This is a genomic window from Agrobacterium larrymoorei, assembly GCF_037722385.1.
In the GTDB taxonomy this organism is placed as follows: Bacteria; Pseudomonadota; Alphaproteobacteria; order Rhizobiales; family Rhizobiaceae; genus Agrobacterium; species Agrobacterium larrymoorei_C.
The window spans coordinates 114,731-172,401 of record NZ_JBBKAQ010000016.1; the positions used below are offsets into that span (position 1 = coordinate 114,731).

Consider the following 57,671-nt stretch of genomic DNA (forward strand, 5'->3'; position numbering starts at 1 on the left):
TTCTCGCAACCGATATCGACCCGAAGATCCTCGCCCAGGCAAGGGCTGGCCTTTACGATGACGGCGCTCTGGAAACCGTATCTCCTGCCATGCGCAAGCAGTGGTTCCAGGAAGTCGATGCGGGCGGACGTCGCAAGCATCAGATCAGCGACAAGGTCAAGCGTCTGATCACCTTCAACGAACTGAACCTGATGGCGCAGTGGCCGTTCAAGGGCGGCTTCGACGTGATCTTCTGCCGCAACGTCGTCATCTATTTCGACGAGCCGACACAGGTGAAGATCTGGTCGCGCTTTGCCGGCCTGTTGCCGCAAGGTGGTCATCTTTACATCGGCCACTCCGAACGCGTCTCCGGCGAAGCCAAGGAGCAGTTCGACAATACCGGCATCACAACTTACAAATTCATCGGTAAATCCGCCGGGAGGAGAGCATGAGCATGCCCGCCCGCGTTCTCGTCGTCGATGATTCTCCCACCATGCGTGGCCTGATCTCTGCCGTCCTCCAATCCGATCCGGACGTTGAGGTCATCGGTCAGGCGGGCAACGCCATGGAAGCACGCGCCGCCATCAAGGAACTCAATCCAGACGTCGTGACGCTGGATATCGAGATGCCCGAGATGAACGGGCTCGAGTTTCTCGACAAGATCATGCGCCTGCGCCCCATGCCGGTCATCATGGTTTCGACGCTGACCCATCGCGGCGCGGATGCCTCGCTCGCGGCACTTGAAATCGGTGCCTTCGATTGTGTTGGCAAGCCGGTTCCCGGTGACGCCCAGCCCTTTCCCGATCTTGCGGACAAGGTCAAGGCGGCAGCTCGGTCGCAGCACCGCACCTACCGCAGCGTCCCTGCCGAGAGGTCAGCGGCACCCCAGCCTGCCGCCGTCACCAACTATAGCGTCGGTCGCAAGATCGTTGCCATTGGCTCTTCGACGGGCGGCGTGGAAGCGTTGATCGCTGTCTTGCAGAAGTTCCCGGTCAATTGCCCGCCGACGGTGATCACCCAGCATATGCCGCCGACCTTCACCAAAAGCTTTGCCGAGCGCCTGAACCGGCTTTGTGCGCCTGTCGTGGAAGAGGCGACGGACGGCGCGCGGCTTCAGACCGGCAAGGTTTATCTTGCACCTGGTGGCGACCGGCATTTGCAGGTTGTTAATCACGCCGCGCCATGCTGCAGACTGATCGAACGGGAACCTGTTAATGGTCATCGGCCATCGGTCGATGTTCTGTTCGATTCAGTGGCCGAACTTGCAGGTCGCAACGCCGTCGGCGCCATTCTGACAGGAATGGGACGTGACGGTGCGGCTGGCCTCCTGAAGATGCGCCACGCCGGAGCCCGCACCGTCGGACAAAACGAAAAGACCTGCGTGGTCTATGGAATGCCGCGCGTGGCTTACGAGCTTGGCGCTGTCGAACACCAACTTCCGCTGAACGCCATCGGCGAAGAAATTCTGAAACTAACTGCTGCCCGAAAAGAAGGTTCTGACTAATGTCTCTCGCAGAAAAGATAAAAGTGTTGATCGTTGACGATCAGGTCACCAGCCGCCTGTTGCTAAGTGATGCGCTCACGCAGCTTGGCTTCAAGCAGATCACTGCTGCCGGCGACGGTGAGCAGGGCATGAAGATCATGGAGCAACAGCCGCACCATCTGGTGATCTCCGACTTCAACATGCCGAAGATGGATGGCCTCGGCTTCCTTCAGGCGGTTCGCACGAACCCGTCGACGAAGAAAGCAGCCTTCATCATTCTGACCGCGCAGGGAGACCGCGCTCTAGTGCAGAAGGCAGCCCAACTCGGCGCCAACAACGTGCTGGCAAAGCCGTTTTCGATCGACAAGATGAGGGCGGCGATTGAGGCCGTATTTGGATCGCTGAAATGATCGAAACCGCAGCCAAGCGCGTACACATAATTCAGGGCGAGTATAAGATCGCCAATGATCCCGATGTGGTCCTGTCGACCATCCTCGGCTCGTGCGTGGCTGCGTGTCTCAGAGACCCTGTTGCGGGCGTCGGCGGCATGAATCACTTTCTGCTGCCGGGTACAGGGGGTATGGGGGGCGGAGATGCAACCCGATACGGGGTGCATCTCATGGAACTTCTGATCAACGGCTTGCTCAAGCAGGGAGCACGCCGTGATCGTCTGGAAGCAAAGGTCTTTGGTGGCGCCAAGACCATTGCCAGCTTCTCCAATGTGGGGGAGCAGAATGCAATCTTCGCGATGCAGTTCTTGAAGGATGAAGGCATTCGGGTGGTCGGTAGCTCCACGGGCGGAGATCACGGCCGAAAGGTGGAATTCTGGCCGGTATCGGGCAGAGCACGCCAGCACCCGTTGAGCGGTGCCGAAACCCAGAAGACCGTCGCGCTGGAAACCCGTCCGGTTCCGGCTGCAAAGCCGGCGGCAAGCGATATCGAGTTTTTTTGACAACGGAGTTGCCTATGCATATCGCTGAGCGTGCTGGACCTGAAATGTTTGAAGAGGCTTTGCCCACGATCCTGATGCGGGTCGTTTCAGAACTGCATGACGTTGCCTATCTGATCGAGCGCATCGAGCCGCAGCTTCTGGATGCCACCAATGGTGCGGTCACCGATGATGGGTTGAAGCTCTTGCAGGGCATCGACCTTGCGGTCCAGAAAGCGCGTGGTCTTGCCGAATTTATCGATACCATTACGGGCTCCATTCCGGTCGAATGGGCCGTGGACGTGACAACGGCGCTTAGCCTGGTCAAGCTCGCAGAAATGCAGAAGGCGCTTGGCGCGGGTCTGCGTCACGGTCATTCCCAGCCGATCGACAAGGCATCCGGCGACTTCGATCTGTTCTAGAGCGTGTCGTGATCATCTAGATTCGCTCGCACGCTTTAGGTCCTTTTTATCGCATGTCGTCTCGCAAAACCGCAGCACACTTTTGCGCGACATGCGTTAGGTCTTCTCGCCGCCGACCAGGCGGCGACGCTGCGTCCGCTGAAATCTGCGCGTAAAGCGCCGCACAAGCTTCATCGTATAATCGATCTTCAGTCTATCACGGCCATGAGACCGCCTTCGGCGGTGAGGCCGGCTTGAAGGTTCTGAATGCAATGAATGCATCGATTGGCGGCACGGCCCAGAATTCGCTCCTCCCAACCTTGCTGGAGCTTGCAAAAACCCAGCGTCTCTCGCTGGTCGATCTGCTGAAATTCGCCGAAACGCTAACGGCACAAGGCAAACCGCAGGAAGCAGCAGAGCTCTACAAGAGCTGGCTTGCCTTTAACGAAACCCATCCCGGCCAGCACATGGTCTGCTTCAACTTCTCCGTTCTGCTGCGGCAGTTGGATGATCTTGCCGGCGCTGTGACCGCTATGCAGGCGGCGTTGAAACATGAGCCGATGTTTGGCCCTGCACACATCAATCTCGGCCTTGCCTATGAGGATGCCGGAATGGCAACGCTTGCCATCCAGCAGTGGCAGGGCTTTGCAGAAAAAACCTCTGAGACGACGCCGGATCAGCTTCTTTATCGTCACATGGCGCTCCAGCACATCGGCCGTGTGATGGAAAATGCTGGCCTGATGGAAGAGGCGGAGGCAGCTCTCTGGCAGGCTATGGAGCTTCGCCCACACAAACTGGAATCGGGACAGCACTGGAGCGCCCTGCGTCAGCGCCAGTGCAAGTGGCCGATCCTGGCCCCCTCGATCCATGTCACCCAACGCCAGATGATCGACGCGATGCCGCCGCTGACGCTCGGCTGCTATTCCGACGACCCGATGTTTCAACTGGCTAACGCTTATCAATACGGCAAGACGCTTGTCGGTCGCCCCGATATCAGAAACTTCCCTCGCGCCAGGGTCCGGCAGAAAACGGACACTGGCAAAAGGCTGCGGGTCGGTTACGTGTCGTCGGACCTGCGCGATCACGCCGTTGGCTTCGCCCTGAGGGAGGTGCTGGAACTGCATGACAAGGCGCGTGTCGAAATCTACGCCTACTACTGCGGCGATGCCGTTACGAACGATGCGACACAGACGCGGATGAAAGCGGTCGTGGATTGCTGGCGCGATGTCGCCAAGCTATCCGACGAAGCGACCGCGCGGCAAATCTTGAGCGACGACATCGATATTCTGATCGACGTCAACGGTTACACCAAGCACGCCCGCACCAAGATTTTCGCCTATCGCCCTGCGCCCGTCATCGTCAACTTCTGCGGCTACCCAGGCTCCATGGCAACGCCTTTCCACCAATACATGATTGCCGACGAGGTGATCGTGCCGGGGGAAAGCGAAATCTACTATTCGGAAAAAGTGCTTCGGATTGCCTGCAATCAGCCGCTCGACCGCAAGCGTGTTATTGCCGAGCGCCCGTCGCGTCAGGAGGCTGGCGTGCCGGAGGACGTCTTCGTCTTCGCCTGCTTCAACGGCATGCAGAAGATCACGCCGCCCACTTTCGCGCAGTGGATGAGCATATTGAAAGAGACTCCAGGCAGCATCCTGTGGCTCTTGACCGGTGGTGATAAGCCCGATCAGCGCCTTCGCGATCAGGCAGAGGCTGCCGGGGTAGCGCCGGAGCGTCTTGTTTTCGCGCCGAAAGCGCCAAACGCGATGCATCTCGCCCGCATCGCGGTGGCGGACCTCTTCCTCGATACCTTCCCTTACGGGGCTCACTCCACCGCAGCGGATGCTTTGACCGTTGGTCTTCCGGTTCTGACATTTTTGGGCAAGTCTTTCCCGGCGCGCTTCTGCAGCAGCGTCGTGGCGGCGACGGGGTGTTCCGAGCTGATCTGCTCTGGCCCGGAAGATTATGTGGCAAAGGCCATCGCTTTTGCAAAGAAGCCGGCAAGCCTCAAGGCAGTAAGAAAAAAACTGGAAGCAGGAAAAGAAACGAGCATTCTGCGCGACATTCCGGCCACTGCGCGCAGGCTCGAAGACCTCTACTGGCAGATGCAGGGCGAAGCCGAGCGGGGCGAGACACCGGTGCCCGATCTTCGCAATCTCGATATTTACTACGAGATCGGCAGCGAGCTTGTCCTGGAGAATCTCGACTTCGTCGATGAAGCTTCCTACCGCGATCGCTACCTTCAAAAGCTGCGTGAATGGGACGCCTTCTCACCCATTCAGCATGACAACCGCTTGTGGACGACGCAAGCTTCCGCCACCGCTTGAACAAAAGGCAGAGCCCCCGTGTCCCGACAGAAAATTGCAATTGTAGGTGCCGGGCTTTCCGGTGCGGTGATTGGCCGTGAATTGGCTGAAGCCGGTCATGAGGTGGTAATTTTCGATAAACGGGACCATGTTGCGGGCAATTGCCATACCGAACGCGATGCCGAGACCGGTGTCATGGTACATGTTTATGGCCCGCATATTTTCCATACGGACGACCCGGAAGTCTGGGATTACGTCAATCGCTTCCAGACCTTCAAGCCTTACAAGAACCGGGTCAAGACGACGAGCCGCGGTCAGGTTTTTTCGCTCCCGGTCAATTTGCACACGATCAACCAGTTCTTCGGCAAGACCTTGCGCCCCGATGAAGCCAAAGCCTTCATCGAGGAGCAGGCCGATACATCGATCACCGATCCGCAGACATTCGAGGAGCAGGCGCTGCGCTTTGTCGGCCGGGGTCTTTATGAGGCGTTCTTCGAAGGCTACACGCAAAAGCAGTGGGGCTGCTCGCCAAAGGATTTGCCGGCCTCCATTCTCAAGCGCCTGCCGGTTCGCTTCAACTATGACGACGACTATTTCTTCCACAAATATCAGGGCATGCCGGAAAACGGCTACACCGAAATGGTCGACGCCATCCTTGCTCATCCCGGTATTTCGGTCCGGCTGAAGACCGGCTTCGAGCGGGCAGACAAACCCAACTATGACCACACCTTCTATTCCGGGGCGCTGGACGGATACTTCGACTATGCGAAAGGGCGTCTTGGTTACCGCACGCTGGATTTCGACCGCTTCACCTATGAAGGCGACTACCAGGGCTGCGCGGTGATGAACTACGGCGAGACCTCCGTCCCTTATACCCGCATCACCGAACACAAGCATTTCTCGCCATGGGAGAAGCACGAGGGATCTGTCTGCTACCGGGAATTTGCCCGTGAATGCGGACCGGATGACACACCATATTACCCCATCAGGCTGGTGAAGGAAAAAGAACAATTGGCGGATTACGTCGCGCTTGCGAATGCCGAAGAGGGCATCAGCTTCGTCGGACGACTGGGAACCTATCGATATCTCGACATGGATGTCACCATTCGCGAAGCGCTGGATACTGCAAGGCTTTTTCTTGCCGTGCGAGACAAGCAGGACAGCATGCCGGCCTTCCTCAATCCTCCACTGTGAGCGAGGCCTTCTATCGAAAAGCTGACAGTTTCGCACAAGCAACTACACCTAGGATTGTTATGGCCGGACGTATTCCGTGGATGGGATGTATCCGAGGTAGAATAGAGGGCTTGCTGCCCATTTGAGCTTTGGTCAGGTTAATTAATGACATCGATCGTATCTTCGCTGAGCGTCAACCAGATCAAAAGTCTTTCTCCATCGGCGATCGCCGATTTTAGCACTGAAGACATCTCCTTTCTCACCTCGCAGCAAATCAGGGCTTTGTCCTCCGACCAGATCGCCGCGCTTGAGACGGAGGATCTCAAGGCCTTTAAACCGGACCAGATCAGTGCCGTTTCGACCAACGCCATTATCGGCCTGAGCGTTGATCAACTTGTGGCGCTGGATAACATTGCAATTGCAAGCCTGACCGCAAAGCAGGTTAGCGCCTTGACGGCCGAGCAGGTCGAGGGACTGACAAGCGCGCAGGCCGAAGCCTTGACCGCATCGCAAGTGGCATCCATGTCGTCCGATCAATTGGCGGCGTTGAGCCCGGAAGACATCAAGACGTTCTCGAGCGAGGATATCGCGGCTATTTCCAGCCGAGCGATCTCAGGGCTTAGCCCCGACGCCTTGGCCGCGCTATCGACCGACAAAATCTCAGCAATCAGTGCGAAGGCTGTACCGCGTCTGACGACCGAACAAATCGAAGCTCTGACTGCACCCCAGGTGAAGGCGCTCACCTCGGTGCAACTGGCGGCAATGAGGCCGACACAGCTTGCAGCATTTGATCTTGAAGATTTCGGCAACCTGAGCCCCGATGCCATAAAAGGACTGTCCACGACAGTCGTCGCCTCGCTATCGACCGAACAGATCGAAAAACTCTCAACAGCTCAGGTGGCAGCTTTTACATCGGGCCAGATCAAGGCATTGACCTCTACCCAAGTGGCTGTCTTGAGCACGGACTTGATCGCCGCCTTGACCACGGCACAAATTCCAGCTTTCGCAAGCCGCGCCATTGCAGGGCTGACCGCTGAACAGATAGCAAAGCTTTCAACCGCACAGGCCGGGGCTTTCGCGTCTCTCCAGGTGAAGGCTTTAAATTCCGATCAGATTGCCGCGCTGACATCTACCCAGATCAACACCTTCTCGCCTGCCGATATGGCGGCCATCAACACCGCCGCAATCGCCGGCCTCAGCACAGGCATTATCGCAGGACTGTCGACAGAGAATGTTGCAGCACTCAATACTGCCGTGTTTTCCAAGCTGAGCACCGACCAAATCGATGCGTTGACATTGTTGCAGCTCAAGGCAGTCACGGGTAGCCAGGTCGCAGCGATGTCCTCGAACCAGGTTGCCGTGTTGAGTGCAGAGGAGATCAATGCGCTCAGTACTGTCGCGATCGGTTCGCTCTCTGCCAAGGCAATGCCGGGCTTGAGCATCGACGTCATCAAAGAATTGACACCCGCGCAGGTTGGAGGTTTGAGCACGGCGATCATCTCGCGCCTGACCCTTGAGCAGATCGGGGTGCTTTCAACCGGACAAGTTGAAGCCTTAACCGCATCGCAGATCAAGGTCCTCAGCTCCAGCCAGATGACGGCGCTTCACGCGGACGATATCGCAACGTTTACCGAAGATGAAATTGCCGCTATTTCCTCACGAGGAATTCTTGGCATCAGTATCGCTGCCTTCGAAGGTCTGACCACCAAACAGATCGCGAAATTGTCGACAGCGGCCTTCTCGGCTCTTTCCACCGACCAGCTCAAGGCTCTGTCATCAGAGCAGGTCAAAGCGCTGTCAACCATTCAGCTCAATGCCTTGAAAGCTGCCCAGATCAAGTCGCTTGCAGCCGAAGACATCGCCGCTCTGACAAATGAGCAAATCGCTGCACTCAGCACCGAGGCTGTCGCAAATCTGACGACGGCTCAAGTCGATAATCTAAAGCCTGCGCAGCTTGAGGCGCTCACGGCCGCTCAAGTAAGGGCGATGACGTCAACCCAGCTTTCGGTTCTTGACGGCGCGGACATCAACGCTTTCTCCAAGGCAACTATCAATGCGATCAGCGCTCGGACCATCGTCGGGCTGAATGCCGATGCTCTTGCGCTGTTGACGCCGGATCGCGTGGCCGCTTTGGCGACGGCCGCAGTGGCTGCCATGACGAAGGAGCAGGTCGAGGCGCTTTCGGCGACCCAACTGTTCCACCTTTCTTCATCTCAAGTCGCAGTCTTGAGCTCTGCGCAAGTGGAAGCTTTGAAACCGGACCAGGTCAAAGATGTTTGGTTGCCAGCGCAGGGAACAGAAAAGCCTGTTCAAATCGCGGGCCTCTCCACAGCCGCTCTCGCGGCCTTGAGCACCAAGGCTGTCCCAGGCCTGTCTACCGGCCTGATTGCGGCGCTGACCACAGCCCAGCTGGCAGGCCTCAATCCGAGCGCGGTTACAAAACTGACACCCGAGCAAATGACCAGCTTGTCGAGCGCCCAAATTGCGGCTCTGTCAAAAGAGCAGGTGAGCGTTCTGGGGTCGATGCAGCTCGGAGCCTTGGCGCCGACATTGGTTGCCAAGTTTACCACCGACCAGATCAAGGCGTTAACCGGCGCGGCCCTCAAAGGTCTGAGCTCGGAACATGTTATCGCGTGGTCAACTGGGCAGATTTCTGCGCTCTCCGCGGGGCAGATAGCTGCGCTCACATCCAGCCAACTCGCGGGCCTTGGCACTGACGACATTGCCGCTATCTCGACCGCTGGCATACAGGCCCTTGGGGCAGGGGCCGTCGCCGGCCTTTCGAAAGAGGTGATTGCCGCTCTATCCACGGACAAGCTCGCGGTGCTGAGCACCGGGGCTATCGCGACACTGACCGCCGAGCAGGTCGCAGCACTCTCGACCGCTCAGGTGAGCGCTTTGACGGTCAGGCAGATTTCTGCGCTAGGCTCAGAGCAAACTGCGGCGCTGGGACTTGAGGACATCGCGACATTCTCGACGGATGATATGGCCGCCTTGTCGGCGGCTGGCCTTTCTGGGCTGTCGACTGTTCTGATCGCCTCGCTGACGAGCGAGAAGATCGCGGCACTCTCGACTGGGGCGATTGCGGCTCTAACTGCCGATCAAGTCGAAGCTCTCAAGACAAACCAACTGGCGGCGCTGACCACCAAACAGGTTGCGGCGCTCAATTCCGTGCAAACTGCTGCACTGAGTTCAGCTGGCCTGGCAGCGCTTTCTGCCGATCAGATCGCGGCGCTAAAAACGAGCGCCGTCACCAATCTTCCTGCCGACCATCTGCCTGCAATGACGACCGCGCAGCTGGCCGTTCTGACGACATCCCAGATCGCTGCCTTCACGTCGTCCCAAGTCGCAGCATTGGGAACGGCTCAAGTTGCATCCCTCTCGACGGCCCAGGTCTCAGCAATGAGCACGGCGGCCATCGCCGCGCTATCGACAAGACAGATCGCTGCTTTAAAGACCGAGCAGGCGGAAGCGCTGACATCTCGCCAGGTCGCAGCTCTTTCTGCCGATCAGCTTGAGGCTTTCGGCACGGATGACGTTGCTCTGTTTTCGACGGCCGATATCGCAGCTATCAAATCGGCTGCGATCAGCGGTCTTTCCACAGCTGTTGTGTCAGCGCTCACCACCGCCCAGGCAGTTGCGTTGAATGCCAGTGCTGTGGGCAATCTGACGACCAAGCAGATGTCTGCCCTGTCAACCCTACAGATCGGCTCTTTGACGACGAAGCAGATTGCAGCGCTCTCGGCCGACCAGGTCAAGGTGCTCGGCACCGCCCACATTGCAGCCCTATCGGCAGCGCAGGTGGCGGCTTTCAGCACCAGCGGCGTCTCAGGACTGACGGCCACGCAGATGGCCAAGCTTACCACGCTCCAGGCAGAAGCGCTGACCGCCGTACAGGTCGGCGCTCTGACGTCAGCGCAGATCGCCGTTTTAGGCAAGGAAAATATCGCCACCTTCTCCACAGCCGATATCGCTGCCATCGCTCCGGGCATGATCGGCGCGTTACCGACCGAAACGATTGCAGGCTTGAGCACTGGCCAGATCACAGCACTCGGGACGGTGGCAGTGGCCGCCTTGACCACAGGCCAGATAACTGCGCTGACAACAGGACAGATTGCTGCCTTGTCGACCAGGCAGGTGGCGGCATTGACATCGCAACAGGTTGCAGCTCTCGGAACGGATGATCTCAGCGCCTTGTCTGCAGCGGCGCTCGGCGCGATCAACGGGTCGGCAGTCGCGGGCCTCTCCACCGAAACTGTGTCGAAAATGATCACCGAAGACCTGGCTGCGATCAGCCCGGCCGGAATTTCGGGTCTGACGACCGGTCAAATTGCGGTGCTAAATTCGGACCAGCTGAAGGCGCTGACCACGCGACAGGTGGCGGCACTGTCGTCTAGGCAAATTGCAGCTTTGGGCACGGCCGGCATCGCCACCCTCGACACGCAACAGATCGCCTCCTTAAGCAAGGATGCTGTGCTCGGCCTTTCTGCGGGTCAGGTGACGAAGCTGACAACGCTGCAGGCGGAAGCGCTGACAAGCGAGCAGGTCGGCGCGCTGACATCTTCGCAGGTCGCGGCGCTATCGGCCGATCAGATCAAAGCGTTTTCGTCCAAGGATATCGCGGCCTTCACATCCGGTGCAATCGCAGGCTTGCCGACGGCAACCCTTGCTGCGCTGCCAACGGATGCGATTGCGGCCCTGTCCACTGCCGGGGTGTCCGGCTTGACCACAGCTCAGGTTGCAGCCCTTAGCGTGACGCAGGTTAGCAGCCTGACGACCTCCCAGGTAGGCGCGCTCGGATCGCGCCAAATCGGCGTTCTCGGGACCGCCGGCATTGAAGCTCTCAGCACATCGCAAATAGCCGCATTAAATGATGCCAGCGTTTTAGGTTTGACTGCAGAGCAGATTTCCAAGTTGACCACGCTGCAAGTCGAAGCACTCAAGACGTCGCAGGTGGCTCTGCTGAGTTCGACACAGGTCGCCGCACTCGGAACGGATGACTTGGCGGTCTTCTCCACCGCTGAGCTTGCTGCGCTGAGTTCGAGTGCCATTCTGGGTCTTTCGACGACGGCACTTGCCAGCCTGTCCGCCGATCGCATTGCCGTGCTAGGCACGACAGGGGGTATTCAAGGCCTCTCCACAGGCCAGATGGCATCATTGACGAGCGCCCAGCTTGCCGGTCTGACGACGGCGCAGATTGCTTCGCTTGGCTCGCGGCAAGTCGCCGCTATCTCCACAGCCAATATAGCTGCGCTGACGACAGCGCAGGTCGCCGCCCTCAGCTCCACAGGCATCGCAGGCCTGTCTTCCGATCAGATTGCCGCTCTGAACACGAGCCAGGTCGAAGCATTCAATACCGCGCAGGTCGCAGCCTTTACGTCCCTCCAGGTCAGCGCTCTTGGCACCGACGACCTCGGCGCCTTCTCCACCGCGGAATTGGCAGCACTGACCTCTTCCGCCGTCGCCGGCCTTTCCACCGGCACTCTTGCCAGCCTTTCCGCCGACCGCATCGCGACACTCGGAACGGCGAGCATCGCCGGCCTCTCGACCGGGCAGATAGCCGTCTTGAAGAAAGAGCAGTTGGAGGCCCTCACGACGGCTCAGATTGGCGCTCTCGGTTCACGTCAAGTCGCCGTTCTCGGCGCCGCCAGCATCGGCGCTCTTTCCAGAGAGCAGATCGCAGCTTTGAGCACTGCCGCTATTGCCGGACTTTCGTCGGCATCCATCACGGCGCTGTCGGCCGATCAGGTCGAAGCGCTCAATCCTGCACAGGTCGGCGCATTGACCTCCACGCAGATCGCGGCGATGGGGACGGACGACATCGCCCGCTTTTCGACCGAAGATCTCGCGGCGATGACCTCTGGTGCCGTAGCAGGCTTGTCGACGGAGGCCATCGCTCTTCTATCGCCAGACAGGGTTGGTGCGTTGAGCGCCGGCGGGATCGCCGGGCTGACCACGCTTCAGATATCAAAGATGACCGTCGATCAGGTCGAGGCTTTCACACCGACCCAAGTCACGGCTCTCGGTTCGCGGCAGATTGGTGCCCTGAGCGCGGCCCAATTGCGCTCCTTCTCAACGGCGGATATCGGCGCGATCGGTGCGGCTGGCATTGCCGGTCTATCGACGCAAACGATAGCGTCGCTCTCGGCTGAAACCATTGCCGCGCTGAGCACGCTTGGCATGTCCGGTCTTTCCACGACCCAGCTTTCGGCATTCACTCATGATCACTTCATCAGTCTTACAACTGCTCAAATTGGCGCATTGTCTTCGCAGCAGATTGCCAGCGTGAAGACGGCCGATCTGTCGGCGCTTTCCACTGCCCAGATCGTCGCACTGGGCACGGGTAGCATCCCGGGTCTGACCAGCGAACAGGTCGCAGCATTGACTCTGGAACAGGTGCATGCGCTTTCGACAACGCAGATCAATGCGATGACATCTGGCGCCGTCGCCGGATTGACGGCGCAGATGCTCGATACCTTTACGCCTGAGAGACTATCGGCGATCAATTCCTCTGCCATTGCCGGCCTGTCGACAGGCTTCATCGCGGCGCTATCGACCGGGGAAGTCGCAGGCCTCGCGACTGCCGCGATTGCCGGGCTGACCAGCAAGCAGATCGCCGCCATGTCGCCCGATCAGATTGGCGCGCTCTCGACGGGTCAGATTGCGGCGCTGAGCGCCGACGGCCTCGCCGGCATTTCTTCCTCCGCTATGGCGACATTCTCGACGGGTGACATTGCGGCGATCAGCACGGCGGCGATCCGAGGACTCTCCACGTCGCTCATCGCTTCCCTGACCAGCGCCGACATCGCGGTTCTCACTCCAAGCCAGATCGGCAATCTCGGCTATAATCAGATCGTCGCGATGAGCACGAGCCAGATTGCCGCGCTGACGACGGCGCAGATCGGGGGCTTGAATGCGGTCCAGGCCGCAGCGCTTGGTACCGATGACATCGCTCTTTTCTCAACCGAGGAGATAGTTGCCTTGAGCAGTGGCGCCGTTTCGGGTCTTACAACCGGCGCAATCGCATCGCTGACGACAAAGCAGAGTGAGGCTTTGACGCCTTCTCAAGTCGGAGCTCTGACCGCCGCACAGGTCGCCTCGATTTCCAAGGAGAATATTGCCAAGTTTTCGACAGAAGACATTGCCGCTTTCAGCTCCAGCGGCGTCGCAGGACTTTCCACTGAGACACTGGTCAGCCTTTCCAGTGCCCAGGTCACGGCACTACTCAACACCCACATGCGTGCGCTGACATCCGATCAGGTCGCAGCCGTCATTTCCACCTATCTGGCCGCTTAAAAGGGTACGTTTAGCGGCGTTATACCCGTCCTCCAGCCGGAGGGCGGCGGCCAGCTATGGGGAAATCTTCGCGCAAGCTTCGTCCTCTAGGGTGGCATCGGGACCAGAAGGTCTCGAACCCATGAATGACGGTGCGGAACAGAATGAATCTGTTAAATCAACTCCCTCAGGTTTTTAAAAACTTCGCGGCCCTTGGCCAGACGCGGCTTTTGGTGCTGGGTGGTGTGGGCGTTCTGTCCATGGCAATTATTCTCGCTGCAGCCCTTTACGTGAACAAGCCGGCCTACGAGACGCTCTATGTCGGCCTGGAAACGATGGATCTGAACAAGATCAGCATTGCGCTTGCAGAATCCAATGTCGATTTTCAGGTTGGCTCGGACGGAACGAGCATTCAGGTTCCGGTTGGCATGACGAGCAAGGCGCGTCTGCTCTTGGCCGAGCGTGGTCTGCCTGACAGCGCCAATGCCGGTTACGAACTGTTCGACCATGTCGGTTCTCTCGGCCTGACCTCCTTCATGCAGGAAGTGACGCGCGTTCGCGCTCTCGAAGGTGAGATCGGCCGTTCGATCCAGCAGATCGATGGGATCGCGGCAGCCCGAGTTCACATCGTCATGCCCGAGGTCGGCAACTTCCGGCGAGGGGAACAGAAGCCCACTGCCTCCGTCATGATCAGGGCGAGCGCGTCCGCGGGCCGAAAGGCCTCCGCTTCCATTCGTCACCTCGTTGCATCCGCAGTTCCCGGCCTTGAGGTCGATGACGTGACGCTGCTTGATTCCACCGGCCAGCTTCTGGCGTCGGGCGACGATGTCAGCAACGGCGCGATGAGCCGGTCGCTGACGCTGGCGCAGAACGTGCAGCAGGAACTCGAAACCAAGATCGACAAGGCGCTTGCGCCCTTCCTCGGCATGGACAACTTCCGCTCCAGCGTGACCGCGTCGCTCAACACCGACAGCCAGCAGATCCAGGAGACCGTCTACGATCCGAACTCGCGTGTCGAGCGTTCCGTTCGTTCCACAAAAGAAGATCAGAAGTCCCAGGAAACCCAGCAGGATTCCGCTACCACTGTCGAGCAGAACGTGCCACAGGCCGCACCGCAAAGCGGCGGCGGGGCTCCGAAGTCGTCCGACGAGACGGCCAAGAAAGAAGAGCAGACCAACTACGAGATCAATTCCAAGACTGTCGCAACCGTTCGTAACGGCTATTCGATCGACAAGATTTCCGTGGCCGTCGTCGTCAACAAGGGCCGCCTTGCAAAGATGATCGGTGATCCGGCAGATCAGGCCAAGATCGACGCCTACTTGGCGGAAATGCAGAAGATTGTCACCTCTGCTGCGGGTACCTCGACCGAGCGCGGCGATGTGGTGACGATCACCGCAATGGACTTCCTCGAAACACAGCTTCTCGACGAGGCCGTTGCAGGGCCAGGCGTTACCGAAGTGCTGAGCCGCAACTCTGCCGGCATCATCAACTCGCTGGCCTTCGTCGCGGTCGCTTTCCTGGTCGTCTGGCTCGGTGTCCGTCCGGTCGTCCGCTCCATGTCTGCCGGTGGGGCTCCTGCCTCGGCGGAACTGGCGCAGGATTCGGCTGGGCTCGAGCTGCCGGACTTCTCTCCTGCGATGGGCGGTGGCGCTGCCGGAGGTCTTATGGAGGGCTTTGGCGCCGACTTCGGCTTCGACAGTACCGACGATCTCCTCGGCGGGGACACGGGCGAGGGCGACTTCAACCGCAGGGTCCGCGAAGGGCCGGAACGCAGGCTCTCGCGCATGGTGGAGATCAGCGAAGAACGCGCCGCCAAGATCCTGCGCAAATGGGCCGTGGAGAAAGCAGCATAATAGGGAAAAGGCTGGATCAGATCCGGCCTTTTTTGTTTATTCGAAAATTCTTGCTGTAGATGGTTTGCGGATGTGATTTAGTATTTGTTCATCAAATCGCCGATTTCAGGTGGGGAATGTTGAAAAGGCGGATGTGCGCAAATACGAACGGGTATATGTTCAGGGTTGTAGTGCACGCGAAAAAGAGTGGATAGGTCGTTACAGACCGGTACATTTCTTCAAGCGTCTCCTAGACTATAACGATTCGGTCGCCAGGGGTGTTCGTCGAAAGCGGCGCTTCTGAATGGAAATGAGTTCCATCCCGTTTAGGCATCCCCGTCCGGGGAACGAGAGGGCGTAGGCTATTGAAAGTGGATGTCGATATTCGCAGGCTGTCTGCCGCGCCAGCTGAAACGATTGCGAGGCCTTTGCCGCGCAACCAGCTCATTCGCAAGATTGCAGCCGCAGCGGCCGAAAGTGACATCATCGCTGCGATGGAACATCTGACATCCTATGTCGGCGCCTCGCATTATCTCCTCGCTCGCGAAGACCTCCTGCAGGAGGCAAGCTTAAGCTTCATCGTCACGTCCGATTGGCCCTTCGATCTGGTGCGCAAGCTTGCCAATGAATTGACCGGGACGCAGAGCCGTTCCAGCGAAATGGAAAAATGCCTGTCCTTGCTCAGGCCCCGTCTTCTCTCACTGCCAGACGACGCTGTCGCGCCCGCAGGGATCGATCGCCAGTACTGGACGATAACGTTTTGCGTTGGACGCATCCGCTTTTCGCTGCTTTTGATGTTTGCCGAAGGCGTTCTGCCGGCGGAGGATCGTCTGCGTGAAGCCGGACTGCTGGCCGGTTATTTTGCAAGCTTTGGCATTGTGGAAGGCACGAAGACCGAGCGCGATATCGATCTGACCGAACGAGAGCTGGAATGCCTCTTCTGGATTGCCGAAGGCAAGACCAGCGATGAAATGGCCATGATCCTCGGTATCTCGCGCAACACCATCAACAACTATATCACCAGCGTCATGCGCAAGACAGCAACCAAGACCCGCTCGGAGGCCATTGCCTACGCGGTCCGCAACAACCTTGTCTGAAGGGCGCATCATGGGTTTCGTCAAGGATCTGAGCAATGAGGCGCCAGGCCAGCCGACAGTTTCGAAGACCGTTCCCTCGGTGACGCGCTCCGACCTGTTCCCCAAGCTCGTTGCGATGCAGAGAAGTCTTGGCGCCAAGAACTTCGTCGTTCTGCGCGCCGTCGCAGCCGGATTTCCGAACAAGCGAAAGCTCTCCTGCGATCTTGAAAATCTCGGTCTTTCCGCCGGTGAACAAAGCGCTCAGATGGTCAAGGTTCTCGGAGAGCGTCTGCTCGATCATCTCGAGTCCTCGCTTTTACCTGTCGCCTGGACGAGCGAGCACGAAGCGGGTTTTGCCGATCTGCCGGACGTGCCCGCCCTTCTCATCCGGCTCGACAATGACGTTCTCGGCTATTCAGGGGTTGGCTTCCCCGTAAGGCTTGGGACGATGGGCAACGGCTTTGTCATCTTCTGCGGTGGGAACCTGCTGCTCGATAATGAACTGATGCTGGAGCAACACGTGAAATCCACGCAGATCATGATCGATCTCTTGGCCATGGATGAGCGTCGCGTCTCGCCCTCCGAGGCTCTGAGCGAGCGCGAAGTCGCCTGTCTGCAATTGGCTGGCGATGGCCGGATCAGCGAAGAAATCGCGGCGAAACTCGGTCTGTCAGTTCACACTGTGAATGCGTATCTGGGTTCCGCCACCATCAAGCTTGATTCCGTCAATCGCATTCAGGCAATCGCCAAGGCTATCCGGCTCGGCTTTATTCACTGACATTCGCGATAATTTAATCCAGCTATTGGCGCCCCTGACGCTCGTCAACGCTCCTGAACGCGCGGTGCTGCTTGGTATTTTTTTGACAAAAGCCATTCCTGGTCGGATAGCGTGTTTCTCTGCTGAACGACATTTCGATGTCGAATCAGCATCTTGGAGTTGATTTCCAGACGGGCTGGCGTAGCTCAGGCTGTTGTAGAATTCCCTGAATATTAATCCTTTTGCTTCAAATTACCTCAACTCGTAAAGATTGGGGTTTAGCAATGGGGCGTTTCGTGTCGAGATCCATCGTGGTTCAGATTGTTTGTCTGACCATCGGTCTCATCTTCCTTGGTATCGTTGCCGTCGGTACTTCAACCTATGTTCGGTTGAAAGAAGACGTCATGCAGACGGCTTTGATGGATACGGAACGTGCCGTTCGTAGCATGGCGATCCTCTATGAGATGAAAGTCGGCGGAACCACGCTCGCGATCGAAAATGGCGAGCTGAAATCTGTCAGCCGCCCAAGCATCGGCACCCTGCTCGATTTTGATCTGGTGGATCGCGTTGGCATGGCGAATGGCGGCGTGGCAACCGTTTTCCAGGCGCAGGGCACGGACTTCCTCCGCATCTCGACCAGCCTGAAGAATGAGAAAGGCGAGCGTGCCGTTGGCACGAAGCTCGCTGTTGATGGTGCCGCATACGCGAAGATCACCAAGGGCGAATCCTACTTCGGCGCTGCAACCCTTTTCGGCCGTAACTACATGTCTGGCTACATGCCGGTGATGTCCAAGAAGGGCACACCGGTCGGCATCCTGTTCGTCGGTGTGCCCATGGAGTTCTACCAGGGCCATATCGACGGTCTGCGCAACATGATCCTCGTCGTCGGCGCTGCTGTCATGCTGGCGTTCAGCATTCTCGGCTACTTCGTGATCAAGCGCAGTATGCGTCCTCTCGGTAACCTGACGGAAGCGATCAGATCTCTGTCTCAGGGCAAACTCAATACCGAGATCCCTTACATGGAGCGCAAGAACGAGTTCGGCGATATTGCCAGGGCTCTAGAAGTCTTCCGCGACAACGCACGGGAAAAGCTTCGCATCGAAGGCCAGAGCGCGCAAGAGCATGCTCAGGCGGAGGCCGAGCGTGCGCAAAATGACGCCGAAAAGATGGATACCGATCGTCAGATCGAATTTGCTGTCGGCCAGCTGGCGGCCGGTCTTGCGCGCCTCTCCGACGGCGACCTCACGCAGACGCTCGACGTTCCCTTCTCCGGCCGTCTCGAACAGCTTCGTGTGGATTTCAATACCTCGCTTGCCAACCTCAAGGATGTGCTTCAGCAGGTACGTGAGCGCACCTTCGTCATTCAGAACAATGGCGCCGAAATGCGCAAATCATCCGACGATCTGTCGCGCCGCACAGAATCGCAAGCCGCTTCTCTGGAACAGACGGCCGCCGCTGTCGAGGAAATCACGGTCACCGTGAAATCCTCCGCCGACCGTGCCCGCGAAGCCAACAAGGCGGTTCGTATAACGCAGGACAGTGCCGACAGCTCCGGCACCGTCGTCAAGAACGCTGTCGATGCCATGGGCCGCATCGAAGAGGCGTCGCAGAAGATAGAGCAGATCATCGAGGTCATCGACGACATTGCCTTCCAGACCAATCTTCTTGCGCTGAACGCCGGTATCGAAGCCGCGCGCGCCGGTGAAGCGGGCAAGGGCTTTGCCGTCGTAGCACAGGAAGTGCGTGAACTTGCCCAGCGTTCCGCAGAAGCGGCTCACGAAATCAAGGCGCTGATCAACCAGTCGACGCGAGAGGTAAACTCCGGGTCGCTTCTCGTGCAGGAGGCCGGTCAGGTTCTCTCCTCGATCAGCCAGCAGATCGTCACCGTCAGCAAGCATGTCGAAACCATTGCCACGGCGACCCACGATCAGGCGTCCGCGCTGCAGGAAGTCAACAGCTCGGTCAATCAGATGGACCAGATGACGCAGCAAAACGCGGCCATGGCGGAGGAATCGAGCGCGGCAAGCCAGATGCTTGCCGATGAAGTCGATGCACTGCTTGGCCTTCTGCAGCGGTTCCGCATGGAGCAGTCGCAGGCAGGAGCCGCTCGACACAGCCAATACGGCCGCGCGGCCTAATAAAGCCGAGCCACCTGTGCACGATAGCCGTCCTTCTCCGGAAGGGCGGCTTTTTTTGTACCGATGCGTTCACCCGCTTTGTAAACTAGTTCACTCCGCAGCGGCTCGCCGCGTGTTGAAGACCTGTGTGACATAAGCACGAAGGGCTGCGGGGCGTACTGGCTTGTGCTGGACGCCGATGCCATGCTTCTCCGCTTCGGCACGAACCTCCGGCGTGCGGTCGGCTGTTATGAGCAGCGCCGGGATCTGCGATTTCAGCCTTTCGCGCAGTTGAAGGATGAGATCGATGCCTGTGCCTTCGCCAAGGTGGTAGTCTGCAACGATCATGTCTGGAATGCCCGATTTGCCGAGAGTGACGCCGAGATCATCGGCTGAGGCCGCTTGCGAGACCTTGCATCCCCAGCCAGTCAGCAGGACGGACATGCCTTCAAGGATCTTTGGCTCATTATCGATGCAAAGAATATGAAAGCCGGTCAGTTGCATCTGTTGAGGGGAGGGGTTCGTACGTCCCGCCTCCTTGCTCTGCTTGCTACTCTGCGCCTCTCGCGGCAACTGCACCTGGAAAGAGGTACCCTTGCCAACAACGGAGGATAGCTGAACCGGATGGTGCAGCACCCGCGAAAGTCGATCGACGATCGAAAGGCCGAGACCGAGGCCGGCTGCCGCCTTCATCCCTCCATCAAGCCGAGTGAATTCCTTGAAGATCGTCCGGAATTTCGAGGCGGGAATACCCATGCCTGAATCGATCACCTGGATTATCACATCGCCACCGCGACGGCGCGCGCCGACCAGCACCTTGCCGGACATGGTGTATTTGATGGCGTTGGAGACAAGGTTCTGGACAAGACGACGAAGCAAGTTGATGTCGGAGCGCACGGTCAAGGATGTCGGCATCACCACGAATTCGAGATTCTTTTCGCGCGCCATGGGCGCAAAATCGGTTTCGATGCGCTTCAGCAGATCGTTGAGCGGCACGCTTGCCATACGCGGCTTCATCGAGCCTGTGTCGAGACGAGAAATATCCAACACCGCGCCAAGGATCGTCTCGACCGATTCCAATGCCGAATCGATATTCTGCACCAGATTGGTATTTTCCGAATGGCCGATACGCTCCACCAATGCTGAAGAGTAGAGCCGCGCCGCGTTGAGCGGTTGCAGGATATCGTGGCCTGCGGCAGCGAAGAAACGGGTCTTGCCGATATTGGCCTCATCGGCGGAGGCGCGTGCCTCTGCCAATTCGTGATTGACACGCATGAGTTCGCCGGTGCGTTCTGCAACGCGTTGCTCCAGCGTCTCGTTGGCCTGTTTCAGCGCCTGGTCGCTCTCAACCCGTTGGGTGATGTCGGTGAAGGTCGCGACCACCCCCTTGTCTGGCATGGCATTGGAGCGCACTTCGACGATGCGAGAACCACCGGCGAGCACCAGTGAGAAGGGGCGATCGATCGTCAGAAACTGGGCGATGCGCTCCCCCTGGTCGCCTGGCTCGATATCGCCACGTTCTTCCAACAGGGCGACGATCTCAGCGAGCGGCAGGCCGACGCGCCCGAAATGCTCCGGCAGGTCGAGAAGGGTGCGAAAGCGTCTGTTCCATATCGTCAGTTGCTGAGAAGCGTCGAAGACAGCAATGCCCTGATCCATCTGCGCCAGCGCCGTCTGCAGCATATCCTGATTATATTGCAGCGCTTCGCTTGCCTGGTCGAGCAGCCAGGCGGTATCGGCGCTGGTGTCTTCGGCCTTTTGCAGGATGAGGGAGAGCACCAAACGGGCCGAGGATGAGCCGATGGCGCTGCCCAACAGCTGCTCGGAGAAATGGATCAATGCCATATCCGCGGGCTGCTCATCCTCCAGCTTTCGTCCGGCTGTCTTTTCGTAAGCCGAAAGCGAGCGAAGCATCCGCTCTTCGCCAAGATAACGGGCGACAGCGCTTTTCAGGTCACCGACGCTCACGCGTGTCTTCCAGCCGCGGGTAGCGAATTGCGATTTGGAATGGCGCTTGACGAAGATACCGGACTGGATGCGCTCGACCGGGCGGGGGTTGCGCGACAGCGAGCCCAGCACGAAGGCAAGGGAGTTGATGAGCAGGCTAAGTGTCACGGCATTGACGAGTGGATCGGCACCCGGCCCGCTGAACAACTCCGTTCCCGGGAAAATGAAGCTCAGAACGCCGGCCGCAACATAGGAATAGTCCGGACCGCCGAGGCTTGGCAGGAAGAGGAGATAGGCCCAGACAAGGAAGCCGGAGCTGAGGCCAGCGATTGCGCCGCGGGCATTGGCGCGCCGCCACAGCAATCCGCCGAAAAGCGACGGCGCCATCTGTGCTATTGCAGCAAAAGCCAGCAGGCCGATCGAGGCAAGACCCGATGTACTGTCCGCCGCGCGATAGTAGCAATAGCCAAGCAGCAGCACGATGAAAATCGCTGTGCGGCGGATGTTGAGGAGCGTCTTGGCGAAGTCGTCACTGTGCGGCGAACGGGTCAGGAGCTTCTGTCGCAGGAAGATCGGCATCAGAATGTCGTTCGACACCATGATCGATAGCGCCACGGAAGCCACGATCACCATTGCCGTCGCCGCGGAGAAGCCACCGATGAAGGTGATCAGCGACACGACAGGAACGCCGTTAAAGAGCGGCAACTGCAAGACATAGAGATCGGCATTGCCATTATTGCCGATCGTCAGAAGGCCAGCGACGGCGATTGGCAGCACGAAAATGTTGATGGCTATCAGATAGAGCGGCAGCAAAAGGCCTGCAGTTCTCAATTCTTTCGGCGTGCGATTTTCGACCACCGTCACGTGGAATTGCCGCGGCAATAGGATGATGGCGAAGGCCGATAGGAGTGTGAGCACGATCCAGCGGCTGATCGGGGTCTGGTAGGAAACCGCCTCCATCACCTGTGTGTTTTCCGAAGCGAGCCGCCAAAGCTCTGCTGGACCATCGAACAGGAAGAAGACGACATAGATGCCCGCGGTGCAGATCGCTACCAGCTTGACGACCGATTCCATAGAAATCGCCAGGATCAGCCCGTCCTGATGCTCCGTCGCATCGGTATGGCGCGTGCCGAACATGATTGCAAAACCTGCCATCACCACCGTGACGATGAGCGGAAGGTCGAGAAAGTAGAGGTTGCCACTACCGATGCCGTAATCGCGCGGATCGACCATCGTGGCGACCGAGCTGGAAACCGCCTTCAACTGCAAGGCAATGTAGGGGATGGCGCCCACGAGCGCGATGATCGAAACGATCATCGCGACGGCCGGGTTCTTACCGTAGCGTGCGGCAATGAAGTCTGCGACCGAAGTCAGCTTCTCCGCCTTGGCGAGCTCGACGATGCGTCGAATGATGGGCATCCCCAAAGTGAAGGCCAGGATCGGGCCGGTATAGATCCCGAGAAATTCGAGGCCGCGTTCGGAGGCAAGACCGACGCCACCAAAGTAGGTCCAGGATGTGCAGTAGATCGCAAGGCTCAGCGCATAGACCACCGGCCGGCCCCTGTTGGGAACGGTCTTGCGTCGGCTCTTACGGTCGCCGTAACTCGCGACCGCAAAGAGCAGCAGAATATAGGCGAAGGCCGAGACGAATATGATCCAGCCGGGCAGCAATGCAGTGTCCCCTCCACTCATTGCGCAGAAGCTTATGACACTTCCAGCAAAATGAAAATTGGCGCCGCATTGGCATAAAGTTCAACGGACAAGCACAGGGCAAAAACAACCGGGAGATGCGTGGAACGAAATACACGGATCGCGCGTCATAGTACCTGCACAATAGCGACCGGAGTGCTATTGTGAGAGCGCCGGAGGCGTTTCGCCCCGGCAGGCAAGAGGGCTTCGAAGAGGGACATCTTTATGCTCAACGAATTCAAGACATTTATCGCGCGCGGCAACGTCATGGACCTGGCTGTCGGCGTCATCATTGGAGCGGCGTTCAGCAAGATCGTCGATTCCGTCGTCAACGATCTGATCATGCCGATCGTCGGCGCAATTTTCGGCGGGTTTGACTTCTCGAACTATTTCATCCCACTGAGCTCCACCGTGACCGCCACATCGCTGGCCGCCGCGCGAGAGCAGGGCGCGGTCATCGCCTATGGTAACTTCATCACCATCGTCATCAACTTCCTCATCCTGGCTTGGATCATCTTCCTCATGGTCAAGGGTGTGAACAAGATCCGTGCCTCGGTCGAGCGCGAGAAGGTCGAAGAGAAGAAGGCGCCGGCTCCACCACCGGAAGACGTCAAGCTGCTGACGGAAATCCGCGATCTGTTGAAGACCCGGTAAATCGGGTCGAGGGCGGCCCTTACCCATCAGCAAAATCCGTGGTTTCTTCACGGAATATCATGCAAAGCCGTTAAGCGATGCGCTAAGAAGGCACTCGAACGGAGTGCCTTCTATGTCGGTTTTGAACAGTCTCAGTGTCCGCTCTCTAGCAGCGCCAGAAAGCGGTATCGTCGAGGTGAGGAAATACGCCCATGCCCGCGAAAATCTTCTGCCCCTATGGGTGGGTGAGGGTGATCTTGCCACGCCGGACTTCATCTCCAGGGCTGCAGCCGATGCGCTGAATGCAGGAGAAACCTTTTACACCTGGCAGCGTGGCATTCCCGAGCTTCGTGATGCGCTTGGCCGTTATTATCACCGGCACTTCGGTACTTCGCTCTCACCCGAGCACTTCTACGTCACCGGCTCCGGCATGCAGGCCATCGTTCTCGCCGTTCAGGCACTGACATCGCCTGGCGATGAAATGATTTACCTGACTCCGACATGGCCCAACATCGTGGCGGCCATTGGCGTTGCCGGTGCGACAGCAGTACCCGTCGGGATCGATTTCGCTCAGGGCACATGGGACATCGATATCGACAAGCTGGAAAGCGCAATCACGCCGAAGACCAAAGCGCTTTTCATCAATACGCCTTCAAACCCGACGGGCTGGACAGCGACTCAAGATAATCTTCGAGATATTCTGACGCTTGCGAGAAAGCATGGTCTGTGGATCATCGCCGACGAGATCTACGCGCTCTATTACTATGCCGGTGCGCGAGCCCCATCCTTTCTCGACGTCATGGAGGAGGGCGACAGGATCGTGTTTGCCAACTCCTTCTCCAAGAACTGGTCTATGACAGGCTGGCGCGTCGGTTGGCTGGTCGCTCCGCCGGAAATCGGTCAGGTGATCGAAAACCTGATCCAGTACTCGACCTCCGGCGTTGCGCAGTTCATGCAGCGTGGTGCAATTGCTGCACTCGATCACGGCGACGAGTTCGTGGCGCAGAACTTTGACCGTGCGGCACGCTCTCGCGACATTCTTTGCGATGCGCTGATCGCCACCAACCGGGTCGAAACTCTGAAGCCTGATGGAGCGCTTTACGCGTTCCTGAAGATCGATGGTGTGACGGATACGCGCGCGGCGGCTTTCGATATCGTCGATAAGGTCGGCGTGGGCCTCGCCCCCGGCATGGCGTTCGGTGCGGGCGGGGAACTCTTCCTGCGCGCCTGCTTCCTGCGCGATCCCGCCCAGATTGCCGATGCCGCAGAGAGACTGTCTGAATACATCTTGAAGAAATCGGCGTGATGTTTTCGACGGACTAAACTCGGCTGTTCAGTGCTAAGCACAGCTTTGGCCAGCATCGGATCACACAATACAAAAGAGGCGCATCGTCCCATGCGCCTCTTTTGTCGTCTGAGGATGAAGTACGTATACGGGTTAAACGGTCAGGATTTTAGTGCGCTGCATTCATCGCAACGGTGTCCGCATTCTTGTAGAAAGTGGCGTAGCGCAGGCTATCGGCCAGGAAAGCGGTGTTTTCGTTCGGGTCGTTCGATGGGTTTTGGAAATTGATGTAGTTGATGTTGACGCCGGCATGATCCTTGCCGAGCATCAGTTGCGCATAGATCGTGACGCCCTTCGGCTTGATCTCCAGATCGAGCGTGATCGAAGGATAGGTGTCCCAATCGAGCGTGTAATCTCCTCCAATTCCGAAATGAACAGTCCCCGGGTGGAAGTAGAGTTCGGCTGCCGAATCCACGAGATCCGACAAGCTGTTGTAATATTCAAACTTTAAAAGAGATATCAGATCAGCAGCGTCAATCAGACGAAGCTCGGCCGCTACGGGACCGATTGCGCGTGCAACTATCTCTTCTCGTTGAGCCGAATATGGGCATTTTTTCATATCAATCAGTTTACCCGTCTTTTGTTCTGACGTGCGGCGTAAACCTTGTGAATGAGTTCCGCCACAGCCTTATAAAATACTGACGGGATGACGCTATCGACCGAGACTTGCGCAAACATGGAGCGAGCGAGTGGCGGGTCTTCAAAAATCGGAATGTTGTTTTCCGTGGCAATCTCTCTGATACGCAGAGCGATCAGATCCTGGCCCTTGGCAACGACAATCGGCGCATCGCTTTCTTCTTTTACGTAGCGCAAAGCAACGGCGTAGTGGGTCGGGTTGGTGATGATGAGGGTGGCTCTCGGAACGCTGTCCATCATGCGGCGACGGGCGCGATCGCGCGCGATCGAGCGCTGGCGGGCCTTGACGACCGGGTCGCCCTGCGATTGCTTGTGCTCGTCCTTGACTTCCTGCTTGGTCATTCTGAGGTTGCTGTACCAGCGATGATTGGTCCAGAAATAGTCGGCGACTGCGAGAATGCCCGTTGAGAAGAGAATGACGATCATCATCTTCTTCAACGCTTCGTAGCCTGTCGGAACGATTAGCTGCGGGTCGGTGTTGAGCGCACCCAAAAGCTTGAAGTAGTCGCCTTTCAGTACCATCGCCATGATGATGGCAACGATGACCACCTTAAACAGCGACTTTCCGAAATTGATCAGGCCGTCGATGCTGTAGATGCGCTTGAAGCCTTTGATTGGCGAAATGCGCTCGGTCTTAGGAGTGATTCGGTCGAGAACGAACTGCGGAAGGTTCTGGGCAAAGGACTGGCCGAGGCCGAATATGATGAACATGATCCCAGCGGGTAAAAGCAGCGCGCTTGCTTCCTTGGCGAGATGCAGACCGAGAGAAAGGAGATCGCCTGCCGTGTTCAGACGCCATTGTTCAGGTCTCTCGATCACATCTTTCAGCGACTCACCCAGACGCCTGACGCCGTCCGGCGCGAAGAAAACGAGATAGACGTAAAACGCCAGGGAAGACGCAAACAGAGACGCTTCGGTCGACGCAGGGATATTGCCTTTCTCCACCGCGTCGCGAAGTTTTTTCTCTGATGGGTCTTCTGTTTTGCTGTCTTTGTCTTCGTCTGCCAAGACAAGACCTCCCTAAGGCACGTCACGCTCAATCTTCAGCGGTTTTGCGATAACGGGCTGCGTTAAGACAAAGACTTGGACGTCAGGCACGAACCAAAGATCGTGGGACGCTCAAACTGAAAAAACCCGCCTTTGCCTGGCAGGTCCGCGAAAGAAGATACAGTCTTGGTGGAAGACCTGCAAGGCGCGAGCGTCATGCAGCAGGTGTTATCAACTAGGAAGGCGTTACGCTGCCGCTGGCTCGCCTTCTGCTGGCGCGGCTTCCTTGAGCACGATCTGGCCGGAATTGGCCATGCGGATGGCTTCCTGTGCCACTGTACGGCGGGCCACCGCAACCTCGCGGGTGTTGATGTTCGTTCCGCCTGCGGAAAGATCGGACTCGATCATGCGGCGTTGGCGTGGACTGATGCTCGACAGAACACATTCCTTGATTTCCGTCGTGGCGCCACGCAGCGCCATCGTGAGGACATCGCCGGTAATGTCGCTGAGGAGCGTGACGCGGCTGCGTTGCGGCATGTACATAAGGTCTTCGAAGAGGAAGATCTTCGGCTTGACCTTGTTCGCCGATTCGCGGCTGAGGGTTTCAAGCGAACTGAGAAGCGTGTCGACCTGGGGTTTCTCCAGTTCGTTCATCAGGTCTGCGACCTTGATGGAGCCGGTTGCGTTGCGCTCCGCCTCGACTTCGGCAATCAGCGCCAGCACGCGCTTTTCGATGATCTGCGCGGCGGTCGGGCTGACTTCCTTCATGTTTACCGTACGGTTCATGATATCCGCACGCTGCTCGTCCGGAATGGTCAGCAGAACCTTGGCGCCGAAGGAAGATGGCAGCATCGAAAGAATATAGGCGATCGTCTGCGGATGCTCACGCATGACATACTTGCCGATGAATTGCGGATCGGAATCCTGCAACTGATCCCAGATGGACGTTTCGAAGGATTGGAACGCGGCACGACGACCGAGGAGGCCGTCCACTTCGTCAGGGGTGAGACCTTCTTCGAGGATAGCTTCGATAGCCTTGGCATTATCCATGAGGCCCGTGCCCTCGGTGAAGAGGTCTTCGAACTCGGCAACGATCTGGGCAAGCTCATCTGGGGGGATGACGCGGAGAGTCTGAGCGGAATTGATGATGGTCTGAAGCTCGGCCTGGGTGAAAAACTTCAACAGTTTTCCAGCCACGCCCTTGCCCATTGCCAAGAGCACGGCGGCAGCCTTTTCAGCCTGAGACAACGGTTTCCCTAAGATCGGGTTACCGAAATCCTCAAAGTCCATCATGGTCTTTCCTCTCCGTCCCCACAGGGATCAGGTCTTCTTAGTACTCAGCACTTCGATCAGCTTCACACCGAAACGTGTATCGTCGTCTTCCAGAACGGTAATTTCGCCGCGTGCGATGCAACGACCGTTCACCATGATCTCAACAGGTTCGCCGATTCGTCGATCGAGCGCAATTGTTGCTCCCTCTTCCAGGCCCATCAGGCCTGATACCAGCATGCGGCTGGTTCCCAAAACGATCTGGACATCGATCGGGATGTCCATGATCAGGTCCAAATTATCCGACAGACCGCTGCCAAGCGGTGCTGCTGCGGGCGCCACGCCTGCGTCGAAGCCAAACGAGTCGAGGTCGTCGCCCAGCGGACTTGTGGCAGCGCCACCATCGAAGTCGCCAAAGTCTCCGAAGGCGGAGAGCGAACCCTCAGCGTCGCTTTTCAAGACGTCGCGCAGCCCATCGATAGCATGATCCAGTTCGCCCGTGTTATCGAGCGAAGGCATCAGGTCGTCGTCGGTTACAGGGGTCTTTTTCGTAGCCATGCGATAATTATTCCTTTTGAAACTTGCGTCAGCCTGCCTAAAACCTAAGGTAGTGTTGAGCGATCTCAACCCATCAGGTGTCTTAGGATTTCGTCATCCGTAGAGACGTTGTTCTTGACCCGGACCGTGTAGCGGTCCCCGGCTCGCCCAAACTCGCAATTATACATTTTTGCTCCGTTTGCGCTTACTTCGACGCAGATATCATCCTGCTTCGCGTCCCGGAAAGGAATGACGTCTCCTTCCACAAGGCGTGAGATAGTCTTCAGTGTCAGTGTCTGCAGTCTGATTTTCGCTTCAAGCGTCACCTGGGAACGCTTGACCTGCTCGGAAATCATCTCCATCCACTCTTCCTGCTTCTTCAAGGCCCCGGCCGATGGCTTCGGCGTGACGATCGTGGTCTTGAGAAGTGTGCGCTGAGGAATAATCAGCGCAAATTCAGAGGCAACCTTGCCGATTGCGATCTTCGACCGGATCAGCATACCGAACTGGCCGAACATCGCCTCATCGTAGTTGCTCTTCCCGGTTGCATTGAAAGGCGGCTCAATCGTCACCTCGAAGCCACCGGAGGCGTTGACCGCAGAGCGCAGAACGCCAGCGATTCGGTCGAGTATCAACGCTGAAAGATCGAGCTCGATCGGGGACAGAGCCCGCACTTCCGGTTCCATGATCGTATCGGGGGCGGCCCCTAGCATGCGCTCCATCAAGGCCATGACGAAGCCGTTGCCGACACCCAGCATGAAATTGTTGCACCAGTTGCGTAGCGAGCAATCCGCAACAGCGTAATCCTTGCCGAGCTTCGCAATCAGATCGGTCATCAGGCCGGATTCGCAAGTCTCGTAATCCACCTCGATGTCGATGCTGGTCTCGCTGTGGAAAACATCGGGCAGGAAGGTGCCATAGACCTGACCGATCTCGGCACCGATCTTGGTGACGGTCTTGCTGTCACCAAGCCCACCGGTGAGCTTGGCGAGCAGAGAAGGTTCCATTCTGAAGGAAGAGCTGTGGTCCGCAGCAATCGCCATATCAAGCCGCCTTCTGGTCGCCGCCAGGGTTCATCATTTCCTGCTCGACGGCGTCGATCGAAGGACGCTCGTAGCCGGAAATCGTCTTTCGTCCATACTCCAGCGCGACCTGTGGGACCGAGCCGTTCATGTAGGCAATCAGTGTCTGCTTTACGATGACATACAGTCTGTGCTGCTTCGAACGGACGATTTTGACCTGAGAGGCGAGCGGGTTGCAGATCGAGTAGGAAAGCAGAATGCCAAGCATGGTACCGACAAGCGCCGCACCGATCAGACCCCCAAGAACCGCAGGCGGCTCGTTGATCTTACCCATGGCCTTGATCACGCCGAGAACGGCGGCGACGATACCGATCGCCGGGAAGGAATCGCCCATCGCGGTAATCGCGTTGTAGGGCTTCAGCTTGTCGTAGAGGATCGTTTCAATTTCCTCGTCCATCAGCGCTTCGATTTCATGGCTGCGCGCATTTCCGATGATGATCAGACGGACATAGTCGCAGATGAAGGACGTGAGTTCCTTGTTCTTGAGAACCGACGGAGCCGTTTGGAAGATGGAGGATTCTTCCGGATTGTCGATATGGGCTTCGATTTCGTTGCGCGACTTGGTGCGCAGATCGCGCATCAGAGAATAGAGAACACCGAGCACATCGAGATAATGGCGTTCCTTTGGTACTGCGAACTTGAAAGCTTCGCCCAGCGCCTTGCCGGAGTCCTTCACCACCTTCATCGGGTTGGACATGATGAAGCCGCCGAGGCCTGCACCGCCGATAATCACGAGCTCGAAGGGCTGAACAAGGACATCCAAATGTCCGCCCATGGCCATGAAGCCGCCGAGAATACAGCCGAAAGTAATAACCAGTCCAATAACGATATTCATCTGACGCTCACACCTGCAGCCAATTTTTCTCCTGAATGGTTAGGCATCATGCCTTGCGCGAGGCTGGCTTTGAGGTGGTTCGCTGCTGGCGCCACCCTTCTCGATGTTCATCACGGAGGTCTTTGCTGGAGGATGGGAGCCGCCGACGCCACCCGATCTTTGCAAGCCCGTCCCGGAGCCGAACCCCAAAAGTTTCGCGCAAGCAAACCCCTCTAGGTCTTAAAGCCATGATGCGCCGAGTTTGGCCGCACGTCCTTGGCTGGAAGTCCGAACAGGAGAACGACATGCAATCTGGTATTTATGTTGGTATTTCGTCCCAGATCGCATTGGAACGCCGCCTTACGACCATCGCGGACAATATCGCCAACATGAACACGGTCGGCTTTCGCGGCACCGAGGTGAAGTTCAACCAGGTCATGGCCGAAACGAAGAACGATCTTCGCGCTAACATCGCCTTCGTCACGCAGGGTAATGACTATCTTTCGACGAAGAACGGCGAAGTGGAGCGGACAGGAAACCCGTTCGATTTTGCCGTCAAGGGCGACGCATGGTTTGCTATTAACACACCGGCAGGCCAGGTCCTGACGCGTGACGGTCGCTTCTCCATGTCGACGAATGGTGAACTGATCTCGACCAAGGGTTATCCCGTTCTCGATCCAGGCGGCGCGCCGATCCAGCTCAACCTCGCTGCAGGCGAGCCGACCGTTGGTTCCGATGGTCGCATTACCCAGAACGGTAGGACGATGGGGCAAATTGGATTGTTCACTGCCGACCCGAAGAAGGGTTTTGTGCGCTATGAAAACAGCGGCGTGATCTTCGCGCAGCCACCGCAGCCCGTCGTAGATGCCGATCGCGCCGGTGTGGTTCAGGGCTTCCTCGAGTCCTCCAACATCAACGGCGTTTCGCAGATGTCCCAGTTGATTCAGGTCAACCGTGCGTTTGAAGGCATCTCGTCGATGATGAAATCGACGGAGGACAACCTTTCCCAGGCGCTCCGCACGCTGGGCGGCGGTCAGTAATCGGCGCAAACGATGATGGATAGCCAACCGCAGCCTTCGCCGTTTCGCAAACTGGATGCGCTCGCTCAGATTGTCGCTGCACAACTGGCCTCAGGAACGCCTGTTTCGCGCGGCGGACGTGTGCGCACCATTGCTGCCGGACATTACACAGTCAGCGGTCTGTCCGAACATGTGCGGCTTGGGGAGTTCGTCGTTCACAAAAGTATGACGGGATTGCATCTGGGTGAGGTCGTGCGTGTCGAGCCGGACCTCATCTATGTCTGCCCAATCGAACCGGGAGAGCCGATCGGCGTCAACGACGTTGTGTTGCGAGAGGGAGAGTTTCGTGTCCAGCCAGATGACAGCTGGTGCGGACGAACGATCAACTCGCTTTGCAAGCCGATCGACGGCAATGGTCCGCTTCTGAAAGGCGTGCGAAAGCGCTCTGTCATGACCTTGCCGCCGCCATCCATGAGCCGCAGCCGCGTCATCTCCGGCTTTCGGACCGGCGTGAAGGCCATCGATATCTTCACTCCGCTATGTTTAGGCCAGCGTCTCGGTGTCTTTGCCGGCTCGGGCGTGGGTAAATCCACCTTGCTCTCCATGCTCGCCAAGGCCGATGCCTTCGACAAGGTGGTCATCGCGCTGGTTGGCGAACGCGGTCGCGAAGTGCGCGAATTCATCGAGGATACGCTCGGCGACAATATGAGAAAGTCGATTGCGGTCGTTGCGACGAGCGATGAGAGCCCGATGTTGCGCAAGATGGCGCCGCTGGTTGCCATGACCATTGCTGAGCACTTCCGCGATCAGGGCGAGAATGTCCTGTTCATCGCCGACAGCATCACCCGCTTTGCCCATGCAATCCGCGAAGTGGCGATTGCAGCTGGCGAGCCGCCGATCGCACGCGGATATCCCGCTTCGGTCTTCACCGAACTTCCGAAGCTTCTGGAACGGGCGGGACCGGGCGAGGAGGGGACTGGCACGGTTACCGCCATCATCTCGATCCTCGTTGATGGCGACAATCACAACGATCCAATTTCGGACTCGACGCGCGGCATTCTTGACGGTCACATCGTGCTTGACCGATCGCTCGCCGATGAAGGCCGTTATCCTCCGATCAATCCGCTGGCATCGATCTCGCGTCTTTCCCACAAGGCCTGGACGCCCGATCAGCAGAAGCTGGTCTCGCGGTTGAAATCACTCATTCATAATTTCGAGGAGACGAAGGATCTGCGCCTGATTGGCGGGTATCGACCGGGCGTTGATGCAGAGCTCGACATGGCCGTCAAACAGGTTCCCTTCGTTTACGAAGTTCTCAAGCAGTCTCCTGGCGATCCGACGGTGATCGACGCGTATGCGGAACTGGCAAATGCGCTGAGGAACGCGCCTGTTAACAACCAGGCGGCTGCACAGCGACGGGGACCATGACCATGAAGTTCAAAAAGCGCAACAGAACCACGACCGCGGCCGAGGCGTCCCGCCAATTCGATCGTTGGCTGACAGGCGGCCTCATCGGTGTTGCGGCGGCCGCAGCAGCTCTACCCTGGTACGTTTTCCTCAATCCGGAGAAATTCGGCATGAGCGGCCGTGGCTGGGAAGCCTTGATGAACGTCCCGCAACGTGGCGGCGGCGGAGGGGAGGCCGTCATTCCGCATGGCGACGACACCGCCGCTGCGATCGAGAAGGACGCAGCGGTTGATAACGTCATCACCGCAACTGTTCCTGCGCTCGATAAAGATCTGAATTCGGACAACCAATCGGTTCAGCAACCCTTCCCAGGCGGTGCGAACTTCAAGTTGCTGCATGTCTCGAACGGACGAGCGCTGATCGAGGACAAGTCCGGCATGTTCCTGGTGCAGATAGGCTCTGTCCTGCCAGATGAAAGTAAGCTTCTCTCAATGACGAAGGTGGAGGGCCGCTGGAAGATCGTGACCTCTGCAGGTGAGCTGTACTCTGAGTAACTACGCGCAGTGATGTAAGCGGGCTTCGTCTCTTAACACTACACACGAAAAGGGCCGCTTCTTTCGAGGCGGCCCTTTCTCGTGCTAGGCATTACCGTTCTAGAAATGGACCGTCGCGCTTCGGAAGGGCAGGAACATCGAAATGATCCGGCTCTACCCCCTGCTTGGCCCGCTCGACCATCATCTCGTAGCCGGTCTCAAGGTGACGGCAGAAGCGTTCCGCATCGAAGAGTGGTGTGACGAAGCGGTTTGTCGCCACCCGCTCACGAAGCTCCTTCATGCGGTCAGGGTTCTGAGCGTAGAACACAGCTTGGTTCACATATTCCTCCTCGTTCTCGACCACGAGTTCCGGAGTGCCTATGGCGTTCAACAGGCTCTCGCTGACGCGGGAGGCAAAGTTTGTGCCCTTGACGGTAAGGACCGGCAGTCCCGACCAGAGCTGTTCCGACGTCGTCGTATGGCCATTGACCGGGAAAGTGTCGAGGCCGAGATCGGCTGCCGTGATACGGTTGAGGTGAAGTTCGAAGTCCAGCTTGCCCATCAGGAAGACGCGCTTGGCGGGAATGCCGCTCTCGTTGAACTTCTTCATGATGTTTACGGCGCTGACCTGGCTGTTGAAGAGCACCCAGATAACGCTGTTGGGTGTCTTGTTCAGGATGTCGCACCATAACTCCATCACGCGGGGTGTGATTTTGCGGTTGGCGTTGAACGAGGCAAAGACGAATGCGTCTTCTGGAAGCCCGACTTCGGCGCGCGTCACCTGCTTTGCGAGCGGACGATTGACCGGGTCGTTGGGCTGATAGGTCTCCGGCAGACGTACGAACTTCTCATGGTAGAACGGCTTTGAGCTGTCCGGCAGCACGTAATGGTCGCCGACGGCGTAATCCAGATCGATATTGACGACCGAGCCAGGGAAGCCGATCCACGACACCTGGATGGGTGCCGCACCCATGTTGAGGATTGCCGTGCGGTTGCCGGCGGTATGACCCTTCAGGTCCACCAGGATGTCGATGTTGCGCGCCCGGATTTCGGCAAGCGCCTCCTCGTCCGTCATATCGAGGATGGTCACCACATCCCCCCACAAGCTGCGGTCGGCTTCGTTGGTCTTCAAGAGATCCGGATCGGAGTGGCAGAAGAGCGTGACTTCAAAGCGGTCGCGATCATGCAGTTCCAGCACCCGGCGGATCAGCTTCATCGTTGCGTGTTTGTCGAAGAAGTCAGACGAGAGATAGCCGATGCGGATTTTCTGGCCCCATTCGTGCGGCATCGCGCGACGGCGCTCCGTCATGTCGGGGGTGAAAACCGGCGTGTTGGAACGGGCCAACTGATTGATGTACTCGTCGCCGCTCCAGTGAAGATTGAAGAAGGTACCATCGAGCGACACGAATGACGTATCGCCGGCCGCAATCGCCGCATCGATGATCGGCTGGTGCTTCTCTATATTGTCGAACCTGCTGTGCTCGCGGCTGAAGACGAGATACATCAGACGAACCGGGTTGTTGCGCGGAAGCTTGGAAAGCAGAACGCGTGCCGTCTCGATATCGCTCGGATCGAAAAGATCCCATGTCGTGATGGCAATCCGCGCACCCAGTTTGATGTGCTCGATATTCTCGCTCTTCATCAAGATGGTTTTCAACGTGCGCGCGATACGATTTTGACCGCGGTCGATGAGCAACGATCCGACGATGTAAGCGATGTCCGGATATTTATGGAAGCGATGGATCAGCTTGTTGGAAAGGGCGAGCGCCTTGTCCTTCTGGTCGCAATCGTAAAACAGCTTGATGCTCTCCACCAGATAGGTTTCGGCGTCGATCCCGTTTTGCTGATAGGCAAGCTCGTAAGATGTCGCAGCCTGCTCTTTCAATCCAAGCTGCATCAGGGTCTTGGCAAGCAGCGCATAGGTCCGTGCGTCACGGTTGGTATCCATTAGCCTGTTCAGCGTATGCAGCGCATCGGTGTAGCGTCCAGTCTTGAAGTGCTTGGAGGCGGCTGAATAGCTGATTTCGTTTAACATGGATCCGTGGCGTCCTCTTGCTCGGTACGCCTTTCGAGGCGCGACCGATCTGCGGCGATAGAAAATTCACCGGACGCTACAGGATGAACCTTGCTCGAAACGGGACACCTGCGTGTGGCCTTGAAGGTCGGCGGATGCGCTTTCACCTGGGGTTAACCATAGGTCTGGGAAGGGGGGATTCGACCGTTCAAATTAAGAAGTTGGCAATCGTTGAGGGTCATTTTCATCCTCACGTGACGGGTTTGGTGTCCTTCAGAAAATGGACCCGAGTGGCATGAGGCCGAACCGTTTACGCCGGTGGAATCCGGCATGTCCCTCTCATGTATTTCGTTAAAAGGGGCAACCATGTCTAGCATTAACTTCAACTCGAGCGCGACGAATGCTCTCCAGACTTTGCGCGACGTCAACAGCAAGCTGCAAGGCGCTCAGACCAATGTGTCTACCGGCCTGAAGGTTTCCTCGGCAAAGGATAACGTCGCTTATTGGTCCATCTCCACGACCATGAAGTCCGACAACAAGGCGCTCGGCGCTGCTACGGACGCTCTCGGCGTTGGTGCTGCCAAGGTCGATACGGCCTATGCCGCAATGGACAGCGCAATCGATGTCGTCAACGAGATCAAGTCCAAGCTGGTTACCGCCAGCGAAAGCTCTGTCGATAAGACTCAGGTCAAGCTTGAAATCGACAAGCTTCAGGAACAGCTGACGGCTATCGGCCAGGCCGCTTCCTTCAACGGCGAGAACTGGATGGTTACCGCCACCAAGACGACCGTTGTCGATGGCTTCATGCGCAATAAGGACGGCACCGTCAAGATCAACACGGCTGAGTTCAAGGCTGGTAGCTACGCCATGTTCTCGACGATTGCTGGCGGCGTCGGCAGCGGCGGCATTCTTGGCGCAGTTATGACGATCGCGCTCACAAGCAACGCGACGCAGGGCAAGATCGACAGCTTCCTCTCCACCGTCAATACCGCTCTTAAGGAGTTGACGAAGGGTGCGGCTGCTCTCGGTGCGCTGTCCACGCGTATCGATCTTCAGGACAAGTTCGCCAGCAAGATCAGCGATGCCATGAAGGCTGGCGTCAGCAAGCTGGTAGACGCTGACATGGAAGAAGAGTCCGCTCGTCTCTCGGCGCTTCAGACCCAGCAGCAGCTGGCGGTTCAGTCTCTGTCGATTGCCAACAACAGCTCGCAGAGCATTCTGTCGCTCTTCCGCTAAGCCCAGCGGTAAAGAAAATCTTAAAAAGGCCAGGTCGAAAGACCTGGCCTTTTCGTTTTATTAACCAGCGTTAAAAAGTATTAACTAATTATTTTTGAATTTTACTATATGTTAATTAAATATTAGATCGATGTTAACCTTAATAGCCTTAGATAAATCCATCAAAACGACGGCTGCAGCGTTAATGGATTGGCTCAGCGAGCATGAGGCTATACGTCGTTTACCGGTGAAACCGGAATGTCCCTTCCTTATACTTGCCAGAGGGGCAGTTTATGACCAGCATTCTGACCAATACTTCCGCTATGTCCGCGTTGCAGACGCTGCGTACGATCAACTCGGATATGAAGAACACCCAGAGTAGCGTTTCCTCCGGCCTTCGTGTTGGGCAGGCTTCTGACAATGTCGCCTACTGGTCCATCTCCACGACCATGAAGTCTGACAACAAGGCTCTCGGCGCTGCTACGGACGCTCTCGGCGTTGGCGCTGCCAAGGTCGATACAGCCTATGCTGCAATGGACAGCGCAATCGACGTCGTTAACGAAATCAAGGCGAAGCTTACGACCGCAAGCGAAAGCTCCGTCGACAAGAAGCAGGTCCAGCTCGAAATCGACAAGCTTCAGGAACAGCTGACCGCGATCGGCCAGGCTGCATCCTTCAACGGCGAAAACTGGATGGTGAACAACACCAAGACGACCGTCGTCGATGGCTTCATCCGCACACAGGACGGCAACGTCAAGGTTACCACTGCAGAGTTCAAGGCTGGAAGCTATGCCATGTTCTCGACGATCTCCGGCGGCGTCGGCAGCGGCGGTATTCTGAACGCTGTTATGACCATCGAACTGACCAGCGTAACCACGCAGGGCACGATTGATGCTTACCTAAACACGGTTCAGACGGCGCTCGACAACCTCACAGATGGTGCTGCAGCGCTTGGTGCACTGAAGACCCGCATCGACATGCAGGATTCTTTCTCGAGCAAGCTCTCGGACGCCATCAAGTCCGGCGTCAGCCGTCTGGTCGATGCCGACATGGAACAAGAGTCCGCACGTCTCTCGGCTCTTCAGACCCAGCAGCAGCTCGCGGTTCAGTCGCTGTCGATTGCGAATTCCGGTTCTCAGCAGCTGCTTTCGCTCTTCAGGGGCTAACAGCTTCCACCTCAAAGATAAAAGCCGCGCTCAAGCGCGGCTTTTTTTGTTTCTTACGACAACAAATTTTCGTTGGCGTAAGGAAAAAAATATTCTTTTTTATCAATTTGTTATCCCAAGTTAATGCGCCAGATCCGTGTTAACGTGGCGTTCATTCAGGTAAAAATTTTCCTACACTTAAGGCTTTGTTAACCATAAAGCGGTCTTCTGTGGCCATCGAAACAGCGCACCGAACCAAACACTCGGTAAGCATGAAGCTATTTGCCGCGTTTCCCGGTACGACCGGAATGTCCCTTCTTCCAGAGATTGCCAAAGGGGCCACTTTAGATGACCAGTATTTTGACCAATACCTCCGCTATGTCCGCGTTGCAGACATTGCGTTCGATCAACACCAGCCTGTCGGACTCACAGAACCGCGTCTCCTCTGGTTACAAGGTCGCTCAGGCCAGCGATAACGTGGCTTATTGGTCGATTTCCACCACGATGAATTCCGACAAGAAGGCACTGAATGCTGCTTCCGATGCGCTGGGCGTTGGCGCAGCCAAGGTCGATACGGCCTATGCAGCCATCGAGAGCGCGATCAGTGCCGTCAACGAAATCAAGGCCAAGCTTGTAACCGCAAGCGAAGCGTCCACCGACAAGGGCCAGATCCAGCTCGAAATCGGCAAGCTGCAAGAACAGCTCTCCGCCATTGCACAGGGCGCATCCTTCTCGGGCGAAAACTGGCTGGTCTCGACGGCGAGCAAAGCCAATGTCGTCGATGGCTTCATTCGCTCTTCTGACGGAACCGTCAAGGTCACTGTTGCCTCGTTCAATGTCGGTACCTACGCCTTGTTCTCGACGGTCGTTAACAATGTCGGTAGCGGCGGGATTTTGAGTGATGTCATGACGATCGCTCTGGCCAGCACCACCACGCAAGGTGATATCAACAGCTACATGAACACTGTCGAAGCTGCCCTGAGCAAGATGACGGACTCGGCCGCTGCGATCGGCGCCCTTCAGATCCGCGTCGAACTCCAGGACAAGTATTCCAACAAACTCTCGGACGCGATCGAATCGGGTGTCAGCCGTCTCGTCGATGCCGACATGGAAGAGGAATCGGCCAAGCTTTCAGCCATTCAAACGCAGCAGCAGTTGGCAATCCAGTCTCTGTCGATTGCAAACTCCAGCTCGCAGAACCTTATGTCGCTCTTCCGTCAGTAAGGTTTCGCTTCAGGTTATTGGCAAAGGCCGCGTTTTCTGGAAACGCGGCCTTCGTCATTAAGAAAGTGGGTAGTCAAACAGGTTTTTCTCCAGCCTCGCACAAGCTTGCGCATGGCTTGATCATCTGTCTGGTCCCGCTGATTCCAAGGATCCTTCGCTTCGTCATGACGATGAGGTAGCACCGCCAAAAACGGCATGTTCTTTCCTCGCCTTGAGACTGCTGACATGACAAAAATCATGACCTCTAGCTACGTACAGAGCGCGCTCCAAACGCTGCTGTTTAGCAATGAAAATCTGGATAAGACCCAGCAGATTACAAGCAGCGGCTTGAAGATCGGTAAGGCTGCGGACAATGCAGGTTATTGGTCGACAGCAAAGAACCTTAAGTCCGAAGGCAACGTTTTAAGCAGCGTCGGCGACGCGCTCAGTCTTGGTGCCTCCAAGGTCGACACGACCTACGAGGGGGTTTCCTCGGCAATCGATATTCTCGATAAGATCACGACGCAGCTCATTACAGCCTCCGAGGAAAGCACGGATCGCGACACAATCAATAATTCGATTGCGGCACTGAAGAAAAATCTGGTGTCGGTAGCCCAGGCGGCGTCTTTTTCCGGCGACAATTGGCTCTTCAACACGACCCCACAATTGCAGGAAAGCAAGTCTATTCCCTTCTCCTACAAAAAGGGAGCGGACGGCGGTGTCAGCCTTCAATATCTCAGTATTAAGACCACCGACACCGTACTCATCGATTCCAGCGATCCGAGCCGGGGATTGTTCACCAAGGCCATTGACGCTGATGCTCTCAGACCGGACGGTTCCGGCACCCCCCGTGACTATTACCTGATGGGTGTTGATGGCGTGGCACCTCTGGGCGGTAAGGAAATCGCAATCTCGTCAAGCACGACGAAAGCAGAACTCGACGACATGATCGCCGTCGTCGGCCAGATCTCATCGAAGTTGAAGGGGCTCGGCAGCTCTCTCGGTACGATGTCGAACCGCATTGATCAGCAGCAATCCTTCGTGGGCGCTCTCGGCGATTCGCTGAGCAAGAGCGTCAGCCGCCTCGTCGACGCTGATATGGAAGAAGAATCCACCAAGCTGACCGCTTACAAATCGCAGCGTGATCTGGCGGTCGAAGTGGTTTCAATGGCTAACAGCTTCCGAAAGAGCCTCGCGAGTCTGTTCCAGGGATAAGTCTTCGGCCACGATGAGGCCGTTAAGGTATCGTGGTGCAAACGGGCAGGGGATCGGCCTGACGTCCCGCAGCATATCAGGGTTATCGCCCGCGCCAGGGCACCAATAGCCCAACCTTCTTCAGCCCAACAGGAGAGAGGTTCACCCTCGCACAAGTTTGGCTCTTTACCCTGCCGGATGAATGGCTGTCATGGCTGGAGCTCTCCCTGCTTCGGTCGTGCGGCTACAAATACCTTGCGGGTTTCCAGCAAGGCTCCCCGGATTGAAAACGACAGATCTCATGTCTGTTGCCAGGTGCGTCGATGAGTGCAGCGCTGACAAAATACTTGAAGGATTTCAGCCAGTTCGTACCGGTTGAAGAGCCCGTGGCCATCGATATCGAGATGCCGGCGTTGACCTTTGAGAATGAATGGGCGCCGGCTGCCGAACCTGAGGTCGATCTTGAAGAGGAAAAGCGGAAGGCCTTCGAGGAGGGCGAGCAATCCGCAAGACAGAGTCTGGAAGAAAGCCACCAGGCCGAACTCGACGAGCTGAAGCTTCGCCACGAGGAAGAACTGGAAGCCCAGCGTGTTCGGCTTGAGGAAGAAATTGCCGGTCACCTGGCGACTTCGGTCATCACCATGAAGCAGGTCATGAATGAGCACGTCGAGTCTGCTTGTCTCAAGGTTCTCAGCCAGTTTGTCGAGCAGGAGCTTGCACAAAAGACCGCAGCCGAAATGTCGGCCCAAGTTCTTCGCGAAATCCGCGATGGTTACGCTGGTACGGTGAAGATCAGCGGCCCGGAGCAACTGCTCTCCAAGATGCGTAAGGGCCTGGAGGAGGTTGATCATCCTGTCGATTACGAGGTGTCAGACGACATCGATATTCAGGTTCAGATGGATAATTCAGTTTTAATGACGAGATTGTCGGAGTTTTTCCAAGGCTTGAGAGGCTTGTCGGATGAGTGAGAGCGAAAATCACCATCACGGCAAAAACGAGATCATTATCGTCAAGCGCCATAAGGGTGGGCATGACGGTGCCCATGGTGGTGCCTGGAAGATCGCCTTTGCCGACTTCATGACCGCGATGATGGCCTTCTTCCTCGTCATGTGGCTCGTCAACGCCTCCAACGAAAAGACGACGGCGTCAGTCGCCAGCTATTTCAACCCGATCAAGCTGACGGACGAACAGCCGGCCGAACGTGGGCTGAAGCAGCCTGCCAAGAAGGAGCAGGGCGAAGAGAACAGCGCGAAATCCGACACTAAGTCGACAAAGTCGACCGAGGGCAGCGCGGCTGCGAGCGGCGAGGATTCCACCACGACGTCCGGCCAGAATGTCAATTTCTCCGAGACGGCCTTTTTCGAAAACCCTTACGCAGTTCTTGCGGAGATTGCTCAGGAAGTCGGTCAGCAAGCCAATGTCAGCGCCAAGGGTGAGGGCGGTGCAAGCGAGTCCGGCCCATCGACCGGCGCATCTGGTGGCGAAGCTTATCGCGATCCCTTTGATCCGGATTTCTGGAGCAAGCAGATGGACACCGCTCAGCAGAACCCGTCGGTCGTGGTGCAGGACACGAAGCTCCCGGAAAAGGAGCAGACATCTGAAAACGCGAAGCAAACACCACCGAAGCAAGATGTCGCAGGCGTCATCGGCGATCCGAACGAACTCGGAGTACCGGTTGATCCTAAGACGGCGAAGGCCGAGCAGGTTGCGGCAGACGATCTGGATCCGGAAGCGGAAAAGCCGACTGAAGTCGCGATGGCGATCCCCGTTCCCCGCCCCAAGCCCGATCAGGCAGCCGATAAGCAATCCGCCAAACAGGACACGCAACCAAGTCAGGATGCCGAAAGCGAGCCTGTTACGCCGGTGAAGGTATCGCCCGCCAATGAGAAAGCTGCAGACGCACTCCGTGCAGAAATCGCCCAGCAGGTATCCGGCGTGGCCGGCAAGCTGGCTGAAGGCATTGTCGTGACCCCCGCCGAGGGCGGCACGTTGATCACCATCTCTGAGAAGGCCAGCACGGCGATGTTCAGTGTGGGATCGGCGGTACCGAAGCGCGATCTCGTCCTGGCAATGGGAAAAATTGGCGAGGTCTTGAGCAAGCAGAAAGGTGCGGTCGTCATTCGCGGCCACACCGATGGCAGAGCCTATAGCAGCGGCGGCAAAGACAACTGGACGCTGTCGATGGATCGCGCGCATGCGGCATACTACATGCTGGTTCGCGGCGGACTGGATGAAGGCCGCATCAAGCAATTGTCTGGCTTTGCCGATCGTCGCTTGCAAAGCACAAATGATCCGATGAACGGCGCCAACCGCCGTATCGAGATATTGCTCGAGGATGGTTGAGGCCAGCGGATGATGAGAGCCACTCATATTGCTGGATTGTTGATGGGGGCATCCTGGCTGCTGGCTGCTGGTCAGGGCCAGGCCCAAAGCGACCTTCCGCCTGCCAAGATCCTGCGTTCGCTGCAGTTCGTGCAGGACTCGGTCGTCATGGGCGATCATTCCGCGCGTGACATGCAGAAATTTCTGCTGGGTGCCTTCGACACCACATTGCGCACATCCGACATGTCGGTGTTCTCCGACGTGAAGAATGCCGATGCGGCGCTGATCTACATCATGAGTGGTGGCAACCCCGCGACGCTGAACTATCTCGTCGCCAAAGACGTGCAGGGGTATTTCGATTCCCGCGTCGTCAACGTGCTGCAAAAATATCTGAGCGGTCGCGGCGGTCTGGTGGACAAGGTGGTCTCCGATCTGATTCCGGAATACCGCAACAATCGCCTCGGCCCCTATCTCATGCTGATCGCCGGCAACATTGCCTACTCGAAGGACCCGGCTGCAGCGCTTCCCTTCTTCGACGATGCGCGGTTAAGCGCGCCGGGTACGATTATCGAAGAAGCGGCGCTGCGCCGCTCCATCATGGCGACCATGCAGTTGAAGCAGCCTGAAAAGGGCATGCTCTACGCCAGGAAATACGCGATCCGGTTTCTGCACTCGCCCTATGCCTCGCAGTTTGCCGATCTCTTCGTCAGCCTTGCCATCGATAGCTTCGGCCCTGTGACGACGAAGGACATCGGCGAGATCGCTGAATTGATGGATGCGGAGAGGGCGCAGGAAATCTATCTGCGCATCGCGCGGCAAGCGTCTCTGCAAGGCAAGACTGAGCTTGCCCAGTTTGCAGCAGAGAAAGCCAATGGAATTGCCGAGGATACCGGTGACACAAGCCGCGAGCCTCTCTCCAAGCTTTATTCGGGATTGACCGATATATCCGGCCAGGATGTTCTTGGCGCGCAGCAAAAGCTGGCGAGCATTCCTGAAGCGGACTTATCTCCGCGCGACCTCGCGCTACGTGACGCGGCAAAGACGATTGCGCAGCAGATCATGCAGCCACCGTCTCTGTCGGCTGCACCGGCAGTTTCGAGCGGCAACAGCCCGGAACCGGATGGCGACGGGGCGCCTGCTGCTGCCGGACGAACCGAAGAGGCCGCGTCTCACGCAGCTGATGCCGCGCCGCTGAAGACATTTTTCGATAAGAACCGCGCTCGATTGAATGAGATCGACTCCATGCTGAAGCGGGAAGGGGGATAATATGAACGTCCTGAGCAACTTGGTGCCGAGCCACGCCGAGACCGTAAAGGTCACAAATGGTCGAGACCGTGGCGGATCGTCGTCCAAGCAAGGCGGGTCAGGCTTTTCCGACGCGCTCGGCGCTGCAGGCGACCGCAATACGCGGCAATCTGCGCCGGGAAGCAGCGCCAATACGAACACCAACGCCAGTTCCAGGGCGCAAGATGGCGACAAAGCCCAGAGTGCGCCGTCAAGCGCGGCGACTGCCGACGGCACGCAAACCGCCACCGACCGGCCTGCCGATAAGCCAAAGGATGATGCGCCAGCCCGTGCCACAAGCGCAGATGACAAGCAGCCTCCCGTCAAGAGCGAGGTCATCGATGAAGCGGCCGATAGCAAGCCCGCGCTCCTGCTGAAGCTTGTTGATCCGAGCCTGAGTATTCAAACGGCACCCGTCGCGCAGATCGCGGCAGAGGTGCAACCCCAAATCGAAGAGCCGACAGCATCGCTTGAAGATCTGGTGAAATTCATCGAGACGCTGACAAAGGCGACCGGTACCGCTGAAACGCCCGTCGAGGGTGATAAGGGCGATACGGATGGCGATAAGCCTGCCGATGATAGCGATCTGCCTGATACGGCGAGCACGAGCGTCGATCTCATGTCGCTTCTCGCAGCTACCACGATGCCGAAGGAACAGTCTGTAACGCCGGTGCACAGTGAGGCAAAGCCCAAGCCTGCGGATGGCGCGGCTCTGCTTCCGGTGGCTGCGTCGCCGGATGACGAGCAATCGGTTCCTACAACGGTGGTCAGGCTTACCAAGGGCGATGCTCCGGCGATCGATCTCCACATCGCATCGCATGAGGATGGGTCGTTGAAGGTCGATGCAACGCTGTCCTCTGCCCCCACTATCGACACGGTGCAGGTGCTCGATAGCAGGCGCTTCCTTGCTCTCGCACCCAACACCAATGCCGCGAACGTCACGGCATCCATCGCATCCGACCCTGACTGGTCCACCGCAATGGCGGCCAAGAGCAGCGGAGCGCCACTGGTGACGAGCACGGGCCAAGTGGTTCACACGCTCAAGATCCAGATGAGCCCGGTCGAACTCGGTCACGTGACAGCAGCGATGAAGCTGGTCGGCGATCAACTGAGCGTGCACCTTACAGCCCATACTCTGAAAGGATACGCCGAGCTACAGAAGGACAGTTCTGCCATCATGGACGCCTTGAAGTCGCAGGGCTTCAGCGTCGATCAGGTGACGGTCTCGCTTTCATCCACATCCGACCGTCAGGACAACACAAACAGCAACCGCCAGCCGAACGATCTAAACCAGCAAGGCGCGCAGCAGGGCGGCCAGCGTGGCAATGACGATCGATCGCAGGAGCAGTTCTATCGCCAGGCGCGCCATAACGCTCGCGAGGAGGTCAACGGTAATGATATGTCGGCTCAGCCTGAAGCACTTCCTAGCGATACCAGCACTCGTCCTGACCACGTTTACCTGTGAGGCTTCCCAACCGGTCGCAGCGGTCGAATGCGAGCGTCAGATTCATGATGCTGCAGGCGAGTATAATATTCCCGAAGGAATATTATATTCCGTCGGGCTAACGGAAACAGGACGCAAAGGCTCGCTCAGCCCCTATGCCATCAACATCGAAGGCAAGGCGCTTTTTCCTGACAGCAAGGGGGAGGCCTTTCGTCTGGTCGAGGAAGCCCGGGCGCGCGGTGCCAAGTTGATTGACGTTGGATGCATGCAGATCAACGTCTATTTTCACGGTGCAGAGTTCAGGTCGATTAATGAAATGTTCGAGCCTTCGAAGAACGTGGCCTACGCGGCCCGCTTCCTCAAGCAGCTCCATGATCGCCACGACACCTGGACGATGGCCGTCGCGAGATACCACGCCGGGCCTAACAACGACCCTGCGCAACAGCGTTACGTCTGCCGTGTCATCAGCAATCTCGTCGCCACCGGCTACGGTCAATGGACTGTCAACGCCCGGAAATTTTGCCAGGGTTAACCAATCTTTAGTTGTATCGATCTCCTCCATTTATGCCTCATTTTGAAATGCGGCAAGAATGGGCCAAATTAGGTGAGTCAATCCCCCTATTATCTTCCACATGTTTATCCCACGAAAAAATATCCCATTTTTGGTTAACGTATACTAGATATAGTCCAAATCGGCACAGTATGGTTAATCAACTATTAATAATTACCTGCGTTTTCCTGTAATTGTTAGAGATTCGCCCGATTCGTACACCCTAGGACGTAGGTGAGCTACACTGATTCGGAGGCGGACGAATGATCGTGGTAGTTGATGAGCGCAAGCTCGTTAAAGAAGGGTATACAGCCCTGTTTGGACGAGAGGGGATACCCTCGACTGGATTTGATCCAGCAGAATTTGGAGAATGGGTGAACACCGCAGCGGATTCGGACATCGCTGCGATCGAAGCATTTTTGATTGGTCAGGCTGAGACGACGCATGAACTGCCAAGAACGATCCGTGATCGTTCGCAGGCACCTGTCATTGCGGTCAGCGATCAGCATTCCCTTGACGCAACACTGGCATTGTTCGATTGCGGCGTCGACGATGTCGTGCGCAAGCCTGTGCATCCACGTGAGATCCTGGCGCGGGCAGCAGCCATTCGCCGCAGGCTCAACGTCATCACGCAGTTTACCGATGTCGGTCCGATCCGGGTATTTTCCGATGGTCGCGATCCGGAAGTGACTGGTGAAGTGTTCCCGCTTCCACGTCGTGAGAGACGCATCTTGGAATATTTAATCGCCAATCGCGGTCGTCGCGTTTCCAAGGCGCAGATTTTCAACGCGATCTACGGCATCTTCGACGAAGAAGTCGAAGAGAACGTTGTCGAAAGTCACATCAGCAAGCTTCGCAAGAAGCTTCGCAAGAAGCTCGGCTTCGACCCAATCGACTCCAAGCGGTTCCTCGGTTACTGCATCGACTGGTCCTAAACGTCATCGCGGGTCAAAAACGCCCGCGATTTTTGTTTAATCATTTCAGCAACATCATTCTAGAAGACCGGCCCGCGCCGGTCTTTTTCGTTTCTGGACGTCCCAAGTCCCAAATGGTCTCGAACCGCTGAAATTTTGCACGGCGGAGAAAACAGACAGCCTCACGCAAGGCCCGCATCCTAACGTCGTTAAGAACAGGAATAGAGGATTCGACATGAGCCTTTTTGGAACGATGAAAACTGCTGTATCCGGCATGGGCGCTCAGGCCAACAAGCTCGGGACCGTCGGTGACAACATCGCCAATGCCAGCACCACTGGCTACAAAAGCGCGTCGACGTCCTTTTCGACGCTGGTTCTCGGTTCGAACGGCGGTAACTACAATTCCGGCGGCGTGATGACGAAGGTCAATTACTCCATCACGCAGAACGGACCGTTGCAGTCTACTCAATCTCCGACCGATATCGCCATTCAGGGCGATGGCTTCTTCGTCGTCGAAGACCCAAGCGGCAACGTGTTCCTGACCCGCGCTGGACAGTTCGTGCCCGACGATGACGGCTTCCTCGTCAACGCCTCCGGCTTCAAGCTTCTCGGTTACAAGTACGATGGCACCACGCCGACAACGGTCGTCAACAGCTACGACGGTCTCGTTCCTGTCAACGCGGCGGCTGACGGCATGCAGGCAACGGCATCGACGCTCGGTTCGTTGACGGGCAACTTGTCTTCGTCTGCGCCCGTTGTGGCTGCTGGCAACCGGCCCCGCGCCAATAGCACCTCGGTCGTTGTCGATCAGGTCAGCACGTTGAAAACGTCCGTGACCGGGTACGATCCGCTTGGCAATTCGGTCAAGTATGACTTCTACTTCACGAAGACCGCGGACAACGAATGGGAAGTCTCGGTTTACGACTCAAAGTTCGCGACCGACCCGGGTGGTTTCCCCTATACCCAGCCTGCTTTGTTGAACGAAACGATGACCTACGATGCTGGAAAGCTTGAGAATGACCCTCCGAGGATCACGATCGACGATACCACCAACGACATGAACGTGACATTCGATCTCTCCGCAATGTCGCAGCTCGGTGCAGATAAATCAACGATCTCCAAGGGTGGCGTTAACGGCAACGCGGCCGAAGCGGTTCAGTCGATCTCGATCACGGCGGATGGCACGGTCTATGCGACCTATGCCAAGTCTTCGCCGCGGCCCCTCTATCGTGTGCCGCTCGCAGATGTTGCGAGCCCGGATAACCTGAAGGTCCTTTCTGGCAACGCTTTCCAGACGACAGCAGAATCGGGCGTTGTCACGCTCGGCTTCGCTGGCCAGACGGGCTACGGCACGATTGCGTCAAAGCAGCTGGAACAGTCGAACGTCGATATCGCCAACGAGCTGACGGAAATGATCCAGGCGCAGCGCAGCTACACCGCGAACTCGAAAGTCTTCCAAACAGGCTCCGATATGATGGACGTCCTCATCAATCTGGCACGATAACGGCTTCTGGAGACGGGTGAATGGCGCTCAGTACGACACTTAATACGGCCAAGGCCACTCTGGGTAACACGTCACTCTCAAGTGCCGTCGTTTCGAACAATATTTCGAATGCAAGCTCGAGCGACTATAACCGCCGCGCCGCCGTTACCACGGTCAATACGCTGACAGGCGCAATTACGGTCAAGGTCGAGCGCGCCGAAGACAGCGCTCTTCTCAAGCAGTATCTTTCTGCTGCGTCGGATGATGCGGGCAAGCAGAAGTTCCTGGCTGGCATGAAGTCGTTGAGCGTGGTGATGGGAGGCGAAGAATACACTGCTGCCCCGTCCACCTATCTTGCATCCTTGCAGAATGCGCTGAACACCTATGCCGCATCGCCGACGGACATCACGCTGGCCTCGGCTGTCGTTAGTGCCGCGACCGATACGACCAATGCGCTGAACACCTCGACAAAGGCCGTTCAGCAGTTGCGGGCTGATGCCGATAGCGAAATCGAGACCTCAATCTCGCGGCTGAACCAGCTGTTGAAGGATTTTGGCGACGCCAACGATCAGGTCAAATACGCGACCCTCGTCGGCCGCGACCCCAACAATGCGCTCGATAAACGCGAGGGCTTGCTCAAGGAAATTTCCGGGATCATCGGGGTTTCCACCGCAACCCGCCCAGGCAATGACGTTGCCATCTATACGACGGACGGCACGACCCTTTTTGAAACCACGCCGAGGAAGATATCCTTCGATTCCCGCGCGGCCTATGATGCCGACACGACCGGCTCCGGGATTTTCATCGACGGCGTGATGGTCAAGACGGGCTCCGGCAGCAACACGACTGCAAAGGGAAGCCTTCCGGCACTTCTTCAACTGCGTGATGAGGTCTATCCGACCTATCAGGCGCAGCTTGACGAAATTGCCCGCGGCCTGATGGGGACGTTTGCCGAAGATGACGGTGCGGGAAATTCGGTTGCCGGACTGTTCACCACACGTGATGGCTCGACCGTCGATTTCGAAACGCCGCAGAAGATCGCCGGCCTTGCCGGCCTGATTTCGGTCTCGCCCGATGCTGTGGCGACCCCGACGAAACTGCGCGATGGCAGCATCGCCGGCGTCAGTCCGAACGTTGATGGATCGAGCGGATACTCAAACGTTCTGTACAAATTTGCCTCAGCGATGAACACGCCGATAGAATTCGATCCGGCGGCTGGCATTTCGAGAAACACGACGTTGCTGAGCTTTGCGACGGACTCAGTGGGCTTTGCCGAAGAGTATCGCAGCAACGCCACGTCGGCGGCAGACAACACATCGGCCATGCTGACGAAATCGAAAGAGGCCTATTCGAACGCGACGGGCGTCAATCTCGATGAGGAGCTGATCCAGCTCCTCGATATCGAGCAGTCCTACAAGGCTGCGGCGAAGCTGATGACGACCGTTGATGAACTTCTGAAGACATTGTTGGCGGCGGCGAACTGATATGAAAACCTCCTCGATCTCATCCCAAAGCGTTAGCACGGCCATGCATCTGACGGTGTCCAATGCGCAGGCTGAAATCAGCAAGCTGCAGAAGGAAGCCGTCACCGGCACCTACTCGGATGTTGGTGTTGAACTCGGAACGCGCACGTCGACGAACCTCGACTACACGCGTGAAAGCAAGCGCCTGCAATCCATCATCGACTCTAACTCGGTGGCCGAGCAGCGCATGGACGCCTCGCAGTTGGCGATGAAGAACATGTCGGATTCGGCGCAGACGCTGCTCAATTCCGTGATTGCACTCAGTGGCAACACCGACTCTGGCAGCCTTGGCGTGGCGAAGACGACGGCCATGTCGGTGCTGGAAAACTTCACCAGCTATGCCAATACTGCAGTCAATGGCGAGTATCTGTTCTCCGGCATCAACACCGACGCGCAGACGCTGGACGACGGCTTCATCGGCAACATCACAAGCAGCTTCAAGTCGGCTTTCGACGCTGCCTTCCCCGATCCGTCGACGGCCTCTGCCAGCGACGTTGCATCCTTCCTGCAGGACTACCAGAACAATTTCGACTGGCCTTCTTGGACAAAGGCGTCCGATACGACCATGAGCAGCCGTATCAGCACCTCGGAGACGGTCTCTACATCCGCCAGCGCCAATGAAACCGGGTTCAAGAACCTCGTCCTGGCAACGGTCATTTCCTCGCAGCTGGTCGACGCCGGTCTCGGCCCGGATGCGCTTGCGGCGGTCAATGACACCACGACGAAGCTCGCAGGTTCAGCCATTGCCAACATCGACACCCAGCGCGCCAGAATCGGCCTGTCTCAGGAGCGGGTGGAGAAGGCGAACACCTATATGAGCGCCCAGAAGACCATCATCGATACTCAGCTGACCGATCTTGTCGGCATCGATACCTACGAGGCCTCGACCCGCCTGACGACGCTGTTGAACCAGGTCGAAACGTCCTACACGATTACGTCGAAAATTCAGGGGCTTAGCCTCGTCAATTTCATCTAGCAGGAATAATTCCGCCGATGACGGGCGGCACATCGGGCCATGAAGGAAAGATAAATGTTCCAGTTTTCATATGCGGAGATCATGGAGGATGACCCCCATATTGCCCGCGACAGGGAAAGACAGGTCCTAGAGCGATCTATCGATCTCCTGGAAGTCGCTAAGCGACAGGAAAAATATGGCAAGGACGGGATCGAGGCGATTTTCTACACAAGACGGGTGTGGACCCGGTTCGTAGATGACCTCCAGCAGCCAGAAAATGAACTGCCGGTTGAACTCAAAGCCAACCTCATTTCCATCGCCATCTGGATTCTCAAAGAATGCGAGCAGATACGCAAGCGTAATTCGACGAACTACCAAGGCATTATTGACGTGACAACCATCATCAAGGATGGACTTAAATGAAAAGTACACTGCGGATTTCCTTGAAGTCTGGGGAAAAGATCTTCATCAACGGCGCAGTTCTTCGCGTCGACAGGAAGGTTTCTCTGGAATTCCTCAACGATGTGACATTTCTCCTCGAGAACCACGTGTTGCAGCTTGAGGATACGACGACACCTCTGCGGCAGCTGTACTTCATCGTACAGATGATGCTGATCAATCCGGAAGGTAAGGAGCAGTCCCTGACGCTCTTCCGCAAGTCGATCACGATGCTGCTTGCGACCTTCAAGAACGAAGAAATCCGTTCTGAGCTGAAGCGCATCGATGCCACCGTCTCTTCGGGCCGTCCCTTCGACGCGCTGAAGACGATCCGTGGTCTCTACGCCAAGGAAGAATCCATTCTCAACAGCCACGAAATTACGCCGGCTGTCGTCAACGAACTGCGAAGGGAAATCGCACCATGGTAGACGCCGTAACGGGTGCGACATCGACGCAGACAACCTCGGCATCGAAAACCGACGCCAAAAAGGCGTCGCTGGATTACGACAACTTCCTTAAGCTCTTGATCACGCAGATGAAGAACCAGGATCCGACCAATCCAATGGATCCGAGCCAGCAGGTCGCCCAGCTCGCAACCTTCTCGCAGGTCGAGCAGTCGATCAAGATGAACACCAATCTGGAAAGCCTGATCTCGGCATCGTCGCTGTCGAACGCGTCTTCCTACATCGGTAAGACGATCACCAGCGCAGACGGCCAGACCAGCGGTGTCGTGAAGTCTGTCGAAGTCACCGCCGAGGGCCTTTCCGCCACCACAGTCGCTGGCTCGACGATCGCCATCGGCCAAGGCATCAAAATCTCGCAGACGGCGTCTTAACGCCTTCTGTCGAATCATATAGCGTCTCTCATGGTCGCATCATGCGGCCATGCCCGCCGTTTCAGGTCTGGCATCCTTTACCCGAATGAAACGAGCGGATCGAGATGAACGAAGCAGACGCTCTCGATATCATGCAAAATGCGATATGGACGGTGCTCATCGCATCAGGTCCTGCCGTTCTTGCAGCCATGACGATTGGCATCATTATCGCTTTTGTACAGGCCTTGACGCAGATCCAGGAAATGACGCTGACCTTCGTGCCGAAGATCATTACAGTCATGGTCGCCATCGCCTTTTCGGCCCCCTTCATTGGCGCGCAAATCTCGCTTTTCACCAACCTGGTCTTCTCCCGCATTCAGTCGGGCTTCTAACCTGGTCCTGGTTTCAAGCGTCTTCAGAACGTTAGCTTGACCAAACGGTGGTGCTTACTCCAGTCGTTGTTGTGGTTTCTACGGGATCCAAAGGCTGCACCCACGGCTGCATATGCATACCTCAGCCATTGGCATAAGCCACCAGACGCTTGCCTTCTTCAGTGAGGACAAGACGAGGAAAGCCGTTTGTAGCGATCTCTTTGACGAAAGCTTCTTTTTCAAGATTGGCAATAGTTGAGGTCGAAATGCGCTTGTCGCCAACCAGCCAGATTCGACCCGAGCGTCGTTGATAACGATATCGGTGGATCGCTGACAAGGTGCGGATTGCAGTCTGCGAAAGCTGCTTTTCATCAGATGCCATCATGACGTCTCCTGCGAATGTTCTTGCTACGTTCATGTGATGTCAAGTGCATAAGCTTTCAAGTGAGCGCCTCGTCATTCAGATTTAATTAAATATGTTCGCAAATACTGGTCAGCGGGGATGATCGAAACGGGCGTGGACAAGTTGAGTAACCGATAGCCATTGGAGCCGCCATGTCCCCGCGTACTGTGCTCGTCGTAGAAGACGATCTTCTGATCCGAATGATATTGGTTGAGGCGCTCCAGGACGATGGGTACGCTGTCGTGGAGGCTGCGAACGTTCTTGAAGCTGTCGCGGCGATAGGACGACATCCGTCATTCGACGCGTTGGTTACTGACGTCGACATGCCGGGACATCTCACCGGGCTTGATCTCGCAAGTATGGTGTCGAGTGTGTCTCCGCGAACGCAGATCATTGTCGTTTCCGGTCGCGACGTCGGCGATGATGTGGCGCCAGGGTGGGCGTTCTTGCCAAAGCCGTACAGCTTGGATCAACTCCTGAACCTGCTGGATAAAGCCGCTGGCGTGTCAACCGATGCTCATGAGATAGCGCAAGCAGTTTGACCGTGCGGTAGCGACGGGCGTTATTCTTGAGCTCAGGCTCGCCGAGTGTGCTGGTCTTGGACCTGCCCAATCCCATATATTGATCCGATCATCTACCCGAGTCCGTGGCTCACATTGAAAGGGAGGACGCCGAATGGCTTACAACGCGAAGCCTGGAGATGTCTGCTTGTTTGAAAATGAGAAGGCTGGGCACGAAACCGCGCCCGACCACCGCGGCTACTTTATCGCAGACCGCGATATCAAGGCAGGCGAGAAAGTCGAACTCGCGCTTTGGGCAGGGCGCCCGGACAGCCTGAGATCATTCAGCGGTCGTCTCTCGGCGCAAAGGGGCGGAGTGTCTCCAGAGACTGAGCCCGTCGATCTTTTCGGCAACCCGGTCAAGCCCAGAGCGTGAAGACGGCCCTGTGTAACCGGCAATGCAAAAAAATTCTGAAATTTCGGGGATAAATAAATGGTGCTGCGAAAGAGGATTGAACTCTCGACCTCTCCCTTACCAAGGGAGTGCTCTACCACTGAGCTACCGCAGCATCTGTCGCCGAAGCGGTGCCTCGACATCAAGTGGGCGCCTATTGCCATAGGTTTTTGATGAGCGCAAGCGTCAAAGTGCGACTTCACCATACCTTTCTGAAAAAAGGGGCGGACACTGTTGAACGGTACGAAATTCGTTTATGACACCGCTTATGGACGAAGATCAGGACGAAACCCCGCAAACGCCGCTTGCATCTGGCCAAACTGGGCCGGGCGAAAAAGCAAAGCAGCGAGAGGCAGAGCGCAAGGCGCGCGCGGCAAAAAAGCTGCGTGAAAACCTTGCTCGCCGCAAACAACAGTTGCGCGCCCGCCGTGCGGGTGATGAAGACGATACAATCGGACTTCCTGCCGCAAAAACGAACGAATCGTGCTGACAAGAACATGCCGGGGAAAATTGAAACGGACAGGGAATTCATCTTTCGCGTCGACTCTGTCTTGAGTTAAGCGGCTTCAACTCTTTTTCAGCTGTGCTGCCGCTTGGTCGGCAGGCCGGCTCCAACACATGCCTGAACGGCATCAAGGAAAGGCGAGCGCAAGGCTCGTAAGGGACGAATGGATCGGATCAGAATCACAGGCGGGAATGAGCTGAACGGCATCATCCCGATTTCCGGCGCCAAGAATGCTGCACTGCCGCTGATGATCGCATCGCTGATGACCAGCGATACGCTCACGCTGGAAAACGTGCCGCATCTGGCCGACGTCGAACAGCTGATCCGCATTCTCGGTAACCACGGCGTCGATATTTCCGTCAACGGCCGCCGCGAAAGCCAGGGCGAGAGCTACTCCCGCACCGTGCACTTCACCTGCCGGACGATCGTCGATACGACCGCTCCTTACGAGCTGGTCTCAAAGATGCGTGCGAGCTTCTGGGTCATTGGTCCGCTTCTTGCTCGCGAGGGCAGGGCGCGTGTTTCACTTCCCGGTGGCTGTGCCATCGGGACACGCCCGGTCGACCTCTTCATCGAGGGACTGGAAGCGCTTGGCGCGACAATGGAAATCGATGGCGGTTATATCAACGCCACGGCGCCTGCCGGCGGTCTGATCGGCGCGACCTACACGTTCCCGAAAGTGTCCGTTGGCGCAACCCATGTGATGCTGATGGCGGCTACGCTCGCCCGCGGCACGACGATCATCCACAATGCCGCCCGCGAGCCGGAAGTCGTTGACCTTGCCGAGTGCTTGATTGCGATGGGCGCGAAGATCGAAGGCGCCGGTACATCGACCATTACCATTGAAGGTGTAACGTCGCTCTCCGGCGCCCGTCACCGGGTTCTTCCGGATCGTATCGAAACCGGCACCTACGCCATGGCCGTTGCCATGACGGGAGGCGACGTTCTCCTGGAAGGCACGCGCGCGTCGCTGCTGGACAACGCTATCGACACGTTGCGGCTTGCCGGCGCAACCATCACGGAAACTGAAAGCGGTCTGCGCATCGTGCGCAACGGCAACGGCATTCGCCCCGTCGATGTCGTCACCGAACCGTTCCCAGGTTTCCCAACCGACTTGCAGGCGCAGTTCATGGCGCTGATGACGAGGGCCGATGGCGTCTCTCACATCACTGAAACCATTTTCGAAAACCGTTTCATGCATGTCCAGGAACTCGCACGCCTCGGGGCCAAGATTTCTCTGTCAGGTCAAATGGCGCGCATTGAGGGCGTCTCCCGCCTGCGCGGCGCGCCCGTGATGGCGACCGACCTACGTGCTTCGGTCTCGTTGGTCATTGCCGGACTGGTGGCTGAGGGCGAAACCATGGTGTCGCGCGTCTATCACCTAGATCGCGGCTTTGAGCGTCTTGAAGAAAAGCTGAACCGCTGCGGCGCGAAAGTCGAGCGCGTCAGCGACTGATCCATCACCTCCGATTCTCGATGAAGGGGCCGTGTCCGTTGAAGAACCGGCCCCGACTGCCTATCTCCAGATCAACCACTTGAACGACGACGCAAACGCCCCACCTGGTGCGCGTCGCGTTTCACACATGTTGAACGCGAGAGTGCGGACTTGTCCGCGAGATGAGGACCAAGAAACGATGAGCGGCCTTAAACTCATGGCGCTGGATGGCGAAGACCTCGCTATCATTTCGACCCACATGCAGGACAGTGTCTTCAAGTTGAAAGACGTGTCCTTCGAGCCGCGTCCCGGCCAGTTCGTTCTCTCTGCCAACCGTTTCGTCTGGGAACACGGCGCCAAGAAGAACCATCCACCAGAACGTTGCCGCTCTGCGCTGGTCTTGAAGCGCGTGTTGGCGGTCCGCTCCAGTGGCATCAACCGCACCGACAAGGAGCAGGTTCATTCCCTGCTTGCCATCCGCTTCATTCCGAAGGGCGAGGGTCCTGACGGCACGATGGAGCTGACGCTCTCGGGCGGCGGCGCGATCGCACTCGACGTGGAATGTATCGAGGCGCAGTTGACCGATCTTAGCGGGGCCTGGGAAACCGAATCCCGTCCGTTCCATCCGGCAGACTAATTCTCAAGCAATGAAGCGGGCAGGGAATTGCCTTGCCCGCATGTTTCGATTTATGCCACATACCCATGTGCCGTCTCATCATTGAGGCGGTAGAGAATTTTGCTTCGCAGACATCGCGAAGCTCTCGAAAAGGGTGACGTGACGTGGCAATCTGGCTGGAGCAATCCTCTTCTGATTTCGAACAGGCTTTCGCCGCGTTCCTGACGACGAAGCGCGAGGTTTCGGAAGATGTGAACGCCGTTGTTCGTGACATCATCGAGGATGTAAAAAAGCGCGGCGATGAGGCGTTGGCCCATTACTCGCTGAAGTTCGACGGACTGGATTTCTCGAAAATCTCGATGCGCGTCACGAAAACGGAAATAGACGCAGCCCTTGCCGAAGTTGATCCTGCCGTTCTCGATGCTTTGAAGTTTGCGGCCCAGCGTATCGAAAAGCACCATGCGCGGCAGATGCCGAAAGACGATATCTACGAAGACGATATCGGGGTCGGCCTCGGTTCCAGATGGACGGCGATTGAGGCTGTCGGTCTTTACGTTCCGGGCGGTACCGCAAGCTATCCAAGCTCGGTGCTGATGAATGCCGTCCCGGCCAAGGTCGCAGGCGTCGAACGCATCGTCATGGTCGTTCCCGCCAATGCCGGCAAGATCAATCCGGCGGTGCTCGCTGCGGCGCGTATCGCCGGCGTCGAGGAAATATACCGCATCGGTGGTGCACAGGCTGTCGCAGCGCTTGCCTACGGCACTCAGACCATTGGACCCGTCGCCAAGATCGTCGGACCGGGCAACGCCTATGTGGCTGCGGCCAAGCGCCATGTGTTTGGCACGGTTGGCATCGACATGATTGCCGGACCGTCCGAAGTCTTGGTGATTGCCGACAAAAATAACGATCCGGATTGGCTCGCCGCCGATCTTCTGGCCCAGGCTGAACATGATCCGGGCGCGCAATCCATTCTGATCACCGATGATGCGGAACTGGGCCGCGCTGTCGAAAAGGCTGTCGAGCGCCAATTGAAGCAGCTTTCCCGTTCGCAGACCGCCACCGCCAGCTGGCGCGATTTCGGCGCGATCATTCTGGTGGATGATCTGATGGCCTCGATCCCGCTTGCCAACCGGATCGCCGCAGAACACCTGGAACTTGCCGTCGATGACCCCGATGTGCTGATGGCGGGGGTGCGCAATGCGGGTGCCATTTTCGTTGGTCGCCATACGCCTGAAGTTATCGGCGACTATGTCGGCGGTTCGAACCACGTGTTGCCCACCGCCCGTTCGGCGCGGTTCTCGTCGGGTCTTTCGGTCCTCGATTTCGTCAAGCGTACCTCGATCCTGAGGCTCGGTGCGGATCAATTGCGCCAGCTTGCGCCAGCAGCGATCACGCTCGCAAATTCCGAAGGGCTTGACGCGCATGCACGCTCCGTCGGCATTCGTCTCAATCCGGAAGGATAGAAGATGGCGGCAGGCGACTTCAGACTCTGCGACGTGGTGCTGGACGAAAGTATCGGCCGGTCAACGCCTGACGTGGAGCATGAGCGCGCCGTCGCGATCTTCGATCTGATCGAGGAAAACAGCTTCGAGCCCATCGGACATGAGGGCGGACCGTATCGGCTCAACATTTCGCTGGTGGAGGCAAAGCTCGTCTTCTCCATCACA

Annotated in this window: 50 protein-coding genes and 1 tRNA gene (2 of these 51 running past the window's edge); 41 read left to right on the forward strand and 10 right to left on the reverse strand. The window is 57.3% G+C overall.

Annotation, left to right across the window (positions count from 1 at the left end):
* From cheR to WKI41_RS14820, 12 genes are all read left to right on the forward strand, one after another.
* Window positions 1-431, forward strand: partial view of a protein-glutamate O-methyltransferase CheR gene (gene cheR / locus WKI41_RS14765; protein ID WP_340194253.1) — the 3' end only. The gene continues 478 nt to the left of window position 1, outside the view; the window shows 431 of its 909 coding nt (coding positions 479-909); its start codon lies off the left edge, out of view; its stop codon occupies window positions 429-431.
* On the forward strand, window positions 428-1,483 hold the full coding sequence (gene cheB, locus WKI41_RS14770; protein WP_340194254.1) for a protein-glutamate O-methylesterase CheB: 1,056 nt from the start codon (window positions 428-430) through the stop codon (window positions 1,481-1,483). The genes cheR and cheB overlap by 4 nt, the downstream gene beginning before the upstream one ends.
* Entirely contained in the window at window positions 1,483-1,872 is a 390-nt protein-coding gene (gene cheY2 / locus WKI41_RS14775; protein WP_062425091.1) for a chemotaxis response regulator CheY2, read from the forward strand. The genes cheB and cheY2 overlap by 1 nt, the downstream gene beginning before the upstream one ends.
* A complete protein-coding gene (cheD, locus tag WKI41_RS14780) occupies window positions 1,869-2,414 on the forward strand; it encodes a chemoreceptor glutamine deamidase CheD (protein WP_340194255.1) in 546 nt (181 codons plus the stop codon). The genes cheY2 and cheD overlap by 4 nt, the downstream gene beginning before the upstream one ends.
* A 14-nt stretch (window positions 2,415-2,428) precedes the next feature.
* Complete coding sequence (gene cheT, locus WKI41_RS14785; protein ID WP_340194256.1) at window positions 2,429-2,812, forward strand: chemotaxis protein CheT; 384 nt, start codon at window positions 2,429-2,431, stop codon at window positions 2,810-2,812.
* 251 nt (window positions 2,813-3,063) lie between these two features.
* Window positions 3,064-5,115 carry a glycosyl transferase gene (locus WKI41_RS14790; RefSeq protein ID WP_340194454.1) on the forward strand — a complete coding sequence of 684 codons (2,052 nt, stop codon included), beginning with the start codon at window positions 3,064-3,066 and terminating at the stop codon, window positions 5,113-5,115.
* 18 nt (window positions 5,116-5,133) lie between these two features.
* A complete protein-coding gene (gene glf / locus WKI41_RS14795; RefSeq protein WP_340194257.1) occupies window positions 5,134-6,288 on the forward strand; it encodes a UDP-galactopyranose mutase in 1,155 nt (384 codons plus the stop codon).
* 144 nt (window positions 6,289-6,432) lie between these two features.
* A complete protein-coding gene (locus WKI41_RS14800) occupies window positions 6,433-13,563 on the forward strand; it encodes a hypothetical protein (RefSeq protein WP_340194258.1) in 7,131 nt (2,376 codons plus the stop codon).
* 143 nt (window positions 13,564-13,706) lie between these two features.
* Window positions 13,707-15,395 carry a flagellar basal-body MS-ring/collar protein FliF gene (fliF, locus tag WKI41_RS14805; RefSeq protein WP_340194259.1) on the forward strand — a complete coding sequence of 563 codons (1,689 nt, stop codon included), beginning with the start codon at window positions 13,707-13,709 and terminating at the stop codon, window positions 15,393-15,395.
* Window positions 15,396-15,739: 344 nt separating this feature from the next.
* Window positions 15,740-16,471 (forward strand): transcriptional regulator VisN, encoded by a 732-nt coding sequence (gene visN / locus WKI41_RS14810; RefSeq protein WP_425341046.1) that lies wholly within the window; start codon window positions 15,740-15,742, stop codon window positions 16,469-16,471.
* Between the two features lie 115 nt (window positions 16,472-16,586).
* The gene (visR, locus tag WKI41_RS14815; protein WP_340194455.1) at window positions 16,587-17,228 is read left to right on the forward strand and encodes a transcriptional regulator VisR; all 642 of its coding nucleotides are present in this window, start codon (window positions 16,587-16,589) and stop codon (window positions 17,226-17,228) included.
* Between the two features lie 263 nt (window positions 17,229-17,491).
* Entirely contained in the window at window positions 17,492-19,345 is a 1,854-nt protein-coding gene (locus WKI41_RS14820; RefSeq protein ID WP_340194261.1) for a methyl-accepting chemotaxis protein, read from the forward strand.
* 90 nt (window positions 19,346-19,435) lie between these two features.
* Here the strand turns inward: WKI41_RS14820 and WKI41_RS14825 are convergent, their stop codons facing one another.
* Complete coding sequence (locus WKI41_RS14825) at window positions 19,436-22,942, reverse strand: NahK/ErcS family hybrid sensor histidine kinase/response regulator (protein WP_340194456.1); 3,507 nt, start codon at window positions 22,940-22,942, stop codon at window positions 19,436-19,438.
* Window positions 22,943-23,185: 243 nt separating this feature from the next.
* Here WKI41_RS14825 and mscL point away from each other — a divergent pair, with 243 nt between their 5' ends.
* Both mscL and WKI41_RS14835 read left to right on the forward strand, forming a co-directional pair.
* On the forward strand, window positions 23,186-23,614 hold the full coding sequence (gene mscL / locus WKI41_RS14830) for a large conductance mechanosensitive channel protein MscL (protein WP_340194262.1): 429 nt from the start codon (window positions 23,186-23,188) through the stop codon (window positions 23,612-23,614).
* A 112-nt stretch (window positions 23,615-23,726) separates the two neighbouring features.
* On the forward strand, window positions 23,727-24,899 hold the full coding sequence (locus WKI41_RS14835) for a pyridoxal phosphate-dependent aminotransferase (RefSeq protein WP_340194263.1): 1,173 nt from the start codon (window positions 23,727-23,729) through the stop codon (window positions 24,897-24,899).
* A gap of 148 nt (window positions 24,900-25,047) precedes the next feature.
* Here WKI41_RS14835 and WKI41_RS14840 read toward each other — a convergent pair whose 3' ends face one another.
* From WKI41_RS14840 to motA, 6 genes are all read right to left on the reverse strand, one after another.
* Window positions 25,048-25,497: a hypothetical protein gene (locus WKI41_RS14840; RefSeq protein WP_340194264.1), complete on the reverse strand. Its 450-nt coding sequence runs from the start codon at window positions 25,495-25,497 to the stop codon at window positions 25,048-25,050.
* A 5-nt stretch (window positions 25,498-25,502) separates the two neighbouring features.
* On the reverse strand, window positions 25,503-26,582 hold the full coding sequence (gene flhB / locus WKI41_RS14845) for a flagellar biosynthesis protein FlhB (protein ID WP_340194265.1): 1,080 nt from the start codon (window positions 26,580-26,582) through the stop codon (window positions 25,503-25,505).
* Between the two features lie 225 nt (window positions 26,583-26,807).
* Entirely contained in the window at window positions 26,808-27,854 is a 1,047-nt protein-coding gene (gene fliG / locus WKI41_RS14850) for a flagellar motor switch protein FliG (protein ID WP_340194266.1), read from the reverse strand.
* A 27-nt stretch (window positions 27,855-27,881) separates the two neighbouring features.
* Window positions 27,882-28,388, reverse strand: a complete 507-nt coding sequence (gene fliN, locus WKI41_RS14855; protein WP_340194267.1) for a flagellar motor switch protein FliN — start codon at window positions 28,386-28,388, stop codon at window positions 27,882-27,884.
* A 65-nt stretch (window positions 28,389-28,453) separates the two neighbouring features.
* Window positions 28,454-29,410 carry a FliM/FliN family flagellar motor switch protein gene (locus WKI41_RS14860; protein ID WP_340194268.1) on the reverse strand — a complete coding sequence of 319 codons (957 nt, stop codon included), beginning with the start codon at window positions 29,408-29,410 and terminating at the stop codon, window positions 28,454-28,456.
* A 1-nt stretch (window position 29,411) separates the two neighbouring features.
* Window positions 29,412-30,284, reverse strand: coding sequence for a flagellar motor stator protein MotA (gene motA, locus WKI41_RS14865; RefSeq protein ID WP_296018213.1), 873 nt, complete (start codon window positions 30,282-30,284; stop codon window positions 29,412-29,414).
* Window positions 30,285-30,568: 284 nt separating this feature from the next.
* Between motA and flgF the strand changes: the two genes are divergently transcribed.
* From flgF to WKI41_RS14880, 3 genes are read left to right on the forward strand one after another with little or no spacing between them, the layout of a single operon-like run.
* Window positions 30,569-31,303 (forward strand): flagellar basal-body rod protein FlgF, encoded by a 735-nt coding sequence (gene flgF, locus WKI41_RS14870; protein WP_340194269.1) that lies wholly within the window; start codon window positions 30,569-30,571, stop codon window positions 31,301-31,303.
* A 12-nt stretch (window positions 31,304-31,315) separates the two neighbouring features.
* Entirely contained in the window at window positions 31,316-32,710 is a 1,395-nt protein-coding gene (fliI, locus tag WKI41_RS14875) for a flagellar protein export ATPase FliI (RefSeq protein ID WP_425341047.1), read from the forward strand.
* Between the two features lie 2 nt (window positions 32,711-32,712).
* Entirely contained in the window at window positions 32,713-33,243 is a 531-nt protein-coding gene (locus WKI41_RS14880) for a flagellar protein (protein WP_340194270.1), read from the forward strand.
* Between the two features lie 91 nt (window positions 33,244-33,334).
* On the opposite strand, the gene WKI41_RS14885 is transcribed toward WKI41_RS14880, so the two are convergent.
* The gene (locus WKI41_RS14885) at window positions 33,335-35,257 is read right to left on the reverse strand and encodes a glycosyl transferase (protein ID WP_340194271.1); all 1,923 of its coding nucleotides are present in this window, start codon (window positions 35,255-35,257) and stop codon (window positions 33,335-33,337) included.
* A 345-nt stretch (window positions 35,258-35,602) separates the two neighbouring features.
* Between WKI41_RS14885 and WKI41_RS14890 the strand changes: the two genes are divergently transcribed.
* The 17 genes from WKI41_RS14890 to fliQ all read left to right on the forward strand — a co-directional run bounded on the left by WKI41_RS14890 (window position 35,603) and on the right by fliQ (window position 52,112).
* Complete coding sequence (locus WKI41_RS14890; RefSeq protein WP_340194272.1) at window positions 35,603-36,472, forward strand: flagellin; 870 nt, start codon at window positions 35,603-35,605, stop codon at window positions 36,470-36,472.
* A 272-nt stretch (window positions 36,473-36,744) separates the two neighbouring features.
* Window positions 36,745-37,617 (forward strand): flagellin, encoded by an 873-nt coding sequence (locus WKI41_RS14895; protein WP_340194273.1) that lies wholly within the window; start codon window positions 36,745-36,747, stop codon window positions 37,615-37,617.
* Window positions 37,618-37,944: 327 nt separating this feature from the next.
* Entirely contained in the window at window positions 37,945-38,820 is an 876-nt protein-coding gene (locus WKI41_RS14900; RefSeq protein WP_340194274.1) for a flagellin, read from the forward strand.
* A gap of 237 nt (window positions 38,821-39,057) precedes the next feature.
* Window positions 39,058-40,014 (forward strand): flagellin, encoded by a 957-nt coding sequence (locus WKI41_RS14905; RefSeq protein ID WP_340194275.1) that lies wholly within the window; start codon window positions 39,058-39,060, stop codon window positions 40,012-40,014.
* Between the two features lie 302 nt (window positions 40,015-40,316).
* Window positions 40,317-40,961: a hypothetical protein gene (locus WKI41_RS14910; protein ID WP_340194276.1), complete on the forward strand. Its 645-nt coding sequence runs from the start codon at window positions 40,317-40,319 to the stop codon at window positions 40,959-40,961.
* Window positions 40,954-42,336, forward strand: a complete 1,383-nt coding sequence (locus WKI41_RS14915) for a MotB family protein (RefSeq protein ID WP_340194277.1) — start codon at window positions 40,954-40,956, stop codon at window positions 42,334-42,336. Before WKI41_RS14910 ends, WKI41_RS14915 begins: the two co-directional genes overlap by 8 nt.
* A 9-nt stretch (window positions 42,337-42,345) precedes the next feature.
* Window positions 42,346-43,581: a chemotaxis protein gene (locus tag WKI41_RS14920; protein WP_340194278.1), complete on the forward strand. Its 1,236-nt coding sequence runs from the start codon at window positions 42,346-42,348 to the stop codon at window positions 43,579-43,581.
* A 1-nt stretch (window position 43,582) separates the two neighbouring features.
* Window positions 43,583-45,064: a flagellar hook-length control protein FliK gene (locus WKI41_RS14925; RefSeq protein WP_340194279.1), complete on the forward strand. Its 1,482-nt coding sequence runs from the start codon at window positions 43,583-43,585 to the stop codon at window positions 45,062-45,064.
* Window positions 45,012-45,575 (forward strand): transglycosylase SLT domain-containing protein, encoded by a 564-nt coding sequence (locus WKI41_RS14930; protein WP_425341054.1) that lies wholly within the window; start codon window positions 45,012-45,014, stop codon window positions 45,573-45,575. The genes WKI41_RS14925 and WKI41_RS14930 overlap by 53 nt, the downstream gene beginning before the upstream one ends.
* A gap of 281 nt (window positions 45,576-45,856) precedes the next feature.
* Window positions 45,857-46,528: a response regulator transcription factor gene (locus tag WKI41_RS14935; RefSeq protein WP_340194281.1), complete on the forward strand. Its 672-nt coding sequence runs from the start codon at window positions 45,857-45,859 to the stop codon at window positions 46,526-46,528.
* A gap of 214 nt (window positions 46,529-46,742) precedes the next feature.
* Window positions 46,743-48,011: a flagellar hook-basal body complex protein gene (locus WKI41_RS14940; protein ID WP_340194282.1), complete on the forward strand. Its 1,269-nt coding sequence runs from the start codon at window positions 46,743-46,745 to the stop codon at window positions 48,009-48,011.
* 20 nt (window positions 48,012-48,031) lie between these two features.
* The gene (flgK, locus tag WKI41_RS14945; protein ID WP_340194283.1) at window positions 48,032-49,474 is read left to right on the forward strand and encodes a flagellar hook-associated protein FlgK; all 1,443 of its coding nucleotides are present in this window, start codon (window positions 48,032-48,034) and stop codon (window positions 49,472-49,474) included.
* 1 nt (window position 49,475) lies between these two features.
* Window positions 49,476-50,489 carry a flagellar hook-associated family protein gene (locus WKI41_RS14950; RefSeq protein ID WP_340194284.1) on the forward strand — a complete coding sequence of 338 codons (1,014 nt, stop codon included), beginning with the start codon at window positions 49,476-49,478 and terminating at the stop codon, window positions 50,487-50,489.
* 54 nt (window positions 50,490-50,543) lie between these two features.
* Window positions 50,544-50,891 carry a flagellar biosynthesis regulator FlaF gene (flaF, locus tag WKI41_RS14955; protein ID WP_340194285.1) on the forward strand — a complete coding sequence of 116 codons (348 nt, stop codon included), beginning with the start codon at window positions 50,544-50,546 and terminating at the stop codon, window positions 50,889-50,891.
* Window positions 50,888-51,334, forward strand: coding sequence for a flagellar biosynthesis repressor FlbT (flbT, locus tag WKI41_RS14960; RefSeq protein ID WP_340194286.1), 447 nt, complete (start codon window positions 50,888-50,890; stop codon window positions 51,332-51,334). The genes flaF and flbT overlap by 4 nt, the downstream gene beginning before the upstream one ends.
* A complete protein-coding gene (flgD, locus tag WKI41_RS14965) occupies window positions 51,328-51,741 on the forward strand; it encodes a flagellar hook assembly protein FlgD (RefSeq protein WP_306931046.1) in 414 nt (137 codons plus the stop codon). The genes flbT and flgD overlap by 7 nt, the downstream gene beginning before the upstream one ends.
* Before the next feature lie 104 nt (window positions 51,742-51,845).
* Window positions 51,846-52,112, forward strand: a complete 267-nt coding sequence (gene fliQ, locus WKI41_RS14970; protein WP_340194287.1) for a flagellar biosynthesis protein FliQ — start codon at window positions 51,846-51,848, stop codon at window positions 52,110-52,112.
* 121 nt (window positions 52,113-52,233) lie between these two features.
* Here fliQ and WKI41_RS14975 read toward each other — a convergent pair whose 3' ends face one another.
* On the reverse strand, window positions 52,234-52,473 hold the full coding sequence (locus WKI41_RS14975; RefSeq protein WP_340194288.1) for a hypothetical protein: 240 nt from the start codon (window positions 52,471-52,473) through the stop codon (window positions 52,234-52,236).
* 173 nt (window positions 52,474-52,646) lie between these two features.
* Between WKI41_RS14975 and WKI41_RS14980 the strand changes: the two genes are divergently transcribed.
* Together WKI41_RS14980 and WKI41_RS14985 are read left to right on the forward strand one after the other, a co-directional pair.
* Window positions 52,647-53,036: a response regulator gene (locus tag WKI41_RS14980; protein WP_340194289.1), complete on the forward strand. Its 390-nt coding sequence runs from the start codon at window positions 52,647-52,649 to the stop codon at window positions 53,034-53,036.
* A 133-nt stretch (window positions 53,037-53,169) separates the two neighbouring features.
* The gene (locus tag WKI41_RS14985; RefSeq protein WP_340194290.1) at window positions 53,170-53,430 is read left to right on the forward strand and encodes a hypothetical protein; all 261 of its coding nucleotides are present in this window, start codon (window positions 53,170-53,172) and stop codon (window positions 53,428-53,430) included.
* 58 nt (window positions 53,431-53,488) lie between these two features.
* On the opposite strand, the gene WKI41_RS14990 is transcribed toward WKI41_RS14985, so the two are convergent.
* Window positions 53,489-53,563, reverse strand: a tRNA-Thr gene (locus tag WKI41_RS14990).
* Window positions 53,564-53,704: 141 nt separating this feature from the next.
* On the opposite strand from WKI41_RS14990, the gene WKI41_RS14995 reads away from it, so the two are divergent.
* From WKI41_RS14995 to WKI41_RS15015, 5 genes are all read left to right on the forward strand, one after another.
* Complete coding sequence (locus WKI41_RS14995) at window positions 53,705-53,938, forward strand: hypothetical protein (protein WP_425341048.1); 234 nt, start codon at window positions 53,705-53,707, stop codon at window positions 53,936-53,938.
* Window positions 53,939-54,116: 178 nt separating this feature from the next.
* Window positions 54,117-55,409, forward strand: a complete 1,293-nt coding sequence (gene murA, locus WKI41_RS15000; protein ID WP_340194291.1) for a UDP-N-acetylglucosamine 1-carboxyvinyltransferase — start codon at window positions 54,117-54,119, stop codon at window positions 55,407-55,409.
* Window positions 55,410-55,587: 178 nt separating this feature from the next.
* A complete protein-coding gene (locus tag WKI41_RS15005) occupies window positions 55,588-56,025 on the forward strand; it encodes a DUF2948 family protein (protein WP_340194292.1) in 438 nt (145 codons plus the stop codon).
* A 143-nt stretch (window positions 56,026-56,168) separates the two neighbouring features.
* Window positions 56,169-57,467: a histidinol dehydrogenase gene (gene hisD / locus WKI41_RS15010; RefSeq protein WP_340194293.1), complete on the forward strand. Its 1,299-nt coding sequence runs from the start codon at window positions 56,169-56,171 to the stop codon at window positions 57,465-57,467.
* Window positions 57,468-57,470: 3 nt separating this feature from the next.
* Window positions 57,471-57,671, forward strand: partial view of a UPF0262 family protein gene (locus WKI41_RS15015; protein WP_340194294.1) — the 5' portion only. The gene runs 273 nt beyond the window's last position; the window shows 201 of its 474 coding nt (coding positions 1-201); it begins with the start codon at window positions 57,471-57,473; the stop codon falls past the right edge of the window.

Bases quoted from the DNA above. Each gene is read 5' to 3' on its own strand.
- motA (WP_296018213.1), bottom strand. From the start codon at position 30,284: ATGAATATCGTTATTGGACTGGTTATTACTTTCGGCTGTATTCTCGGC.
- WKI41_RS14835 (WP_340194263.1), top strand. From the start codon at position 23,727: ATGTCGGTTTTGAACAGTCTCAGTGTCCGCTCTCTAGCAGCGCCAGAA.
- WKI41_RS14920 (WP_340194278.1), top strand. From the start codon at position 42,346: ATGATGAGAGCCACTCATATTGCTGGATTGTTGATGGGGGCATCCTGG.
- fliI (WP_425341047.1), top strand. From the start codon at position 31,316: ATGATGGATAGCCAACCGCAGCCTTCGCCGTTTCGCAAACTGGATGCG.
- fliG (WP_340194266.1), bottom strand. From the start codon at position 27,854: ATGATGGACTTTGAGGATTTCGGTAACCCGATCTTAGGGAAACCGTTG.
- cheD (WP_340194255.1), top strand. From the start codon at position 1,869: ATGATCGAAACCGCAGCCAAGCGCGTACACATAATTCAGGGCGAGTAT.
- WKI41_RS14905 (WP_340194275.1), top strand. From the start codon at position 39,058: ATGACCTCTAGCTACGTACAGAGCGCGCTCCAAACGCTGCTGTTTAGC.
- WKI41_RS14790 (WP_340194454.1), top strand. From the start codon at position 3,064: ATGAATGCATCGATTGGCGGCACGGCCCAGAATTCGCTCCTCCCAACC.
- visR (WP_340194455.1), top strand. From the start codon at position 16,587: ATGCAGAGAAGTCTTGGCGCCAAGAACTTCGTCGTTCTGCGCGCCGTC.
- cheY2 (WP_062425091.1), top strand. From the start codon at position 1,483: ATGTCTCTCGCAGAAAAGATAAAAGTGTTGATCGTTGACGATCAGGTC.
- WKI41_RS14820 (WP_340194261.1), top strand. From the start codon at position 17,492: ATGGGGCGTTTCGTGTCGAGATCCATCGTGGTTCAGATTGTTTGTCTG.
- WKI41_RS15005 (WP_340194292.1), top strand. From the start codon at position 55,588: ATGAGCGGCCTTAAACTCATGGCGCTGGATGGCGAAGACCTCGCTATC.
- mscL (WP_340194262.1), top strand. From the start codon at position 23,186: ATGCTCAACGAATTCAAGACATTTATCGCGCGCGGCAACGTCATGGAC.
- flbT (WP_340194286.1), top strand. From the start codon at position 50,888: ATGAAAAGTACACTGCGGATTTCCTTGAAGTCTGGGGAAAAGATCTTC.
- flaF (WP_340194285.1), top strand. From the start codon at position 50,544: ATGTTCCAGTTTTCATATGCGGAGATCATGGAGGATGACCCCCATATT.
- WKI41_RS14890 (WP_340194272.1), top strand. From the start codon at position 35,603: ATGTCTAGCATTAACTTCAACTCGAGCGCGACGAATGCTCTCCAGACT.
- WKI41_RS14840 (WP_340194264.1), bottom strand. From the start codon at position 25,497: ATGAAAAAATGCCCATATTCGGCTCAACGAGAAGAGATAGTTGCACGC.
- flgD (WP_306931046.1), top strand. From the start codon at position 51,328: ATGGTAGACGCCGTAACGGGTGCGACATCGACGCAGACAACCTCGGCA.
- WKI41_RS14940 (WP_340194282.1), top strand. From the start codon at position 46,743: ATGAGCCTTTTTGGAACGATGAAAACTGCTGTATCCGGCATGGGCGCT.
- WKI41_RS14860 (WP_340194268.1), bottom strand. From the start codon at position 29,410: ATGGCGATTGCTGCGGACCACAGCTCTTCCTTCAGAATGGAACCTTCT.
- WKI41_RS14885 (WP_340194271.1), bottom strand. From the start codon at position 35,257: ATGTTAAACGAAATCAGCTATTCAGCCGCCTCCAAGCACTTCAAGACT.
- WKI41_RS14975 (WP_340194288.1), bottom strand. From the start codon at position 52,473: ATGGCATCTGATGAAAAGCAGCTTTCGCAGACTGCAATCCGCACCTTG.
- WKI41_RS14800 (WP_340194258.1), top strand. From the start codon at position 6,433: ATGACATCGATCGTATCTTCGCTGAGCGTCAACCAGATCAAAAGTCTT.
- WKI41_RS14950 (WP_340194284.1), top strand. From the start codon at position 49,476: ATGAAAACCTCCTCGATCTCATCCCAAAGCGTTAGCACGGCCATGCAT.
- murA (WP_340194291.1), top strand. From the start codon at position 54,117: ATGGATCGGATCAGAATCACAGGCGGGAATGAGCTGAACGGCATCATC.
- WKI41_RS14900 (WP_340194274.1), top strand. From the start codon at position 37,945: ATGACCAGTATTTTGACCAATACCTCCGCTATGTCCGCGTTGCAGACA.
- WKI41_RS14925 (WP_340194279.1), top strand. From the start codon at position 43,583: ATGAACGTCCTGAGCAACTTGGTGCCGAGCCACGCCGAGACCGTAAAG.
- WKI41_RS14895 (WP_340194273.1), top strand. From the start codon at position 36,745: ATGACCAGCATTCTGACCAATACTTCCGCTATGTCCGCGTTGCAGACG.
- WKI41_RS14915 (WP_340194277.1), top strand. From the start codon at position 40,954: ATGAGTGAGAGCGAAAATCACCATCACGGCAAAAACGAGATCATTATC.
- WKI41_RS14910 (WP_340194276.1), top strand. From the start codon at position 40,317: ATGAGTGCAGCGCTGACAAAATACTTGAAGGATTTCAGCCAGTTCGTA.
- cheB (WP_340194254.1), top strand. From the start codon at position 428: ATGAGCATGCCCGCCCGCGTTCTCGTCGTCGATGATTCTCCCACCATG.
- flgF (WP_340194269.1), top strand. From the start codon at position 30,569: ATGCAATCTGGTATTTATGTTGGTATTTCGTCCCAGATCGCATTGGAA.
- WKI41_RS14880 (WP_340194270.1), top strand. From the start codon at position 32,713: ATGAAGTTCAAAAAGCGCAACAGAACCACGACCGCGGCCGAGGCGTCC.
- fliF (WP_340194259.1), top strand. From the start codon at position 13,707: ATGAATCTGTTAAATCAACTCCCTCAGGTTTTTAAAAACTTCGCGGCC.
- WKI41_RS14980 (WP_340194289.1), top strand. From the start codon at position 52,647: ATGTCCCCGCGTACTGTGCTCGTCGTAGAAGACGATCTTCTGATCCGA.
- fliQ (WP_340194287.1), top strand. From the start codon at position 51,846: ATGAACGAAGCAGACGCTCTCGATATCATGCAAAATGCGATATGGACG.
- WKI41_RS14985 (WP_340194290.1), top strand. From the start codon at position 53,170: ATGGCTTACAACGCGAAGCCTGGAGATGTCTGCTTGTTTGAAAATGAG.
- WKI41_RS14935 (WP_340194281.1), top strand. From the start codon at position 45,857: ATGATCGTGGTAGTTGATGAGCGCAAGCTCGTTAAAGAAGGGTATACA.
- flgK (WP_340194283.1), top strand. From the start codon at position 48,032: ATGGCGCTCAGTACGACACTTAATACGGCCAAGGCCACTCTGGGTAAC.
- fliN (WP_340194267.1), bottom strand. From the start codon at position 28,388: ATGGCTACGAAAAAGACCCCTGTAACCGACGACGACCTGATGCCTTCG.
- WKI41_RS14995 (WP_425341048.1), top strand. From the start codon at position 53,705: ATGACACCGCTTATGGACGAAGATCAGGACGAAACCCCGCAAACGCCG.
- cheT (WP_340194256.1), top strand. From the start codon at position 2,429: ATGCATATCGCTGAGCGTGCTGGACCTGAAATGTTTGAAGAGGCTTTG.